Source organism: Rhodospirillales bacterium, from assembly GCA_016699855.1.
Taxonomy (GTDB): domain Bacteria; phylum Pseudomonadota; class Alphaproteobacteria; order Reyranellales; family Reyranellaceae.
Genome location: CP064988.1, coordinates 171756 through 228164 on the forward strand (window position 1 = coordinate 171756; position 56409 = coordinate 228164).

General features: G+C 71.2%; 51 protein-coding genes and 5 pseudogenes (1 of these 56 cut by a window edge). 26 read left to right on the forward strand and 30 right to left on the reverse strand.

The annotated features are described in order from the left end of the window. On the forward strand, positions 1 to 618 hold the final stretch of the coding sequence (accC, locus tag IPK81_00775) for an acetyl-CoA carboxylase biotin carboxylase subunit (protein ID QQS12857.1). The gene continues 726 nt to the left of window position 1, outside the view; the window shows 618 of its 1344 coding nt (coding positions 727-1344); its start codon lies off the left edge, out of view; its stop codon occupies positions 616 to 618. Between the two features lie 35 nt (positions 619 to 653). Further along, positions 654 to 1309, forward strand: a pseudogene (locus tag IPK81_00780) (leucyl/phenylalanyl-tRNA--protein transferase). Here the strand turns inward: IPK81_00780 and IPK81_00785 are convergent. The 4 genes from IPK81_00785 to IPK81_00800 form a co-directional block, all read right to left on the reverse strand. After that, a complete protein-coding gene (locus IPK81_00785) occupies positions 1243 to 1803 on the reverse strand; it encodes a DUF2155 domain-containing protein (GenBank protein ID QQS12858.1) in 561 nt (186 codons plus the stop codon). The pseudogene IPK81_00780 and the gene IPK81_00785 sit on opposite strands and share 67 nt — an antisense overlap. Further along, positions 1803 to 2027: a hypothetical protein gene (locus IPK81_00790; GenBank protein ID QQS12859.1), complete on the reverse strand. Its 225-nt coding sequence runs from the start codon at positions 2025 to 2027 to the stop codon at positions 1803 to 1805. The genes IPK81_00785 and IPK81_00790 overlap by 1 nt, the downstream gene beginning before the upstream one ends. Continuing rightward, on the reverse strand, positions 2027 to 2482 hold the full coding sequence (locus tag IPK81_00795) for an outer membrane lipid asymmetry maintenance protein MlaD (protein QQS12860.1): 456 nt from the start codon (positions 2480 to 2482) through the stop codon (positions 2027 to 2029). The genes IPK81_00790 and IPK81_00795 overlap by 1 nt, the downstream gene beginning before the upstream one ends. A gap of 82 nt (positions 2483 to 2564) precedes the next feature. After that, entirely contained in the window at positions 2565 to 2924 is a 360-nt protein-coding gene (locus IPK81_00800; GenBank protein QQS12861.1) for an NADH:ubiquinone oxidoreductase subunit NDUFA12, read from the reverse strand. 284 nt (positions 2925 to 3208) lie between these two features. Here IPK81_00800 and IPK81_00805 point away from each other — a divergent pair. From IPK81_00805 to IPK81_00815, 3 genes and pseudogenes are all read left to right on the forward strand, one after another. After that, positions 3209 to 6880, forward strand: a pseudogene (locus IPK81_00805) (vitamin B12-dependent ribonucleotide reductase). Positions 6881 to 7419: 539 nt separating this feature from the next. Continuing rightward, complete coding sequence (locus IPK81_00810) at positions 7420 to 7719, forward strand: SemiSWEET family sugar transporter (GenBank protein QQS14910.1); 300 nt, start codon at positions 7420 to 7422, stop codon at positions 7717 to 7719. Continuing rightward, positions 7706 to 8890: an N-acetyltransferase gene (locus IPK81_00815; protein QQS12862.1), complete on the forward strand. Its 1185-nt coding sequence runs from the start codon at positions 7706 to 7708 to the stop codon at positions 8888 to 8890. The genes IPK81_00810 and IPK81_00815 overlap by 14 nt, the downstream gene beginning before the upstream one ends. Before the next feature lie 10 nt (positions 8891 to 8900). On the opposite strand, the pseudogene IPK81_00820 reads toward IPK81_00815, so the two are convergent. After that, positions 8901 to 9377 (reverse strand): annotated as a pseudogene (locus IPK81_00820) (serine hydrolase). Between IPK81_00820 and IPK81_00825 the strand changes: the two are divergent. After that, on the forward strand, positions 9377 to 9550 hold the full coding sequence (locus IPK81_00825; GenBank protein ID QQS12863.1) for a hypothetical protein: 174 nt from the start codon (positions 9377 to 9379) through the stop codon (positions 9548 to 9550). The pseudogene IPK81_00820 and the gene IPK81_00825 sit on opposite strands and share 1 nt — an antisense overlap. Before the next feature lie 138 nt (positions 9551 to 9688). Then, entirely contained in the window at positions 9689 to 9907 is a 219-nt protein-coding gene (locus IPK81_00830) for a hypothetical protein (GenBank protein QQS12864.1), read from the forward strand. A gap of 265 nt (positions 9908 to 10172) precedes the next feature. On the opposite strand, the gene IPK81_00835 is transcribed toward IPK81_00830, so the two are convergent. From IPK81_00835 to IPK81_00850, 4 genes are all read right to left on the reverse strand, one after another. Continuing rightward, entirely contained in the window at positions 10173 to 10442 is a 270-nt protein-coding gene (locus IPK81_00835; protein QQS12865.1) for a DUF2007 domain-containing protein, read from the reverse strand. Between the two features lie 16 nt (positions 10443 to 10458). After that, a complete protein-coding gene (gene clpA / locus IPK81_00840) occupies positions 10459 to 12765 on the reverse strand; it encodes an ATP-dependent Clp protease ATP-binding subunit ClpA (GenBank protein ID QQS12866.1) in 2307 nt (768 codons plus the stop codon). A gap of 42 nt (positions 12766 to 12807) precedes the next feature. Then, positions 12808 to 13080, reverse strand: a complete 273-nt coding sequence (gene clpS / locus IPK81_00845) for an ATP-dependent Clp protease adapter ClpS (protein QQS14911.1) — start codon at positions 13078 to 13080, stop codon at positions 12808 to 12810. A gap of 340 nt (positions 13081 to 13420) precedes the next feature. After that, positions 13421 to 15718: an RNA degradosome polyphosphate kinase gene (locus IPK81_00850; protein QQS14912.1), complete on the reverse strand. Its 2298-nt coding sequence runs from the start codon at positions 15716 to 15718 to the stop codon at positions 13421 to 13423. A gap of 228 nt (positions 15719 to 15946) precedes the next feature. Here IPK81_00850 and IPK81_00855 point away from each other — a divergent pair, with 228 nt between their 5' ends. Both IPK81_00855 and IPK81_00860 read left to right on the forward strand, forming a co-directional pair. Next, positions 15947 to 16468, forward strand: coding sequence for a histidine phosphatase family protein (locus IPK81_00855; GenBank protein ID QQS12867.1), 522 nt, complete (start codon positions 15947 to 15949; stop codon positions 16466 to 16468). Continuing rightward, complete coding sequence (locus IPK81_00860) at positions 16465 to 17217, forward strand: SDR family NAD(P)-dependent oxidoreductase (protein QQS12868.1); 753 nt, start codon at positions 16465 to 16467, stop codon at positions 17215 to 17217. Before IPK81_00855 ends, IPK81_00860 begins: the two co-directional genes overlap by 4 nt. A 4-nt stretch (positions 17218 to 17221) precedes the next feature. On the opposite strand, the gene IPK81_00865 is transcribed toward IPK81_00860, so the two are convergent. The 4 genes from IPK81_00865 to IPK81_00880 are packed head-to-tail and all read right to left on the reverse strand — an operon-like array spanning position 17222 to position 20208. After that, positions 17222 to 17833 carry a CDP-alcohol phosphatidyltransferase family protein gene (locus IPK81_00865; protein ID QQS12869.1) on the reverse strand — a complete coding sequence of 204 codons (612 nt, stop codon included), beginning with the start codon at positions 17831 to 17833 and terminating at the stop codon, positions 17222 to 17224. A gap of 22 nt (positions 17834 to 17855) precedes the next feature. Beyond that, positions 17856 to 18713: a CDP-diacylglycerol--serine O-phosphatidyltransferase gene (pssA, locus tag IPK81_00870; protein ID QQS12870.1), complete on the reverse strand. Its 858-nt coding sequence runs from the start codon at positions 18711 to 18713 to the stop codon at positions 17856 to 17858. Between the two features lie 18 nt (positions 18714 to 18731). Continuing rightward, positions 18732 to 19421, reverse strand: a complete 690-nt coding sequence (locus IPK81_00875; protein ID QQS12871.1) for a phosphatidylserine decarboxylase — start codon at positions 19419 to 19421, stop codon at positions 18732 to 18734. 31 nt (positions 19422 to 19452) lie between these two features. Further along, on the reverse strand, positions 19453 to 20208 hold the full coding sequence (locus IPK81_00880; GenBank protein ID QQS12872.1) for a LysM peptidoglycan-binding domain-containing protein: 756 nt from the start codon (positions 20206 to 20208) through the stop codon (positions 19453 to 19455). Between the two features lie 28 nt (positions 20209 to 20236). Between IPK81_00880 and IPK81_00885 the strand changes: the two genes are divergently transcribed. The 5 genes from IPK81_00885 (at position 20237) to IPK81_00905 (ending at position 26930) form a co-directional block, all read left to right on the forward strand. Further along, complete coding sequence (locus tag IPK81_00885; GenBank protein QQS12873.1) at positions 20237 to 20752, forward strand: hypothetical protein; 516 nt, start codon at positions 20237 to 20239, stop codon at positions 20750 to 20752. Positions 20753 to 21360: 608 nt separating this feature from the next. Then, positions 21361 to 21960, forward strand: coding sequence for a TIGR00730 family Rossman fold protein (locus tag IPK81_00890; protein QQS12874.1), 600 nt, complete (start codon positions 21361 to 21363; stop codon positions 21958 to 21960). Between the two features lie 147 nt (positions 21961 to 22107). Beyond that, positions 22108 to 23325 (forward strand): NADP-dependent isocitrate dehydrogenase, encoded by a 1218-nt coding sequence (locus IPK81_00895; GenBank protein QQS12875.1) that lies wholly within the window; start codon positions 22108 to 22110, stop codon positions 23323 to 23325. 334 nt (positions 23326 to 23659) lie between these two features. Then, positions 23660 to 25549 carry a TIGR03619 family F420-dependent LLM class oxidoreductase gene (locus tag IPK81_00900; GenBank protein ID QQS12876.1) on the forward strand — a complete coding sequence of 630 codons (1890 nt, stop codon included), beginning with the start codon at positions 23660 to 23662 and terminating at the stop codon, positions 25547 to 25549. Between the two features lie 226 nt (positions 25550 to 25775). Continuing rightward, on the forward strand, positions 25776 to 26930 hold the full coding sequence (locus tag IPK81_00905) for a hypothetical protein (protein ID QQS12877.1): 1155 nt from the start codon (positions 25776 to 25778) through the stop codon (positions 26928 to 26930). 56 nt (positions 26931 to 26986) lie between these two features. Here IPK81_00905 and IPK81_00910 read toward each other — a convergent pair whose 3' ends face one another. The 4 genes from IPK81_00910 to IPK81_00925 all read right to left on the reverse strand — a co-directional run bounded on the left by IPK81_00910 (position 26987) and on the right by IPK81_00925 (position 29752). Further along, the gene (locus tag IPK81_00910; GenBank protein ID QQS12878.1) at positions 26987 to 27190 is read right to left on the reverse strand and encodes a DUF2892 domain-containing protein; all 204 of its coding nucleotides are present in this window, start codon (positions 27188 to 27190) and stop codon (positions 26987 to 26989) included. Between the two features lie 216 nt (positions 27191 to 27406). Then, positions 27407 to 28141, reverse strand: a complete 735-nt coding sequence (locus tag IPK81_00915; protein QQS12879.1) for an MBL fold metallo-hydrolase — start codon at positions 28139 to 28141, stop codon at positions 27407 to 27409. A 153-nt stretch (positions 28142 to 28294) separates the two neighbouring features. Then, entirely contained in the window at positions 28295 to 29293 is a 999-nt protein-coding gene (locus IPK81_00920; protein ID QQS12880.1) for a trypsin-like peptidase domain-containing protein, read from the reverse strand. A 42-nt stretch (positions 29294 to 29335) separates the two neighbouring features. Further along, the gene (locus tag IPK81_00925; GenBank protein ID QQS12881.1) at positions 29336 to 29752 is read right to left on the reverse strand and encodes a DUF350 domain-containing protein; all 417 of its coding nucleotides are present in this window, start codon (positions 29750 to 29752) and stop codon (positions 29336 to 29338) included. Positions 29753 to 29883: 131 nt separating this feature from the next. Here IPK81_00925 and IPK81_00930 point away from each other — a divergent pair, with 131 nt between their 5' ends. From IPK81_00930 to IPK81_00950, 5 genes and pseudogenes are all read left to right on the forward strand, one after another. Continuing rightward, on the forward strand, positions 29884 to 30789 hold the full coding sequence (locus tag IPK81_00930; protein QQS12882.1) for an EamA family transporter: 906 nt from the start codon (positions 29884 to 29886) through the stop codon (positions 30787 to 30789). Between the two features lie 5 nt (positions 30790 to 30794). After that, entirely contained in the window at positions 30795 to 31958 is a 1164-nt protein-coding gene (locus tag IPK81_00935; GenBank protein QQS12883.1) for a CoA transferase, read from the forward strand. A gap of 11 nt (positions 31959 to 31969) precedes the next feature. After that, positions 31970 to 33526 carry an acetyl-CoA acetyltransferase gene (locus IPK81_00940; protein ID QQS12884.1) on the forward strand — a complete coding sequence of 519 codons (1557 nt, stop codon included), beginning with the start codon at positions 31970 to 31972 and terminating at the stop codon, positions 33524 to 33526. A 25-nt stretch (positions 33527 to 33551) separates the two neighbouring features. Next, complete coding sequence (locus IPK81_00945; protein QQS12885.1) at positions 33552 to 34874, forward strand: aminotransferase class III-fold pyridoxal phosphate-dependent enzyme; 1323 nt, start codon at positions 33552 to 33554, stop codon at positions 34872 to 34874. Next, positions 34874 to 35924 (forward strand): annotated as a pseudogene (locus IPK81_00950) (aryldialkylphosphatase). Before IPK81_00945 ends, IPK81_00950 begins: the two are co-directional and overlap by 1 nt. A gap of 105 nt (positions 35925 to 36029) precedes the next feature. Here IPK81_00950 and IPK81_00955 read toward each other — a convergent pair. The 3 genes from IPK81_00955 to IPK81_00965 are packed head-to-tail and all read right to left on the reverse strand — an operon-like array spanning position 36030 to position 40500. Next, positions 36030 to 38102: an acetyl/propionyl/methylcrotonyl-CoA carboxylase subunit alpha gene (locus IPK81_00955; protein ID QQS12886.1), complete on the reverse strand. Its 2073-nt coding sequence runs from the start codon at positions 38100 to 38102 to the stop codon at positions 36030 to 36032. Between the two features lie 2 nt (positions 38103 to 38104). Then, positions 38105 to 38887 carry an enoyl-CoA hydratase/isomerase family protein gene (locus IPK81_00960; GenBank protein ID QQS12887.1) on the reverse strand — a complete coding sequence of 261 codons (783 nt, stop codon included), beginning with the start codon at positions 38885 to 38887 and terminating at the stop codon, positions 38105 to 38107. Between the two features lie 5 nt (positions 38888 to 38892). Further along, complete coding sequence (locus tag IPK81_00965) at positions 38893 to 40500, reverse strand: methylcrotonoyl-CoA carboxylase (GenBank protein QQS12888.1); 1608 nt, start codon at positions 40498 to 40500, stop codon at positions 38893 to 38895. Positions 40501 to 40703: 203 nt separating this feature from the next. Between IPK81_00965 and IPK81_00970 the strand changes: the two genes are divergently transcribed. After that, the gene (locus IPK81_00970) at positions 40704 to 41777 is read left to right on the forward strand and encodes a S8/S53 family peptidase (protein QQS12889.1); all 1074 of its coding nucleotides are present in this window, start codon (positions 40704 to 40706) and stop codon (positions 41775 to 41777) included. 13 nt (positions 41778 to 41790) lie between these two features. Here IPK81_00970 and IPK81_00975 read toward each other — a convergent pair whose 3' ends face one another. From IPK81_00975 to IPK81_00990, 4 genes are read right to left on the reverse strand one after another with little or no spacing between them, the layout of a single operon-like run. Continuing rightward, on the reverse strand, positions 41791 to 42132 hold the full coding sequence (locus IPK81_00975) for a hypothetical protein (protein ID QQS12890.1): 342 nt from the start codon (positions 42130 to 42132) through the stop codon (positions 41791 to 41793). An 18-nt stretch (positions 42133 to 42150) separates the two neighbouring features. Further along, the gene (locus IPK81_00980; protein QQS12891.1) at positions 42151 to 42879 is read right to left on the reverse strand and encodes a hypothetical protein; all 729 of its coding nucleotides are present in this window, start codon (positions 42877 to 42879) and stop codon (positions 42151 to 42153) included. Further along, positions 42876 to 43790 carry a hydroxymethylglutaryl-CoA lyase gene (locus IPK81_00985; GenBank protein QQS12892.1) on the reverse strand — a complete coding sequence of 305 codons (915 nt, stop codon included), beginning with the start codon at positions 43788 to 43790 and terminating at the stop codon, positions 42876 to 42878. The genes IPK81_00980 and IPK81_00985 overlap by 4 nt, the downstream gene beginning before the upstream one ends. A gap of 30 nt (positions 43791 to 43820) precedes the next feature. Next, entirely contained in the window at positions 43821 to 45131 is a 1311-nt protein-coding gene (locus IPK81_00990; protein QQS12893.1) for an aspartate aminotransferase family protein, read from the reverse strand. Positions 45132 to 45218: 87 nt separating this feature from the next. On the opposite strand from IPK81_00990, the gene IPK81_00995 reads away from it, so the two are divergent. Together IPK81_00995 and IPK81_01000 are read left to right on the forward strand one after the other, a co-directional pair. Next, complete coding sequence (locus IPK81_00995; GenBank protein ID QQS12894.1) at positions 45219 to 46142, forward strand: aminotransferase class IV; 924 nt, start codon at positions 45219 to 45221, stop codon at positions 46140 to 46142. Between the two features lie 157 nt (positions 46143 to 46299). Further along, positions 46300 to 46866, forward strand: a complete 567-nt coding sequence (locus tag IPK81_01000; GenBank protein QQS12895.1) for a TMEM165/GDT1 family protein — start codon at positions 46300 to 46302, stop codon at positions 46864 to 46866. 188 nt (positions 46867 to 47054) lie between these two features. Here IPK81_01000 and ndk read toward each other — a convergent pair whose 3' ends face one another. Beyond that, positions 47055 to 47477: a nucleoside-diphosphate kinase gene (gene ndk, locus IPK81_01005; GenBank protein ID QQS12896.1), complete on the reverse strand. Its 423-nt coding sequence runs from the start codon at positions 47475 to 47477 to the stop codon at positions 47055 to 47057. A gap of 151 nt (positions 47478 to 47628) precedes the next feature. Here ndk and IPK81_01010 point away from each other — a divergent pair, with 151 nt between their 5' ends. Beyond that, positions 47629 to 49557 (forward strand): ABC-F family ATP-binding cassette domain-containing protein, encoded by a 1929-nt coding sequence (locus IPK81_01010; GenBank protein ID QQS12897.1) that lies wholly within the window; start codon positions 47629 to 47631, stop codon positions 49555 to 49557. An 18-nt stretch (positions 49558 to 49575) separates the two neighbouring features. Here IPK81_01010 and IPK81_01015 read toward each other — a convergent pair whose 3' ends face one another. From IPK81_01015 to IPK81_01025, 3 genes are all read right to left on the reverse strand, one after another. Beyond that, complete coding sequence (locus IPK81_01015; protein QQS12898.1) at positions 49576 to 50790, reverse strand: MFS transporter; 1215 nt, start codon at positions 50788 to 50790, stop codon at positions 49576 to 49578. Beyond that, positions 50745 to 51236, reverse strand: a complete 492-nt coding sequence (locus tag IPK81_01020) for a hypothetical protein (protein ID QQS12899.1) — start codon at positions 51234 to 51236, stop codon at positions 50745 to 50747. Before IPK81_01020 ends, IPK81_01015 begins: the two co-directional genes overlap by 46 nt. A 124-nt stretch (positions 51237 to 51360) precedes the next feature. Further along, positions 51361 to 51633: a hypothetical protein gene (locus IPK81_01025; protein ID QQS12900.1), complete on the reverse strand. Its 273-nt coding sequence runs from the start codon at positions 51631 to 51633 to the stop codon at positions 51361 to 51363. Positions 51634 to 51861: 228 nt separating this feature from the next. Between IPK81_01025 and IPK81_01030 the strand changes: the two are divergent. The 3 genes and pseudogenes from IPK81_01030 (at position 51862) to IPK81_01040 (ending at position 54276) form a co-directional block, all read left to right on the forward strand. Beyond that, positions 51862 to 52894: pseudogene (locus IPK81_01030) on the forward strand (cyclase family protein). A gap of 51 nt (positions 52895 to 52945) precedes the next feature. After that, positions 52946 to 53296 carry a hypothetical protein gene (locus IPK81_01035; GenBank protein QQS12901.1) on the forward strand — a complete coding sequence of 117 codons (351 nt, stop codon included), beginning with the start codon at positions 52946 to 52948 and terminating at the stop codon, positions 53294 to 53296. A gap of 74 nt (positions 53297 to 53370) precedes the next feature. Beyond that, positions 53371 to 54276, forward strand: a complete 906-nt coding sequence (locus IPK81_01040) for a TerC family protein (GenBank protein ID QQS12902.1) — start codon at positions 53371 to 53373, stop codon at positions 54274 to 54276. A 27-nt stretch (positions 54277 to 54303) separates the two neighbouring features. On the opposite strand, the gene IPK81_01045 is transcribed toward IPK81_01040, so the two are convergent. Beyond that, positions 54304 to 54753, reverse strand: coding sequence for a DNA polymerase III subunit chi (locus tag IPK81_01045; protein QQS12903.1), 450 nt, complete (start codon positions 54751 to 54753; stop codon positions 54304 to 54306). Positions 54754 to 54776: 23 nt separating this feature from the next. Next, entirely contained in the window at positions 54777 to 56267 is a 1491-nt protein-coding gene (locus IPK81_01050; protein QQS12904.1) for a leucyl aminopeptidase, read from the reverse strand. Positions 56268 to 56409 lie beyond the last annotated feature (142 nt).

Here is a 56409-nt window from a genome sequence, read left to right on the forward strand (position 1 = left end):
CCGTCGCCGGCCCTGAACCGCGAGATGCGGGAGCGGATCGGCAACCAGGCGGCGGCGGCGATCCGCGAGATGGGCTACCGCGGCGTCGGCACGCTGGAGTTCCTGTTCCAGGACGGCGAGTTCTACTTCATCGAGATGAACACCCGCCTGCAGGTCGAGCATCCGATCACCGAGGCGATCACCGGCATCGACCTGGTGCGCGAGCAGATCCGCATCGCCGCCGGCGCGCCGCTCGACATGACGCAGGCCGACGTGAAGTTCTCGGGCCACGCCATCGAGTGCCGGATCAACGCCGAGCACCCCGAGACCTTCGTGCCCTGCCCCGGCCGCGTGACCGACTACCACACGCCCGGCGGGCTGGGCGTGCGCGTCGATTCGGCGCTCTACAGCGGCTACTCCATGCCGCCCTACTACGACAGCCTGGTGGCCAAGCTGATCGTCTCCGGCGCCAACCGCAACGAGTGCCTGATGCGCCTGCGCCGCGCGCTCGAGGAGTACGTCGTCGGCGGCATCGACACCACCATCCCGCTGCACCAGCGCATCATCGCGCAGCAGCAGTTCATCGACGGCGAGTACGACATCCACTGGCTGGAGCGGCTCGTCGGCCTGAAGAAGTAGCCGCCGGTCCGGCGGCCGCGGCGGCGCAGCGCCCGATGAGCCCCGCCCTCACGCCCGACATGCTGCTGCGCGCCTACTGCGCCGGCATCTTCCCGATGGGCGAGACGCGCGACGATCCCACGCTGTACTGGGTCGATCCCGACAAGCGCGCGATCATGCCGCTCGACGGCTTCCACGTCCCCGGCGGCTGGCGCGGACGGTGCGGGCGGAGACCTACGCGGTCGATTGCGACGTCGATTTCCGGGGCGTCATGGAGGCCTGCGCGGCGCCCCGGCCCGGCCACCGCGAGAGCTGGATCAACGGTCCCATCCTCGACCTCTACACCGAGCTGTTCCGCCGCGGCTTCGCGCACAGCGTCGAATGCCGCCTCGACGGCGAGCTGGTCGGCGGCCTCTACGGCGTGTCGATCAACGGCGCGTTCTTCGGCGAGAGCATGTTCAGCCGCGCCCGCGACGCCAGCAAGGTGGCGCTCGTGCATCTCGTCGGCCGCCTGGTCCTGGGCGGCTACGCGCTGCTCGACTGCCAGTTCATGACCGACCATCTGCGCCAGTTCGGCACCGTCGAGGTGCCGCGCGCCGAGTACCGCCGCATGCTCGAGGCGGCGGTCGCGGCCCCGGCGCGGTTTCAGCGGGTGCTGGACGGCGCCGGCGCCTGCGCGTCGGTGGCGCAGGCCACCACCCAGACGTCGTAGACGGAGTTGTCGAGCGCCGACAGCGCCGGCGCCGAGGCGAACATCCAGCCGGAGAACAGGCGCTGCTCCGGCTGTCCCGGCCGCGTGTCGACGATGGTGACGAAGGCCGCCGCCTCGGGCGCCGCCTCCGGGACGTTGACCATGCACTCCGACGCCGTGATCCGCAGCGTGCCGAACACGACCGTCGCGCCGATCGCCACGGGGAAGCGCCGGGTGCGCGTGGTCACCTTGTCGAGGCCCTGCATCAGCGCGGCGCGCCGCGCTCCGGCCGGGGCGGCGGGCGACACCTGCAGCGGTTTGAACGCCTCGAGCGGCGGCAGCTGCAGAGTCGCCGCGCCGGTGCCGCTGACAGGGGGACGCGGCGGCGGCGGCGGCGGTTCCGGCGGCGTCGTGGCGCCGGCCGGCGCCTCGCGCGTCTGGGCCGCGACGAAAACGGGCGCGACCAGCGCGCCCGAGAGAACCGCGCCGACGAAGGCGCTCCGGAGCATCGACATCACCTACCGCCGCGCGGCGAATCCAAGGCCTCGATCATGGCGCGCAATGTGGCGCGAATTTGGTCGGGGTCGCAGCCCATGATGACCGCGTCGTCGTAGGCGTCGGCGGCGAGCTGGCGGATCTCCTCGAGATTCTGGTTCAGCACCTTGATCTTCTCGGCGCACGACACCGGCTTGCCGTCCGGCTGCACCCACACCGGCGCCGATGAGGGGCCGGCGGCCACTATTTCTTCTCCGGGCCGGTCATGCCGCCGACGGCGGCGCCGAGCAGATCGGTCAGCGAGACCGCCGGCTGGGTCTTCAGGATCATGCTGCCCGCGGCGAGGAACTGGCTGCTGCCGCCGATCTCGAGGCGGATGTTGTGGCCGCCGAGCAGCGATTCGCTGACGATCATCGCGACCGTGTCGGAGGTCAGCTTGATGTCGCTGCGGATCGACATGCGCACGATCGCGTCGTAGGTCTTCGTGTCGAGGTCCATGCCGGTGACGGTGCCGATCTTGATGCCGGCCATCTGCACGTCGGCGCCGCGCTTCAGCCCGTCGACGCGCGCGAACTTGGCGGAGATCTCGTAGCCGGCGACCTTGGCGCCCTCGTTGGCGGTGAAGGCGTAGACGCCGAAGCCGACCGCCACGCACAGCACCAGCGCCCCGATGATCGTCTCGACGATGTTGCGGCCCACGACGCGCTCCCTTCGCAGCCGGCTGACGCGGCGCCGGTGATTGTACGCTCGATCCGCGGCGGCGCCGACGCCGCGCGCCGGCTCAGTCCGGCTTCCACGCCTCGTAGTCCGCGCCGGCAGCGGCGCGCCCGCCGCCGGCCAGCGTCGATCCCGCCGGCCGGTACGCCTCGGCGGTGCCCGACCGGTTGGCCTGGTGCTCGATCTGCCACGGCTTCTGCGTCTCGAGTCCACCGCGCGGCGGCGGCGTGTCGACGGTGTGGTGCAGCCAGCCGTGCCATTCTGGCGGCACGCGCGTCGCTTCCGCGACGCCGTTGTAGATCACCCAGCGCTTCTGACGCCTTCCCGCCGGCGTCCGTCGTTCGCGGTAGTAGCGGTTGCCCTGCCGGTCGTCGCCGACCTGCGTGCCGCGCAGCCACGTGAACAATCGCGTGCCGATGGTCATTGCATTGCCCTGCCTATGGTGTCGCGCTTGTAGCGTCGCCTACAGATGAACGCAACGCGCAAACGGAGCGCGCATGATCGACGCGGCGCATCACCACGATATGCGTCGAAGGTCGCGAGACTGTTGCCGAATTGCATCATGTTGTGTCGTACACAGGCCGACGTACAAAATATTGTTGCCTTCGCAAGATTTTGTCATTTATTATCAACATGTGTCTACATGTGCCTCTCGCGGTGGGGAAACGGCGAGATGGAGCGGGCACACAGGGGTCGATTTAAATCATCATGCGGATCGCGCGTCACTACACCCGGGAAGGCGAATCGCCGTACGCGCGACTGCCGTTCCGCGCGGCCGTGTCGGAGATCCGCAATCCCGACGGCTCGATCGTCTTCCGCCAGGCCGACATCGAAGTGCCCGCCGACTGGTCGCAGGTCGCGACCGATGTGCTGGCGCAAAAATATTTCCGCCGCGCCGGCGTGCCCGCCGCGCGCAAGGCGGTGCGCGAGGACGACGTGCCGTCGTGGCTGTGGCGCCACGTGCCCGACGACGACGCGCTCGCGCGCATCGACGCCGACAGGCGCTTCGGCGGCGAGACCGACGCGCGCCAGGTGTTCGACCGCCTCGCCGGCACGTGGACCTACTGGGGCTGGAAGGGCGGCTACTTCGACGCCGAGGCCGACGCCCGCGCCTTCTACGACGAGCACCGCCACATGCTGGCCGCGCAGATGTGCGCGCCGAACTCGCCGCAGTGGTTCAACACCGGCCTGCACTGGGCCTACGGCATCGATGGTCCGGGCCAGGGCCATCACTTCGTCGATTTCCGCACCGGCGAGCTGAAGCGCAGCGAGTCGTCCTACGCCCGCCCGCAGCCGCACGCCTGCTTCATCCAGAGCGTGTCCGACGATCTCGTCGGCGACGGCGGCATCATGGACCTCTGGGTCCGCGAGACGCGGCTGTTCAAGTTCGGCTCCGGCACCGGCACCAATTTCTCGCGCATCCGCGGCGAAGGCGAGAAGCTGTCCGGCGGCGGTCGCTCGTCCGGCCTGATGAGCTTCCTCAAGATCGGCGACCGCGCCGCCGGCGCCATCAAGTCGGGCGGCACGACCCGACGGGCAGCCAAGATGGTGGTTGTCGACGCCGACCATCCCGACATCGAGGCTTTCATCGACTGGAAGGTGCGCGAGGAGCAGAAAGTCGCCGCGCTCGTCGCCGGCTCCAAGCTCGCCAACCGCCACCTCAACGCGATCATGCGCGCCTGCGTCGCCGCCGCGGCGGACGGCGACGACGCCTACGACCCGGCGAGGAACGCGGCGCTGCGCCGCGAGATCGTCGCCGCGCGCCGCTCGATGATCCCCGAGAACTACGTGCAGCGGGTGATCGCGTTCGCGCGCCAGGGCTACCGCCACATCGAGTTCCCGGTGTACGACACCGACTGGGAGTCGGAGGCCTACGCCACCGTCTCGGGCCAGAACGCCAACAACACGGTGCGCGTCACCGACGATTTCCTGCGCGCCGTCGCCGAGGACCGCGACTGGGATCTGACCTGGCGCACGACCGGCGCGGTGGCGAAGACGATCAAGGCGCGCGACCTGTGGGACCGCATCGGCCACGCCGCGTGGTCGTCGGCCGATCCCGGCATCCAGTTCGACACCACGATCAACGACTGGCACACCTGCCCGAACTCGGGACGCATCGAGGCGTCGAACCCGTGCTCGGAGTACATGTTCCTCGACGACACGGCCTGCAACCTCGCGTCGCTGAACCTGATGCGCTTCCGCCGGCCCGACGGCGCCTTCGACGTCGGGTCGTTCGAGCACGCCTGCGCCCTGTGGACGGTGGTCCTCGAGATCTCCGTGCTGATGGCGCAGTACCCCTCGCCGCGCATCGCCCAGCTCAGCCACGAATACCGCACGCTCGGCCTCGGCTACGCCAATCTCGGCGCGCTGCTGATGTCGGAGGGCATCGCCTACGACAGCGACGAGGGACGCGCGCTGTGCGCCGCCATCACCGCCGTCATGACAGGCGTCGCCTACGCGACCTCGGCCGAGATGGCCGGCGAGCTCGGACCCTTCCCCGGCTTCGCCGCCAACCGCGAGCCGATGCTGCGCGTCGTCCGCAACCACCGCCGCGCGGCGCGGCGCGGCGTCGGGCTACGAGTTGCTCGAGACGCCGCCGGTGCCGCTGGTCGGCGCGCAATGCCCGCAGCCGGCCCTGGTCGCGGCCGCCGAGCGTGCGTGGGACCGCGCGCTGGCGCTCGGCGAACGCCACGGCTTCCGCAACGCCCAGGTCTCCGTCATCGCGCCCACCGGCACGATCGGGCTGGTGATGGACTGCGACACCACCGGGATCGAGCCCGATTTCGCGCTGGTGAAGTTCAAGAAGCTCTCCGGCGGCGGCTACTTCAAGATCGTCAACCAGTCCGTGCCGGCGGCGCTGGCCAGGCTCGGCTACGACGCGGCCGCGTCGCGCGCCATCGTCGCCTACGCGGTCGGCCACGGCACGCTGCGCGACGCGCCGCACATCCACCCCGACTCGCTCAAGGCCAAGGGCTTCGACGACGCGACCCTGGCCAAGGTCGAGAAGGACATGGCGGCGGCCTTCGACATCCGCTTCGTGTTCAACCGCTGGACCTTGGGCGAGGCGTTCTGCCGCGACACGCTGGGGATCGACGAGGCGAGGCTGGCCGATCCGAAGTTCGACGTGCTCGCCCATCTCGGCTTCACCAAGGCGCAGATCGACGCCGCCAACGTCCACGCCTGCGGCGCGATGACGCTCGAGGGCGCGCCCGGCCTGCGCGACGAGCATCTGCCGGTGTTCGACTGCGCCAATCCGTGCGGCCGAAACGGCAGACGGTTCCTGTCCGCCGAGTCCCACATCCGCATGATGGCCGCGGCGCAGCCCTTCATCACCGGCGCCATCTCCAAGACCATCAACATGCCGAACGCGGCCACGGTCGAGGCGTGCACGCGCGCCTACGAGCTGTCGTGGAAGCTCGGCCTGAAGGCCAACGCGCTGTACCGCGACGGCTCGAAGCTGTCGCAGCCGCTGGCCGCCATGCTGCTGCCGGACGACGCCGAGGAGGCCGACGCCGAGCCGCTGGCGGCGCGGCCGGCCGCCGAGCGCGCCACCATCGTCGCCGAGCGCATCGTCGAGCGCGTGATCGAGCGCGAGGTCTCCGGCCGCCGGCAGAGCATGCCGCAGCGGCGCAAGGGCTACACCCAGAAGGCGGTGGTCGGCGGCCACAAGGTCTATCTCCGCACCGGCGAGTACGCCGACGGCCGCATCGGCGAGATCTTCGTCGACATGCACAAGGAAGGCGCCGCCTTCCGCAGCCTGATGAACAACTTCGCGATCGCCGTGTCGATCGGCCTGCAGTACGGCGTGCCGCTCGAGGAGTTCGTCGAGGCCTACACGTTCAAGAAGGCAACGACGCCATCAAGATGTCGACGTCGGTGCTCGACTACATCTTCCGCGAGCTGGCGGTGTCGTATCTCGGACGCGACGACCTCGCGCATGTCGAGCCCGCGGATCTGAGGCCCGACGGCGTCGGCCGCGGCGAGGCGCAGACCGCCTTCACCGGCGAGGCCGGCCCCTCGGCGGAGTCGCTCAACCGGCTCGCCAGCGTCGGCTTCGTGCGCAGCAATCTCTACGTTCTTTCCGGGCGGACCGGCGGAGCGACGGCCGAGGCGGCGATGCCGCTGGCGGCCATCGTGGCCGCGCCGCCCACCGAACTGATGGACGGCCGGACCGTCGCCCATGCCGCTTCCGGCATGGGCACGGCCGTCCTCGGCGCCGCGGCGGCCCACGCCGTCTCCGGAAAGCTGGACCGGGTCCTGGAGGCCCGGCTGAAAGGCTTTGAAGGGGACGCGTGTACCGAATGCGGCAACTTCACCCTCGTGCGCAACGGGACGTGCCTCAAATGCACGACCTGCGGCGGCACGAGCGGCTGCAGTTGAACGCGATCGCGTGGTCACCGCGCGGTGGTTCTCGAGTTAGTGGAGTAGTGGCGTAGCGTCACGCGCGTTGAACGGGATCCGTCGGTCCGGATTCCATGGATAACCATAGGAGACGACAATGGCTGCCAAGAAGAAAGCCGCGAAGAAGGCCCCCGCGAAGAAGAAGGCCGCCAAGAAGAAGAAGTAGGTCTCCGACCTTCTTCGAGATTGGCCCCTCTAACGAATGCCAATCCGGCTTCCGGCCCGGCGCTCGCGCCGGCCGGAAGCGACTTCTCCACGACGGATCGGCGCGCGGCGCGTCGAGTGGAATAGAGCGCGAGTATCTCTCAGGCCGGCGTGACGCGGGGCCCCGACGCCCCCTTCCCCATCCCGACGCGCCGGCCGGCGGCAACCAGTCGAACGACCCCTCGACTGCCGCGACGAGACAAGAAGAGTACCGTGCCCGGTCCGTCATCATCTTTCCTCCACCGCGTCGAGACCGGAACGCCGGCCTTCATGGCCTGGCGCCGTTTTTGCGCGCCATCGACGCCCGGCCCGCGATGAACCTCGAGATCGTCGGCTTCATCGCCGGCACCCTGACCACGATCTCGTTCGTTCCCCAGGTCGTGAAGGCGTTGCGCACCCGCTCGGTCGACGACCTGTCGATCGGGATGCTGCTGACCTTCACCCTCGGCGTCGTCATGTGGCTGGCCTACGGCGTCGTGCTGCGCGACGCGCCGCTGCTGATCTTCAATTCCATCACGTTGGTGCTGACGTCGGTTCTGGTTTGGCTCAAGATCGGGGCGTGGCGCCGCGGACGGCGCGCCCCCGCGACCGAGCGAGACGATGGACGGCGGTGAGAAGCGCATCGAGATCGAGATCGTCGACGGCGTCGGACGCGTGTCCGCCGAGGCGTGGGATTCCTGCGCGCTGGCGCCGGACTCCGAGGGCAACCCGTTCCTGTCGCACGCCTTCCTGAAGGCGCTCGAGGACAGCCGCTGCCTCGGGCGGCGCACCGGCTGGACGCCGCAGTACCTGGTCGCCACCGACGAGGCCGGCGCCACGCTCGGTGTCGCGCCGATGTTCGTCAAATCCCATTCCCAGGGCGAGTACGTCTTCGACCACGGCTGGGCCCAGGCCTTCGAGCGCGCCGGCGGCCGCTACTACCCCAAGCTCCAGGTCTGCGCGCCGTTCACGCCGGTGCCCGGCCCGCGTCTGCTTGTGCGGCCCGGTCCGTTCGCCGAGGCGACGTTCGACGCGCTGGCCTCGTCGATGGTCGGAATCGCCGACGGCAACGGAATCTCCTCGCTGCACGTCACCTACTGCCCGGAGAAGGAGTGGACCCGGCTGTCCGAGCGCCACGGCTTCCTGCGCCGGATGGGGCGGCAGTACCACTGGCGCAACGACGGCTACGCCGATTTCGACGCCTTCCTCGCGGCGCTGAACTCGCGCAAGCGCAAGGCGATCCGCAAGGAGCGCGCCGCCGTGGCGCGCGCGGGATTGCGGCTCCATGCCCTGACCGGCGCCGAGATCAAGCCGCACCACTGGGACGCGTTCTTCGCGTTCTACATGGACACCGCCGACCGAAAATGGGGCAGCCCCTACCTCAACCGCGAGTTCTTCGCCTGCCTCGGCGAGACGCTGGCCGACAAGGTCGTGCTGATCTGCGCCGAGTCCGAGGGCCGTCTCGTCGCCGGCGCGCTCAACCTGCGCGGCGACAAGGCGCTGTTCGGCCGCAACTGGGGCAGCGTCGAGAGCTTCGCCTTCCTGCATTTCGAAGCCTGCTACTACCAGGCGATCGACTACGCCATCGCCCACGGGCTCGAACGCGTCGAGGCCGGCGCGCAGGGCGAGCACAAGATCCAGCGCGGCTACCTGCCGACCCCGACCTACTCGGCGCACTGGATCCGAGATCCCCGCTTCCGCGACGCCGTCGCGCGCTTCCTCGACGAGGAGCGGCCGGAGGTCGAGAAGTCGATCGAGGCGCTGGCCGCCTACTCGCCGTTCCGGCGGGAGGATGGCGACGCCTGAGCCGGCCGGCTCACTCCATCAGCGCGGCGTAGACCATCGATCGGAACGCCAGGCGGTAGCGCAGCCGCTCCCCGGCCGGCGCCATCGCCATCATGACGGCCACCAGCTCCTCGCGCGGATCGACCAGGAATTCCGAGCCGTGCTGGCCGCCCCAGAAGAACGTGCCCGCGCCGCCCAGCGCGCCGCCGCGGCCCTCGTCGACGCGCACCGCCACGCCGAGCCCGAAGCCGACGCCGACGTCGCGGTTGGGCCAGAGCGCGTCCCACCCCGACCGGCCCTCGTCGACGCTGGCGGACGGCGGCAGATGGTCGGCGGTCATCAGTTCGACCGTCTTGCGGCCGAGCACGCGCGCGTCCTCGAGCTCGCCGCCGGCCAGCAGCATGCGCGCGAAGCGGCCGTAGTCGGCGGCGCTCGACAGCAGACCGGCACCGCCGTCGATCCACGCCGGGCCCTCGGCGCGGCGAGCGCGGGCCCGGACGCCGGCCGGTGCGTGGGTTGGCCCGCGCCAGCGCCCTGACGCGCGCCAGCTCGGGCGTCAGCCGGAAACCCGTGCGCGCCAGCCGCAGCGGCGCCGCGACCCGCTCGGCGACGACGTCGTCGAGCGGCCGTCCGGTGACCGCCTCGACCACCAGGCCCAGCAGCTCGGTCGACGGACCGTAGCGCCATCCCGCGCCCGGCTCGAAGGCCAGCGGGGCGGCGGCCAGCCGGGCGAGGAACCCCGCGCGGTCCTCGGCGGCGGCGGCGGAGACATGCCGCCCGAACGCCAGACCCGAGGTATGGCGCATCAGGTCGTGGACCGTGATCCCGCGCGACGCCGGCATGGGCGGCGACGTCCGGCCCGGCGACACGGTCATCGCCGCCAGCTCCGGCAGGTGGCGCGCGACCGGATCGGGCAGGCTCAACGCGCCCTCCTCGACCAGCGACAGCGCCGCCACGGTGGTGACCGGCGCCGTCATCGAGGCCACGGGGAACACCGAGTCGATCATCATCGGCGCGCCCGACTCGCGGTCGCGGTAGCCGATGGCGTCGTGCAGCACGGTCTCGCCGCGGCGCGCGACGAAGAGCACGACGCCCGGCAGCGACTCGCTCTCGACCTCGCGCTCGAAGTAGGCGACGAGGTCGCGCAGCGCGCCCCACGACATGCCGACCTTCTCGGGCACGAGGCGTCGTTCGGGCAACGGTGGACGCGGCGCGGGCTGGGCGGCGGCCGGCGCCGCCGCGAGACCGCCGATGAAGGCGCGGCGGCCGAGCGCGGCCGGCCGCGCCATGGCGGGACGGCGCCTCACCAGTCCTGTTCGTTGAAGTCCGCCATGTCGAGATCGTCGGGCGGATCGGACAGCAGCGCCTGCGCGCGCGCGACGAGCGGCGACGGCACCGCGAGCTGGACGCCGCCCACGACCCCCGTGGGGATCGCCGACGACATCTCGCCGTTCATCACCAGCGACGGCAGGCCGTTGGCGTCGAGCAGCCCGCGCGCCATGTGGGCCTCGGCCAGATCCTGGAACGTCGCCACCACGACGAGGGAGGTGCCGTCGCCCGGTTCCACCGTCATCGCAAGGCCCCGCGCATCAGCCCGCGAGCGCCGGTTCGGGCGGCGACATCGGACCGGAGGGCTCGTCGGCCGGCGGCGGGAAGTCGAACGCCAGCTTGTCGCCATCGACCCGAATCTTGACGACGCCGCCCTCCTTCAGGCGGCCGAACAGCAACTCCTCGGCGAGCGGCTTCTTGATGTGCTCCTGGATGATGCGGGCCAGCGGCCGCGCGCCGAACAGGTGATCGTAGCCCTTGGTCGCCAGCCACTTGCGCGCCTCGTCGGTCAGCTCGAACAGCACCTTGCGGTCGGCGAGCTGGACCTCGAGCTCGGCGATGAACTTGTCGACCACCATGCCGACCGTCTCGGGGCCGAGATTGGCGAACTTGATGACCGCGTCGAGGCGGTTGCGGAACTCCGGCGCGAACATGCGGTTGATCGCGTCGTCGTCCTCGTCGATGCGCGTCTCGCGGCCGAACCCGACCGGCGCCTTGGCGAGATCGGCGGCGCCGGCGTTGGTCGTCATGCACAGGATGACGTTGCGGAAGTCGACCGAGCGGCCGTTGTGGTCGGTCAGCTTCCCGTAGTCCATCACCTGCAGCAGGATGTTGAACACGTCGGGATGCGCCTTCTCGATCTCGTCGAGCAGGATGACGCAGTGCGGGTGCTGGTTGACCTTGTCGGTCAGCAGGCCGCCCTGGTCGAAGCCGACGTAGCCCGGCGGCGCGCCGATCAGGCGCGAGACGGTGTGCCGCTCCATGTACTCCGACATGTCGAAGCGGATCAGCTCCAGCCCCAGCAGCTTGGCGAGCTGGCGGGTGACCTCGGTCTTGCCGACGCCGGTCGGGCCGGCCAGCAGGTAGCAGCCGATCGGCTTCTCGGGCGAGCGCAGGCCGGCGCGCGCCAGCTTGATGGCCGCGACGAGCTGCTCGACCGCCTTGTCCTGGCCGTACACCACCGTCTTGAAGTTGCGGTCGAGGTGCTTGAGCACCTCGCTGTCGTCCTTGGACACGCTCTTCGGGGGGATGCGCGCGATCTTGGCGACGATCTCCTCGATGTCGCCGACGTCGATCACCGATTTGCGCTCGGCCGCCGGCTTGAGCAGCTGCGTCGCGCCGACCTCGTCGATCACGTCGATCGCCTTGTCCGGCAGCTTGCGGTCGTTGATGTAGCGCGCCGACAGCTCGACGGCGGCCTTCACGGCGTCGTCGGTGTAGCTGACCTTGTGGTGCGCCTCGTAGACCGGCTTCAGGCCGGTCATGATCTTGATGGCGTCGGCCGGCGTCGGCTCGGGCACGTCGATCTTCTGGAACCGGCGCACCAGCGCGCGGTCCTTCTCGAAGTGGTTGCGGTATTCCTTGTAGGTGGTCGAGCCCATGCAGCGCAGCTCGCCGCTCTGCAGGCTGGGTTTCAGCAGGTTCGACGCGTCCATCGAGCCGCCGGACGTGGCGCCGGCGCCGATCACGGTGTGGATCTCGTCGATGAACAGGATCGAGCCGGGCTTCGCCTTCAGCTCCGAGAGCACCGCCTTGAGTCGCTCCTCGAAATCGCCGCGGTAGCGCGTGCCCGCGAGCAGCGCGCCCATGTCGAGCGAGTAGATGACGCAGTCCTTGAGAACGTCCGGGACGTCGCCCTCGAAGATGCGGCGCGCCAGGCCCTCGGCGATCGCGGTCTTGCCGACGCCGGGCTCGCCCACGTAGAGCGGGTTGTTCTTGGTCCGGCGCAGCAGCACCTGCATGGTGCGCTCGAGCTCGAGGTCGCGGCCGATCAGCGGATCGACCTTGCCGTCGCGGGCTTTCTGGTTGAGGTCGACGCAGTACGCCTTGAGCGCCTCGTCGCCGTCCTTGACCGGCTTCTCGCCGCCGGATTCCTCGTCGGCTCCGCGCACCCGCCTGCCCTCGCTCTTGCCCGGCGCCTTGGCGATGCCGTGGCTGATGAAGTTGACCGCGTCGAGGCGGTTCATGCCGTGCTGCTGGAGGAAGTAGACGGCGTGGCTCTCGCGCTCCGAGAAGATCGCGACCAGCACGTTGGCGCCGGTGACCTCGTCGCGGCCCGACGACTGGACGTGGATCGCCGCCCGCTGCACCACGCGCTGGAAGCCGGCGGTCGGCTGCGGGTCGCCGACGCTGTCGGTGGCGAGGCCCTTGAGCTCCTCGTCGACGTAGCGCGCGATGTCGCGGCGGATGCGCTCGAGGTCGACGCCGCAAGCCTTCATGACGGCCATGCCCTCGGGATCTTCGGCCAGCGCGAGCAGCAGGTGCTCGAGAGTCGCGTACTCGTGGCGGCGCTCGCCCGCGATGTGCAGGGCGCGATGGAGGGTCTGCTCGAGATTCTTGGACAACATGAGCTCTACTCCCGACCGCGCGCGACCGGCGCGGTCAACCGGTCATTCCTTCTCGACGGTGCATTGGAGCGGATGCTGGTTCTTCCGCGCCAGGTCCATCACCTGCGTCACTTTCGTCTCGGCCACCTCGTAGGTGTACACCCCGCACACGCCGACGCCCTTCTGGTGGACGTGCAGCATGATGCGGGTGGCCTCCTCGTGGCCCTTCTGGAAGAACCGCTCCAGAACGTGGATGACGAACTCCATCGGCGTGTAGTCGTCGTTGAGCATCAGGACCTTGTACATCGACGGCTTCTTGGTCTTGGGCCGCGTCAACGTGGTCGCGCCCGTGCCGGGGCGGCCCGCGCCGCCGCCCCCGTCGCCATCGTCGCCGTCGTCGCGACGCGGCGGTTCGCCCGTCATGACCGGCCATGCACGCCCGAAATTCCCGCCTGCCATCTACCCGTCGACTCCACCGCGTCGCACCCGCGCCAGCCACAGATAGGTACTGGCGCGCCCGGCGGAAAGGCCCCGCCCGGTGACCGCATCATAGCGCGGGTTCGGCCCGGCCCAAAACGGTTCGCGGCCGGCGGCCGGGCGGAGGTCCCGGCGGTGGAAGACGCTACGGAAGGCGGGCCGCCCCGCGCGGTGGCGGGAAGACGGCGCCGGCGCCGTGTCACCCCTCCGGCAGCAAAGCCGGGGTCGTGCCGGCGCGGCGCAGGGCGCTGCCGCGGCCGGACAGCGAGGGATTGGTCATGAAGTACGTATGCGCGCTGAACGCCGCCAGGCCGGGCGCGCGCCGGACGTAGACGCCGTCGGGTCCGAGATCCCAGCTCTGGGCCTCGTCGCGCAGGTTCACGACCATGATCTGGTCGAGCACCTGCTGGTGCACGGTGGGATTCTCGATCGGGATCAGGATCTCGACGCGGCGGTCGAGGTTGCGCGGCATCCAGTCGGCCGACGAGATGAACACGCTGGCGCGGCGCGACGGCAGGCGGTGGCCGTTGCCGAAACACACGATCCTGCTGTGCTCCAGGAACCGGCCGACGATGCTCTTGACCCGGATGTTCTCGCTGAGCCCCTTCACGCCGGGGCGCAGGCAGCAGATGCCGCGGATCACCAGCTCGATCTTCACGCCGGCCTGCGAGGCGCGGTACAGCGCCTCGACGATCCGGGGATCGACCAGCGAGTTCATCTTCGCCCAGATCCCCGCCGGCTTGCCGGCGCGGGCGTTCTCGATCTCGCGCTCGATCAGGTGCATCAGCGTATCGCGCAGCATCACCGGCGCCACCGACAGCTTCTCCATGCGGTCGGGCTGGGCGTAGCCGGTCATGTAGTTGAACATGCGCGCCGCGTCGCGGCCCATCGCCGGATCGCAGGTGAAGAACGACAGGTCGGTGTACACCCGCGCCGTCACGGGATGGTAGTTGCCGGTGCCGAAATGCACGTAGGTGCGCGTGCCGCCGCCCTCGCGGCGCACCACCATCGACACCTTGGCGTGGGTCTTCAGGTCGAGGAAGCCGTAGACGACCTGGACGCCGGCGCGCTCCATGTCCATCGCCCAGCGGATGTTGGCCTCCTCGTCGAACCGCGCCTTGAGCTCGACCAGCGCCGTCACGGTCTTGCCCGCCTCGGCCGCCTCGATCAGCGCCTTGACGATCGGCGAGTCCTTGCTGGTGCGGTACAGCGTCTGCTTGATCGCGATCACCGCCGGATCGCTCGCGGCCTGGCGCAGGAAGCGGATGACGACGTCGAAGCTCTCGTAGGGATGGTGGACGACGATGTCCTTGGCGCGGATCGCGGCGAAGCAGTCGCCGCCGAAATCGCTGATCCGCTCGGGGAAGCGCGATTCGTAGGGCGGGAACTTGAGATCGGGCCGGCCGTCGGCGATCAGCGCCGAGACGTCGCCGATGTTGAGGATGCGGTCGAGCTCGAACACGTCGACGGAACCGGTGGCGATCTCGAGCTGGTCGAACAGGAATGCGCGCAGCGTCTCCGGCATGTCGGCGTTGATCGAGATCGACACCACCTCGCCGCGCCGCCGCCGCTTCAGCGCGTCCTGGTAGACGTGCACGAGGTCCTCGGCCTCCTCGTTGATCTCGACCTCGCTGTCGCGGATCACGCGGAAGCGGCCGCGGTGCACCACCTCGTAGCCCGGGAACAGCCGGTCGAGGTAGACCGCGATCATCTCCTCCAGCGGCAGGAAACGGATCGCCGGGCCGGGCAGACGGACGAACCGGTCGACCTGCGGCGGCAGCGGCAGCAGCGCCATCATGTTGCGCCCGCCGGTGGCGCTGCGCAGCTGCAGGATCTCGCAGAAACCGAGGTTCTGGATGAACGGGAACGGATGGGAGGGATCGACCGCCAGCGGCGTCAGCACCGGGAACACGTGCTCGACGAAATAGTCGTTGAGCCACGCCCGCTCGGCGTCCGTGATCTCGGTGTCGTCGAGCACCGCGATGCCGTTCTGCCGCAGGTCCTGGCGCACCTTGTCCCAGGTCGCCTGCTGCGTGCCCATCAGTTCGGACGCCGCCGCCCGGATCGCCGCGAGCTGCTCGACCGGCGTCAGCCCGTCGTCGGACCGCTCGCCGGCGCGCTTCGGCAGCATGTCGCGCAGGCCCGCCACGCGGACCATGTAGAACTCGTCGAGGATGTTGGCGGAGATCGACAGGAAGCGGACGCGCTCCAGCAGGGGGTGGCGCGGATTGCTCGCCTCCTCCAGCACGCGGGTGTTGAACGCCAGCCACGAGAGCTCGCGGTTGATCAGCCGGCCCGGCGCTGCGGAATCGGCCCCCGGCGGCGGGGCCGCCTCGACCGGCAGGACGTTCGCTGTGGAGGGTTTCACGCGCGCTCCCCGAGACCGCGGCGACGACCGGCGGATGGCCTGGCACGCGGCGACTTTAAGGTCGAAGTATAGGGCCAACCGTGTGTCGAAGTCATGACACCGCCGCCGCCGCGAACATTCCGGCAACATCCGCGTTACCGCCCCCATACGCTGAACTTCGGGCAGTTCTCCTTCTCCCCCTCGCCCGGCGGGTCGTCGCATCAGGCGCGGCGCGTCGAATCCCAACCTCCCTTCCCTTCTCCGCCGCCTTCGGGGGAAAAGGGAAGAGAACGCCGGATGCGATAGACCTGCCGCCCGGCCGGGGAACGCGGTAAGCGTTGCGGCGGGATGGAAACCGGACGGACGGGGCGGACGACGATGCGCGACCTATTGCTGATGCGGCATGCCAAGGCCGGCCTCGGCGCCACCGCCGGGGGCGACCGGGAACGACCGCTCAATCCACGGGGGCGCCGCGCCGCGACGGCGGTCGGACGCGAACTCGCCCGCCTCGGCGCCCGGCCGGACACGATCCTGTGCTCGCCCGCGCGGCGCACGCGCGAGACCCTCGACCTCGTCACCCCGGCCTTGAAAACCGCCGCGCCGCCGGCGTTCGAGCCGGCGCTGTATCTCGCCGAGGCCGACGAGCTGCTGGCCCGCCTGCGCGGCCTCGGCGACGACACCGCCTGCGCCCTGCTGGTCGGCCACAACGACGGCATCGGCGCGCTTGCCGCCCGCCTCGCCACCATCGGCGACGAGCGCGCGATCGCCAGCCTGCGCGGCAAATTCCCGACCGGCGCGGTGGCGTGGCTGCGGCTGCCGCTCGATGATTGGGGCGCGTTGGGACGCACCCGCGGCGAGCTGTTCGCCTTCGTGCGGCCGCGCGATCTCGAAACGCGATGAGCCGTTTCAAATCGATCCTGATCACCGGCGCGTCGAGCGGGATCGGCGCGGCGCTGGCCGTCGACTACGCCGCGGCGGGCGTGCGCCTGGCCCTGACCGGGCGCGACACCGCCCGCCTCGAGGCCGTCGCCGCCACCTGCCGGGCGCGCGGCGCGACCGTCGACACGGCCACGATCGACGTCACCGACCGCGAGGCGTTCGCCGTCTGGCTCGGCGCGCAAGACGCCGCCCACCCGTTCGATCTCGTGATCGCCAACGCCGGCGTCGCGCTCGAGAAGGGCCGCGACCTCGGCGACGGGGCGGCGCTGCGCCGGACCCTGGAGATCAACGTCGACGGCGTCCTCAACACCATCCTGCCGCTGCTGCCCGCGATGCGCGCGCGCCGCGCGGGCCAGGTCGCGATCGTCAGCTCGCTGGCGGGTTTCGTCGGCCTGCCGCTGGCGCCGGGCTACAACGCGAGCAAGGCCGCCGTGCGCATCCTGGCCGAGAGCCTGCGTCTCCAGCTCCGACGCGACGGCGTCGGCGTGACGGCGGTGTGTCCGGGCTTCGTCGTCAGCCCGATGACCGACGGCAACAAGTTCCCGATGCCCTTCCTGATGCCGGTCGCGCGCGCCTCGGCGATCATCCGCCGCGGGCTCGAGCGCGACCGCGCGCGGATCGCATTCCCGTGGCCGCTGCGCGCCGGCGTGTGGCTGGCGCAGGCGTTGCCGGCCGCCCTGTCGTCGCGATTGCTCGGACGGGCCGCGTAGGCGGTCAGCGCCCGCCGAAGGCCGCGCGCGCCGCCAGCACGCGCATCACCACCGTCCACAGGCACAAGGCCGCGAACACGGCGGCCATCTCCGCGAACCATCGCGGGAAGAGGCACAGCGCGACCAGGAACGCGATCGTCTCCGTCCCCTCGATCACACCCGCGCTGTGGAAGAACGATTTACGCCCGCGCGCCTCGGTGGTGTCGCCGCGCTTCGCGGCGATCACCGCCCATCCGAGGAACGAGGCGCAGGTGCCGACGAAGCTCGCGAGCAGCACGGCCGCCCAGACGCCGTTGGCCGCCGGATCCCGCAACGCGAAGCCAAGCACGACCCCGGCGTAGAACAGCATGTCGGCGACGATGTCGAGATAGCCGCCGAAATCCGTCGGCCCGCGATGGCGCGCGACCGCGCCGTCGAGCCCGTCGATCACGCGATTGAGCGCGACGACCGCGAGCGCGCAGAGGAACCAGCCGTGGATGATCAGCGGGACCGCCAGCAGACCGACCGCGAGGCCGGCCACGGTCAGCGCGTCGGCGCCGACACCCCACGCCGCGAGGCGCCGTCCCGCCGCCTTGAGCGGCGGATCGACGAGACGACGCATGAGCGGATCGAGCATCGGCGCGCTACCGCGGCGCGCCTCAACGGCGTTCGCCGCCGTCGCCGGTGACGCTGCGCAGCTCGACGACCTCGGCCGGCGCCGCCTTGGACCGCTCGGCCTCCTCCAGCCGGCGCCGGGCGCGCCAGCTCAGCGGCAGGGTCGCCACGTAGATCATCGCCAGCGCCGGCAGCGTGACCCACGGCGCCGTCGCCAGCAGCCCGACCAGCAACGCCACGCCGAGGAACACCGGCAGCACGAGATGGTCGGGGATGCGGCCCTTCTTGAACGAGTAGGCCGGGATGCGGCTGACCATCAGGCCGCCGACGACGACGAGGAACACGCCCACCAGCAGCGGATCGCGGGTCCACGTCCAGGCGAGCTCGGGGCTCAGGCCCAGCATCAGCGGCGCCAGCACGATCAACGCGCCGGCCGGCGCCGGCACGCCGGTGAAGAACGCGCCGGCCCACATCGGCGGCTTCTCGTCGTTCTGCAGGCCGACGTTGAAGCGCGCCAGCCGCATGGCGCTGCAGATCGGGAACAGCAGCGTGGCGAGCCATCCGAAGGTGCCGGCCGAGCCCATCGTCCAGAGGTACAGCACCAGCGCCGGCGCCACGCCGAAGGCGCAGAAATCCGACAGCGAATCGAGCTCGGCGCCGAACCGGCTGGTCGTGTTGAGGCGGCGCGCGACGCGGCCGTCCAGCGCGTCGAGGATGCCGGCGACGATCACCGCGATCGCCGCGGCGCGGAAATCGCCGCCCAGCGCGAAGCGGATCGCCGTCAGTCCCGAGCACAGCGCCGTCAGCGTGATGATGTTCGGCAGCATGCGGTTGAACGACAGGCCGCGCAGCGTGCGGCCGGCGCGGCTCCCGGCCACTCTCCCGTTCCTGGACTCGTCCATGGCCCGCGCCTCCGCAGCCTAGAGTTCGCGCGCCGGTCGGGGCGCGGTGTCCGCGGCGAGCCGGTCGGCCATGACGGTCTCGCCACCGATCATCCGCTGGCCGACCTCGACCAGCGGCGCCACGCCATCGGGAAGGTAGAGGTCGGTGCGGCTGCCGAAGCGGATCAGCCCGTAGCGTTCGCCGGCGCGGACGCGCTGTCCCGGCCGCAGTTCGCAGACGATACGCCGGGCCACCAGGCCGGCGATCTGCACGACCACGGCGCGCGAGCCGTCCGGCAGCAGCAGGCCCACGCCCATGCGCTCGTTCTCGTCGCTGGCCTTGTCGTCGGCGGCGCTGAGGAATTTGCCGGGATGGTAGGCGACGACCTCGATCGTGGCGTCGGCCGGGATGCGGTTGATGTGGACGTCGAACACGCTCAGGAAGACGCTGATCCGCATCATCGGCGCGTCGCCCAGGCCGAGCTCCTTGGGCGGCACCGCCGGCCCGACGCTGCGCACCAGCCCGTCGGCCGGGGCGATGAAAAGTCCCTCGCGCTGCGGCGTCAGCCGCGGCGGGTCGCGGAAGAAGTACACGCACCACAACGTCAGCAGCAGCGCCGGCCAGAACAGAGGCGCGAAGAACAACGCCATGACCAGCGTCACGGCCGCGAAGATGGCGACGAAGCGCCATCCTTCGCGGTGCAGGGGGATCAGGAAGTCTGAGAGCATCTGCTTCCGCCGTCGGCGCCGGGCGCGCGGGTCACGGCGCCTTCGGAATCACGAAGACCTGTCCGGGATAGATCAGGTCGGGATCGCGGATCTGTCCGCGGTTGGCCTCGTAGATCGCGGTGTAGCGCGGCCCGTCGCCCAGCCGCGCGCGGGCGATGTTCCACAGGTTGTCGCCACGGGCGATGGTCACGCTGCCTCCCGACGGTAGATCGACACGCTCGAACGGAACTTCAAGACGCGACGCGACGGTCCCGCCGGGCCCCAGGCGGTCCAGGCGCAGGGCCTGGCGGCCGACCGGCAGCGTCTCCGCCGGCCGCACCTCCCACTTTCCGTCCGCGCCGGCGACCGCCTCGCCCACCGGCTTGTCGCCGAGATAGACGCGCACGGCGGCGCCGGGGGCCGCCTGGCCGGAGATCGTCGCGCGACCCCGGCCGTCGTAGTCGACCGCGCCGAGCACGAGATCGCCGGACCGCGCCAGTGAATCGCGTCCGCCCGGCGCCTGCAGCACCGTGCTCGGCCCGCTGGCGACCGGCGTCGACACCACCAGCGGCGGGGCGGCATCGGCCGCCGGCTTCGGCACGACGATGGCCACGGTGCGGTCCGAGCGCGCGACCTCGGCGCCGTCCTTGCGGATCACCAGGCGCAGCTCGTGCGCGCCCGGCGCCAGCGGCGGGTCGTTGACCAGCGCCACCCACTCGCCGCGCGAATCGATCTCGACCGTGGCGAGCTCCTTGTCGCCATCGAGCACGACCACACGGGCGCCCGGCTCGCCGCGACCGGCGATCACGGCGCGGCCGTCGGGCCCGACGCGCGCGATGTCGAAGCTCGGCGCGAGGACCGGCTTTGGCGCGGTGGTCGGCGGCGTCCCGGCGGGTGCAGTCGTGGCCGGCGCCGACGTCGTCGCAGGTGGTACGGCCGGTGCGGAGGTGGCCGCCGAAGAGGTCGTCGGCGGCGGCCGCATGTCGGCCGACGTCACCTCGGGCGGCTCGGGCGCTGGCGGCGGGAATCCGGCATCGGTCGGCGCCGCGGGCGCTGGCGGCGCGGTCGACGGCGTCGATCCGGCGGCAGCCGGCGCGGCGGCCGCGGGGTCGGTGGCGCCGGGTTGCGGGGCTGACGCCGGCGTGCTCGACGGCTGCGCCGTGGACGCGGTGGACGGGACGCTCGACGACGCCGTCGGCGGTGCGCCGGCTCCGGATGGCGCGGCGGCGCCGGGCGCCGACGATCCCGGCGCCAGCGCGGACGGCGTCGACGCCGGCTTACCCGAATCCGCCGTCGACACCCGGCCGCCGGGCGGCGACTTACCGGCGATCCAACGCGCGACATCCGGCTGACATTGCGTCAGGCCGAACGCGGCCAACGCGAGGACCACGGCGCCGCCGATCCAGAAGACCGCGCGGCCACCCTTCGCGCCGCCGGTCTTCGCGGTCGGGAAATCGCCGTGCGCGCTGGCGGGACTCGCCATCCTGCCAAGCCCCGCGGGGCTCGGCGGATTCGCCCCGTCGCTCGATCCGGCGCCCGGTGGATTCCGCCGGGTCGGGGCGTCGCCTCCGGCCGGACCGGTCGCCGGGCTCACCATCTTCGCCGGCGGCGCGCCGTCGGTCTTCCACACGTCGATCTCGGGCGGCGCCGGCGTGCGCGACACCCGCGTGACGACGGTCGGCGTCTCCCGAGCCGTCGCGCCCGCCGCCGGCGGCGCCGACGCCTGCGTGGCTGATGGCCCGAGACGCGCGGCCAGCGCCTCGACGGCGACCCGGATGGTGCGCTCGTCGGCAATGTCGGGGGGTCCGCCCGGAGGCGGAGATTTGCTGCTCATACCGGTGCCCGGAACCTCTGGACCTTATACGCGCTTCATGGGAACACATCATGGCGGCAAAGCCCCGAGGCGGGAATCGCTTTCGCCGCTTCATCCCCAACCGTGGACCCGGGTTCCGATCCCTCGATGCCTTCCGCCCCTTCCCGAACGCTCAAATCCGTCTGCGTCTTCTGCGGCTCGCGCCCCGGCAACGACCCCGCCTACGCCGTCGAGGCCGCGCGGTTCGGCCGCATGGTGGCCGAGCGCGGCCTGACGCTGGTCTACGGTGGCGGCGGCATCGGCCTGATGGGCGTCGTCGCCCGGGCCGCGCTGTCGGCCGGCGGCAGCGTGGTCGGCGTGATCCCGGACTTCCTGCGCCGGGCCGAGGCCGGCATGGACGGGCTCACCGAGATCGTCGTGGTCGAGACCATGCACGAGCGCAAGATGGCGATGTCGGAGCGCTCCGACGCCTTCGTGGTGCTGCCCGGCGGCGTCGGCACGCTGGAGGAGCTGTTCGAGATCCTGTCGTGGCGCACGCTGGGGCTGCACGACAAGCCGATGGTCGTGGTCGACCAGGCCGACTACTGGCAGCCGCTGCAGGATCTGGTCGACCGCATGGTCGACGGCGGCTTCGCCAGCGCGCCGATCCGCGACGGCATGCGCTTCGTCGACACCGTCGACGAGGTCCTGTCGACGCTGGCGGCGATGCCGCGCGGCGCCATCCAGAAGCCGCTCGACCGCACCTGAGCGCCGCTGCCGCGCCACGGCGCGGCGCGGCCGCGCGACCCACCCCCCTTGTCGCGCCGCGGCGGGCGCCCTAAAACCCGCGCGCCGGCGCGTGGGTGGTGGCGCCCCGCCGAATCCGATCCGTCCCACCGCGAAAGGTCGATTTCCATGGCGAAGATCAAGGTCAAGAACCCCGTCGTCGAGATGGACGGCGACGAGATGACCCGCATCATCTGGCAGTTCATCAAGGACAAGCTGATCCTGCCGTACCTCGACATCGACCTGAAGTACTACGACCTCGGCGTCGAGTTCCGCGACAAGACCAACGACCAGGTGACGATCGACTCCGCCAAGGCGACGCAGCAGCACGGCGTCGCGGTGAAGTGCGCGACCATCACGCCGGACGAGGGCCGCGTGAAGGAGTTCAAGCTCAAGGAGATGTGGAAGTCGCCCAACGGCACGATCCGCAACATCATCGGCGGCACCATCTTCCGCGAGCCGATCGTCTGCAAGAACGTGCCGCGCCTGGTGCCGGGCTGGACCAAGCCGATCGTCATCGGCCGTCACGCCTTCGGCGACCAGTACCGCGCCACCGACTTCCTCGTGCCCGGCAAGGGCAAGCTCACGATCAAGTTCGAGGGCGAGGACGGCAAGGTGATCGAGCACAACGTGTTCGACTTCCCCGGCTCCGGCGTCGCGATGGCGATGTACAACCTCGACGACTCGATCATCGGCTTCGCGCGCAGCTCGTTCAACTACGGCCTGATCCGCGGCTGGCCGGTGTACCTCTCGACCAAGAACACGATCCTCAAGCGCTACGACGGCCGCTTCATGGACCTGTTCCAGAAGGTGTTCGACGAGGAGTTCGCCGACAAGTTCAAGGCCAAGGGCATCGGCTACGAGCACCGCCTGATCGACGACATGGTCGCGTCGGCCCTGAAGTGGGACGGCGCCTTCATCTGGGCGTGCAAGAACTACGACGGCGACGTGCAGAGCGACACCGTGGCCCAGGGCTTCGGCTCGCTCGGCCTCATGACCTCGGTGCTGATGACGCCGGACGGCAAGACGATCGAGGCCGAGGCGGCCCACGGCACCGTCACGCGGCACTACCGCGAGCACCAGAAGGGCAAGCAGACCTCGACCAACCCGATCGCGTCGATCTACGCCTGGACGCAGGGCCTGAAGTACCGCGGCTCGTTCGACGGCACGCCCGACGTGGTGAAGTTCGCCGAGACCCTGGAGAAGGTCTGCGTCGACGCCGTCGAGGGCGGCAAGATGACCAAGGACCTCGCGCTGCTGATCGGCCCCAACGAGCCGTGGCAGACGACCCAGCAGTTCCTCGACACGCTCGACGGCATGCTCAAGGAGCGGATGGCGAAGTGGTAGCCCGCGCCGGTTTTTGATCGGCGGATCGATGGAGGGCCGGGAGCGATCCCGGCCCCTTTTTTCGTGCCCGCCGAGGGCGGCGCGCGGCGTTCGTCTCACCCCTCCAATCCGGGGTGCCGCGAATCGCGATCGGGACATTTGAGTCCCCGGATTCACGGCATCGGAGCGCTCTGCGGACGTCGCCGAAACGGGCGATTCCGATTTTGTATATTGTATTTTGTATACAATATACAAAATCACCCCTTATTCCGTATCGCGGCTCGACAACCCGCGTTCCCAGCGCGAGGGTGTTTTCCAACCGATGTCGGTTCCGGCACCCCTCCGCCGTCTTCCAATGGACGGATGGTCGAGGTCGGGGAGCGCCGACAGGAAACTCCACCACGGCTGGGTCGTCGTCGCGGCGGGCGCGCTGCTGGGCTGCGTCGCCATCGGCGCGATATTCCCGCTGGCGGTGTTCCTGCAGCCCATGTCGGACGCCACCGGCTGGTCGCACACTGGCCTCTCCGGCGCCATGACGCTCGACTTCCTGACGATCGGCGTCGCCACCTTCGCGTGGGGCGCCGCCACCGACCGGTTCGGGCCGCGGCCGGTGGTGCTGACGGGCTCGATCCTGCTGGGACTCGGCCTGGCGCTCGCCAGCCGCGCCACCACGCTGCTCGAGTTCCAGCCCGCCTGCGGCGTGCTGGTCGGGATCGCGGCCGGCGCGATCCTCGCGCCGACCATCGTCATCGTCACGGGCTGGTTCGACAAGCGCCGCGGGCTGGCCGTGTCGCTGGTCTCGGCCGGCATGGGCGCGCCGCCGCGCCATCGCGGCCGGCGCGATCCTCGCGCCGACCATCGTCATCGTCACGGGCTGGTTCGACAAGCGCCGCGGGCTGGCCGTGTCGCTGGTCTCGGCCGGCATGGGCGCGCCGCCGCGCCATCGCGGCCGGCGCGATCCTCGCGCCGACCATCGTCATCGTCACGGGCTGGTTCGACAAGCGCCGCGGGCTGGCCGTGTCGCTGGTCTCCGCCGGCATGGGGGCGGCGCGGCGCCCGCGCCGGGCGCCACCGCCCCCGCCGATCCCCGCCTAGGCGCGGGAGGCGCGCCGCGCTCGCCGCTACTCAGCGTGCCGACGCCGCCATTCCTCCGCTGCCGCACGGCGCATTCCGGGCCGCTCTTCCACGCCGTCAGCTACGCCGTCGCCCACTGCCTCCGGTCCCGCGCGGTCGCGCGCGACTGATCGACGAGGCGCGACGCCGGCAGGTCCGTATGCCGGACGGCATCAGGCCGGGTGCGCCGGCGGCCTTTGACATTCGCGCCGCGATAGCGAGGATCGCGCGGCCAAGCCCTCTCCGCACCAGGAGCCAGACCATGAAGATCGGCGTTTTCTCCACCTTCATGTCGCCTCAGGCGACGCCCGCGATGATCCGCGATTTCGGCCGGCGCGCCGAGGGCATCGGCCTCGACTCGATCTGGATGGGCGAGCACGTGGCGCTGTTCGACAAGAACACCTACGGCTATCCCGGCTCCAAGGACGGCCGCATCCCGGTGCCCGAGGGCGGCGGCATGCTCGACGTGACGGCGACCTTCGGGTTCCTCGCGGCGGCCACCACGAAGCTGCGGCTGGGCACCGGCGTGGCGCTCGTGCCGCAGCGCAACCCGATCTACACCGCCAAGGAGATGTGCACGCTCGACTGGCTGAGCGACGGGCGGATCGATTTCGGCATCGGCGTGGGCTGGAACAAGGAGGAGGTCGAGGCCTGCGGCTATCGCTGGGAGGATCGCGGCACGCGCTGCGATGAGTTCCTGACGGTGATGCGCCGGCTGTGGACCGAGCCGGTGGTCGACTTCAAGGGCAAGTGGGTGAAGTTCGAGACCATGCGAATGGATCCCAAGCCGGTCCAGAAGCCGCACGTGCCGATCATCGTCGGCGGCTACGCCGACGCCGCGTTCCGCCGCGCCGTGCGCTTCGGCGCCGGCTGGTACGGCTTCAACCTCGATCCGGCGCGCACCAAGGGCATGCTGGAGAAGCTCGACGCCGCCTTCGCCAAGGAGGGCCGCAAGCGCGGGCCGGACTACGAGATCATCGTCACGCCGCCGATGACGACGACCGCCGACGCGCTGGCGGAATACGCCGCGCTGGGCGTGCACCGGCTGGTCGTCAACCTCGGCAGCCAGCAGCCCGACCGCGTCGACCGCCGCCTCGGCGAGATCGAGAAGTTCGTGAGGGTGGCGGCGTAGGGGCGGGCGAGCGCGGCGCGCGTCTCGGCGCGCGGCGCTCGCTGGCGCAAGCGAAACTCCGCATCGCTGCGCGCTCGGCGACGACGCGCTGGTCGGCATCGGCCCCACGATCATTGACGGCTTCGTGACCGCCGCGAACCCGATCGTCGCCCCTGTCGCGTATGCCGAGAGATCCGACGCCAGAAGCAAGCAGGCGCCCGCCGGCGCGCGTTCGAGGGAGGGAGAGATGATCGACGCCGCCGGGAACGCGATGAGGATCGTCGAGGCGCTCAAGGCGACCGAGGCGGAATCGGAGTCGACGCGCGCGCTGAGCGCCCGCGCCGTGGCGCTCCTGCACGAAGCGGGGCTGACGCGGTTGGTGAGTCCGGCCGCCTACGGCGGCTACGAGCTGTCGCCGCGCGCGCTCGTCGAAGCCGAGCGGGTCGTCGCGCACGGCAGCACGGCCGCCTCCTGGGTGCTGATGGTGTGCGCCGCCCACACCTTCATCGCCGGCCGCCTGCCGCGTCGCGGCCAGGACGAGATATTCGGCGCCGACCCGGGCATGCTGATCCCGGGCGTGCCGACGCCCCGCGGCACCAGCAGGCGGACGACCGGCGGCTACATCCTCGACGGGCGCTGGCCCTACGCGAGCGGCATCGACCACGGCGACTGGGTGCTGCTCGGCTGCAAGGGCGTGCGCAACGAGCTCGATCAATCCTGCCCGTCGCTGATCGTGGTGATGCCGAAGGCGGACTGCGCCATCGACGACACATGGTTCACGCTCGGCATGCGCGGCACCGGCTCGAAGGACGTCGTGCTCGACAACGTCTTCATACCCGGCCACTACGCGGTGCCGATGGGCGACGCGCAGCTCGGCACCGTCTCCGGCGTGGATATACCGCTCTACCAGCTGCCGATCCGCCCGACCCTCGCCACGATGCTGCTCGGCACGATCGTCGGTATGGCCGAGCGGGGCTTGAAGCTCTTCGTCGAGCAGGCCCGGGGGCGCCGGGACGCGTACACCGGCCTCGAGAAGGCGCAGAGCGCCGGCACGCAGCGGCGCGTCGCGGAAGCGAGCGCGGAGATCGCCTGCGCCTGGGCGCTCACCCAGCGGAGCTGCGATCTCCTCGAGGAGGCGATGCGGCACGACCCGCCCATGCCGACGGCGGCGCGCGCGCAGGTCCGTTGGAACGCCGCCTACGCCACCGAGCTCTGCCGGCGCGCGAGCAACCGGCTGTTCGACGGCGCGGGCGCCGGCGCCGCGCAGGACGACAACGTCATGCAGGCGTTCTTCCGCGACATGAACACCGCGACCCACCATGCCATGCTCGATTTCGACACGAACATCGAGATCCAGGGAAAGAGCCTGCTGGGTGTGGAACTGAACGACGCGATGGTCTGAGCGCGGCGAAGCGCCGGCGCGCCCGCTCGCGGGCGGCGCCTAGCGGCGGCGGCCGGTCATTTTCCGCCGTCGGCCGGACAGGTGCGGATACCGAACGGCACGTAGGCCGGGCACCAGCGGAACACCGCGGTGGCGAGCGGCACCAGCCCGATCAGGCCCCACCATTTCGCGGGCCCGGACACCCAGATGAGCATCCCCAAGAGCCCGACTCCGAGGATGATGCGCAGGACGCGGTCGACGGTCCCGATATTGGTTTGCATGCGGCGGCTCCGATTCCCGAACGAGGGCGATGGTCAGATCGCACGACCCGCGTGATCGGTCGTTGACCGCGATCAATCGACGCCGCGGCCCTCCCCCGGCCCCGAGGGCTATCGCAAACGATTGGGACGCGGCCGCACGGAGCCACGGCCGGCGCCCCCTCACCTGGCCTCGCCACCGATGGCGGCGAGGAACATGAGCGCGCGGGCGCGCCGTCGTCAGACCGCCGCGGCCCGCAGCCGCCCGGCGTAGAAATCCGCCAGCCCGCGCAACGTGGCGGCGCCGTCGCCGAGGAACGAGGAGCCGTGCATCGCCGCGATGGCGCGCGGCGCGAGGTCGGCGAGCCGGCGCGTCGTGGACGGCGCGGTCGGCGTCACGCTGGTGAAGCCGAAGCTCTTCTCGACCGCCAGCGATGGATCGAGGATGTCGCCACCGGTGGTCGCGGCGGGATCGCCGGCCTGGGTGAACAGGTCGCTCGGGAACAGCGTCGCCGTCGTCTCCTCGAACACCACGCCCGCGTCCCAGCCGTGCGGCAGGTGCGGCGTCGCCAGCCAGCGCACCACCTTGCCGCCGAGGTCGAGGCGCTCGTCGTCGACCATCGCGCGCGGCGGCCGCGCCGCCCACTCGTTGAGCCAGATGTTGCAGCCCAGCCGGCTGTGCATCGCGGTCGCGGCCGGCGCCGCCGCCAGCCATTCGTTGAGCGCCCCGCATTCGTCGCTCTCGATATGGCTGAACCCGATCCAGCGCAGCCGCTCCAGCGGCATGATCCGCGCCACGGCGGCCGACACGCCCGGGAACAGGCTCCGCTGGCCGGTGTGGAACAGCATCGGCTGATCGGCGTCGATCAGGAACTGGTTGAACTGCAGCCCCGCCGGCCCGGCCGTGCCCGGCACGAAGGTCGATAGCCGGTGGATTCCGGCCGCGATCTCGTCGACGCGTGTCTCGTTCGCCATGGCGATGGCCTCCTCGGTTCGCGGGTATCGGAAAAGCATAGCCCGGGTGGCGACGCGCACTTCCCTCTCCCCCGCTTCTTGGCGGAGAGGGACATATGCGTCACCACGCGAGAGGCGTGAACACGCCGGCCGCTCGTGGGGCGGCCCGCCACTCTAGCGGCGGCGCGGGACGGTATCGCCCTTCCACGAGCAGAACGCGGCGGTGACGGTGCCGGCGGCGCGCAGCGCCTGTCCGACGCGGGTGAAATCCTCGGCCGAGATCGCCACCGGCGGCGCCGCGGGCTTGGCCTCCGTGCGCGTCATGCGCAACAGGTCGCCGACGCGGTCCAGCGGCGCCGTCGTGATGCGGCCGCGGCGCGAGGATTCGAGAATCGTCACCCCGACCAGCCGCCCGCGCGAATCGAACGTCGGTCCGCCGCTCAGGCCGCCGAGCGAGCCCTCGAAATCCGGCGACCGTTCGACCTCGACCCAGACATGCCCGGGCTCCGGCGGCAGACCGCGCGCCTTGCGCTCGATGCGCGCCTGGCCGATGTAGCGCGACCACACCTGCGCCGGCTTGCCCTGCGGGAAGCCGACATGGAACGCGTTCTGCCCCACCACGGGCGTCGCGTGCGCGCCGAACGTCACCGCGGGTCCGGTCTCGATGCCGTAGATCACCGCGACGTCGGCGGAGGGATGCAGGCGCACCGACCTGGCCGGCCGCCAGTCGTTGCCGCGCCGCACGAACACCGCCTTGCAGTCGTCGACGACGTGCGCCGCCGTCAACCACACGCCGGCCGGATCGAGCGCGAACGCGGTGCCCAGCCCGTCGGTCTGCCGCGGCCCGTCGGAGTTGACGGTGATGACGTAGTCCTGACCCGTGAGCCCCGGCAGGGGCGGCCGCGTCGATGCGCCGGGCGTCCCGCCGGGGGCAGCCTCGACGCCGGCAGTGGACCCCGGACCCGCGAGCGGCGGCGGCACCGGCATGTTGGCGTCCGGCGGTTGGACCGGCGGTCGTACGCCCGCCGATTCCGGCGGCGGTGGCGGCGGGCGCGGCTGGCTCTGCGACGGGGGCGCCGATGGACGGCGCGCGCCGCTCCGGTCCATCACGGAGTCGAGCGCCACCAGCAACGCGAGGACGACGGCCGCCCAGATGCCGAACCCGCGCAGCATCGCGGCCTCGTCAGATCGGCGTCGCGGAGGGGCGCACGGCGCTCAGCCCGCGATCGCCGCGGCGTTGATCGCCGCGACGCCGAGCTTGGTCGAGGCCACCGCGACGGCCGCCGCCATGTCGCCGCGCTCGATCCGCCGCGACAGGTCCCTGAAGATGCGGTCGACGGCGAAGAACGTCGCGATCTGCACGACCAGGCTGACCACGCCCCAGACGAGGATGTCCGGCACGCTGACGCTGCGCGCCAGGCAGATCGCCAGCGGAACCGCCATGCCGAGGACGGCGGCGCCGAACGCGGTGGCGGCGGCGACGTTGCCCTCGTCGATCAGGCGGGTCTCGTTGTGGCGCGTGATGCGGGTGTAGACCAGCACGCCCAGGATCAGGATCGCGACCGTCGCGCCGAAATGGGTCAGGAACGTCGGCAGCGCCTTCAGCGCGCTGGCCAGCACGGCGTCGAACATCGCTGATGGTCCTCCCGGCGCGCGCGGCCACCGGGCCGCGGGGCACCCTTGCGGCGGCGCCAGCATGACTCTGCCGGGCCGGGCGGATACAGTCCAGTCCGAGGGCGGAAACGACCGAAGAAAGAAGACGCGTGGAACTCTGGATTCCGATCACGGTCGCGGCGGCGCTGTTCCAGTGCGTGCGCACCGCCTTCCAGCAGAAGCTCAAGGCGCTGCTCAGCACCAACGGCGCCAATTTCGTGCGCTACGTCTACGGCGCGCCGGTGTCGATCGCGATGCTGGTCCTGCTGCTGACGGTCGGCGGCCGCGCGCTGCCGGAATGGGACTGGATCTTCGTCGGCTGGGCGGCGCTGGGCGGCGTGGCGCAGATCGTCGCCACCTCGCTGCTGATCTACACCTTCGAGCTGCGCAACTTCGCCGTCGGCACCGCCTACGCCAAGACCGAGACGGTGCAGGTCGCGCTGGTCTCCTCGCTGTTCCTCGCCGAGCCGATCGGCGCGCTGGCCTGGGCCGGCATCGTCATCAGCCTCGTGGGCGTGCTGGTGCTGTCGGTCAAGGGCGACACCAAGGGGCTGCGCAACATCGTCCTGGGCTGGACCCAGAAGGCGGCGCTGGTCGGCATCGCCGCCGGCGCGATCTTCGGCGTCGCGGCGATCTCGATCCGCCAGGGCGCGCTTCACCTGCCCTCGGGCGACTTCATGATCCGCGCGATCTTCACGCTGGCGCTGATGAACACGCTACAGACGCTGATCATGGGCGCCTGGCTGGCGGCGCGCGAGCCGGAGCAGTTCCGCAAAGTGGCCGTGACCTGGCGGTCGTCCGGCGCGGTCGGCCTGCTGAGCGTCGCGGGCTCCGCCGGCTGGGCGATGGCCATGGCGCTGCAGAGCGCCGCCCTGGTCCGGGCGCTGGGCCAGATCGAACTGGTCTTCACCTTCGTCGCCAGCCGCTACATGCTGAACGAGCGCCCGACCATGGGCGAGTTCGTCGGCAGCGTGCTCGTCGTGGCCGGCGTCGTCCTCGTTCTCCTGGGCCGGTAGGGACAATGGCAGACGCTCTCCAAGGAATCCGGGTCGTCGATTTCACCACCACGATCGCCGGTCCGCACTGCACCCGGCTGATGGCCGATCTCGGCGCCGAGGTGATCAAGATCGAGGCCGCCGACGGCGACATGATGCGTACGCGCCCGCCGCTGCGGTCCGGCGCCAGCGGCATGTTCGCCCACCTCAACGCCGGTAAGAAGAGCGTGGCGCTCGACCTCAAGAACCCGGCGGCCGTGGCCGCCGTGCGCAGGTTGATCGCCACGGCGGACATGGTGGTCGAGAACTACCGACCGGGCGTCACCAAGCGGCTCGGCCTCGATTACGAATCGCTGAGGAAGATCAAACCCGACCTGATCTACGTCGCGATCTCGGGCTACGGGCAGGACGGTCCGGGCGCCGACCGGCCGGCCTACGCGCCGGTGGTGCACGCCGCCGCCGGCTTCGATGTCGCGCACCTGACCTACCAGGAGGGCCAGCGCACCAAGCCCGACTTCAACGGCATCTTCGTGGCCGATTTCCAGGCCGGCGCCTACGCCTTCGGCGCCGCGATGGCGGCGCTGGTCCAGAGGAAGACCACCGGCGAGGGCCAGTTCGTCGACGTCGCCATGATGGACGGGATGCTGCATCTGCTGATGTCGGAGTTCCAGCGGGCGCAGAACCCGATCGAGGTGTCGTCGCGGCCGATGTTCGGGCCGGTGCTGGCCAAGGACGGCCACATCATCATCGCCACGGCGAGCGAGCGCACCTTCACCGACCTCGTGAAGGCGTCGGGCCGCGTCGACCTGCTGACCGATCCGCGCTTCGAGAAGTACGCCGACCGGCGGCTCAAATGGGCCGAGTTCATGGACGAGATCGAGGCGTGGTCCGGCACAAAGACCATCGCCGAGCTGATCCCGATCCTCGAGGCGCACAGCGTCCCCTGCTCGCCCTACCGCACCGTGAAGGAGGCGATGAGCGACGACCAGGCGCGCCACCGCGGCATCGTCGAGATGGTGCGCGACGCCGGCGGCGAGGTGGGCGTGCCCAACCCGCCGTTCCGCCTCTCCGCGTCGGGCGCGCGCGCGCGCGACTTCACCGCCAGCCTCGGGCAACACACCGCCGAGGTCCTGCGCGCCGCCGGCCTCGACGATTCCGACATCGCCGCGCTGACCGGCGCCAAGGCCTAGGACCACCGACGATGACCGAGCTCGACCCGCGCACGCCCATCCTCGTCGGCTGCGGCCAGATCACCGACACGACGTCCGCGCCGTCCGACGCGCGCTCGCCGTCGGCCTTCGTCGCCGAGGCGGCCGAACTCGCCCTGCGCGACGCCGCCCCCGCGAAAGGCGCGCCGGCGCTGGCCGCGACGCTCGACGCCATCGCGCTGCTGCGCTTCTTCAGCGATTCCAGCCCGCGGTTCGTGTCGCCCTACGGCCGCTCCAGCAACCCGCCGAAGAGCGTGGCCGACCGCATCGGCGCGGCGAACGCGCGCGACCTCTACTACACGGAGGTCGGCGGCAACATGCCGCTCTACCTCGTCCACAAATTCGCCGAGCAGATCGCCCGCGGCGAGCTGCGCGCCGCGATGGTGTGCGGCGGCGAGCTGCTGCGCACGTTCAACGCCGCCCAGCGCGCCAAGCTGACGCTGGACTGGAACGAGGACCCCGGCGGCGCCGAGCCGCTGGAGATCGGCGACAAGCGGCTGGGCTGGAGCCCGGAGGAGGCGCGCCACGGGCTGATGGCGGCGATCCACTTCTATCCGCTGATCGAGAACGCGATCCGCGCCGACCGTGGACGCACGCCGGCGGCGCACCTCGTCGCGATGGGCAAGCTGTTCGCCGGCTTCGCCGCCGTGGCGCGGGACAATCCGCTCGCGACGCGGCGCGAGGGCTACTCGGCGGAGCGGCTGTCGACCGTCGACGCCGACAACCGCTATATCGCCTTCCCCTACCCCCGCCTGATGAACTCCAACGCCTTCGTCGACCAGGCCGCCGCGGTGATCGTCACCTCGGTCGGCCAGGCGCGCGAACTGGGCATCCCCGAGAGCCGCTGGGTGTTCCTGCACGGCTGCGCCGACGGCGCCGACACCTGGGTGGTCAGCGAGCGCGCCGAGCTGCACCGCTCGCCCGCGATCCGCGCCTGCTCGACCACGGCGCTGGACATGGCCGGCCGCAAGCTTGCCGATATGTCGTTCTTCGACCTCTACAGCTGCTTCCCCTCGGCGGTGGAGATCGGCTGCCGCGAGATCGGCCTGGCCGAGGACGACCCGCGCGGCCTGACGGTGACCGGCGGGCTGCCGTTCTTCGGCGGCCCCGGGAACAACTACGTTACCCACTCCATCGCCGCGATGATGGACAAGGTCCGCGCCGCGCCGGGCAAATTCGGCATGGTGACGGGCAACGGCAGCTACGTGACCAAGCATTCGGCGTCGATCCTGTCGACGACCTCGACTCGGGGAGCGTGGACGCGCCCGGATCCGAAAGCCACCCAAGCGGCGCTCGACAAGGTTCCGGTCGTCGCCGTCGACACCGCGCCGGCCGGCGCCGGGCGGATCGAGACCTACGCCGTGGCGTTCGACCGCGACAAGCCGGTGCGCGGCTTCGTCTACGGCCGCCGCGCCGACAACGGCCACCGCTTCGTCGCCAACACGCCGGACGACCCGGCGCTGCTGGCCGACATGGTGGCGCGCGACCAGATCGGCCGCGCCGGCGTGGTCGCCGCCGGCGAGAAGCGCAACGTCTTCACGCCGGCCTAGGGCCCCGCGCACGGAGGAGGAACAGATGGACGCGCCGACGCGCATCAACGTCTCGCTGCGGGACGCGCTCAACGAGACCGAGGAGCGGTTCATCGCCGCCAACCCGCGCAGCCGCGCCCGCCAGGACGAGGCCGCCAAATCCATGCCCGGCGGCAACACCCGCTCGGTGCTGTACTACGCGCCGTTCCCGGTCGCGATCGAGAAGGCGGAGGGCCAGCGGCTGGTCGACATCGACGGCCACGCCTACACCGACCTGCTGGGGGAGTACACCGCCGGGCTCTACGGCCACTCCCACCCCGTCATCATGAAGGCGATCCGCGAGGCGACCGACCGCGGCATCGTGTTCGGCGGTCCGAACCGCGACGAGGTCGAGCTGGCCCGCATGATGTGCGATCGGTTCCCGTCGCTGGACCTCGTGCGGTTCACCAATTCCGGCACCGAGTCGAACCTGATGGCGCTGGTGACGGCGCGCGCCCACACCGGGCGCAGCCACATCATGGTGATGGAGGGCGGCTACCACGGCGGCGTGCTGACCTTCTATCACGGGCCCGATTTCCCGATCAACGCGCCGTTCCCGTTCGTGCTGGCCAAGCTCAACGAGATCGACGCCACCCGGGCGCTGATCCGCGAGAACGCCGGCAAGCTCGCGGCGATCCTGATCGAGCCGATGATGGGCTCCGGCGGCGGCATCGTCGCCGACCCCGCGTTCCTCCAGATGCTCCGGGACGAGGCCACCGCGCACGGCATCGTGCTGATCTTCGACGAGGTGATGACCTCGCGCATGTCGTCCGGCGGCATGCAGAAGCGGCTGGGGATCATCCCGGACATGACGACGTTCGGGAAGTATCTCGGCGGCGGGCTGACGTTCGGCGCGTTCGGCGGCCGCCACGATCTGATGCGCCGCTACGATCCCTCGCAGAAGGACGCCTGGCCGCACGCCGGCACCTTCAACAACAACGTCATGACCATGGCCGCCGGCGTCGCCGGCCTGCGCGACGTGTTCACGGCGGACGCCGCCGACCGGCTCTACGCCAGTGGCGACCGCCTGCGCGAGCGACTGCGCGAGGTCGGCCGACGCCATGACGTACCGCTGCAGGTCAACGGCGCCGGCTCGATCCTGGTGGCGCACTGGCAATCCAAGCCGATCGCCAAGCCGTTCGACACGCAGGACACGCCGGTGGAGGCGCGCGCGCTGTTCCACCTGAACATGCTGGAGCGCGGCTTCTACCTCGCCCGCCGCGGCTTCATGGCGCTGTCGCTGGCGCTGACCGACGCGGACCACGACGCCTTCGTCGCCGCCGTCGACGACTACTGCGGCGCCTACAAGAACGTGCTGGCCGACCTCTGATGGCGCGCCTCTCCCGCCACGATCTGCGCGGCAAGGTCCAGACCGTCACCGGCCCGATCGCGCCGGAGACGCTCGGCCGCACGTTGATGCACGAGCACGTGCTGTGGGACATCCGCCCGCCGGAGGCGCGCGGCGAGAACGACCTCGGCCCGGAGATCACGCTGGAGAACGTCTGGCAGATCAACCACGGCCACGGGATCAAACGCGCCGGGCGCAAGTACATGCTCGACCTCGAGGATGTGGCGACGCGCGAGGTCGAGGCGATGAAGCGCGACGGCGGCGACGCCATCGTCGAGCTGAGCTGCGGCGGGTTGTCGCCGGATCCGAAGGGCCTGCGCCGCATCGCCGAGGGCACCGGCGTCAACGTCGTTATGGGCTGCGGCCACTACGTCGACGCCTACCAGGACCCGCGCAACCACGGGCGCACCGTCGAGGATTTCGCGCAGGAGATGGTCGGACAGGTGCTGGAGGGCGCCTGGGGCACCGACGTGCGCGCGGGCATGATCGGCGAAATCGGCTGCCAGTCGCCATGGACCGACACCGAGAAGCGCGTCATGCGCGGCGCGCTGATCGCGATGGCGGAGACCGGGGCGGCACTCAACGTCCATCCCGGCCGCCACGAGGACCAGCCGCAAGAAGTCGCCGATTTCATCCACGCCGCCGGCCACGACACGACGCGGGTCGTCATCAGCCATATCGACCGCACGATCTTCGACGTCGATAGGCTGCTGCGTCTGGCCGAGACCGGCGTGACCCTGGAGTTCGACCTGTTCGGACAGGAGGCGGCGTACTACGGCCTGTCGGACATAGACATGCCCAACGACGGCACGCGGCTGCGCCTGATCCGGGCGCTGATCGACCACGGCCATCTCGACCGCGTCGTCATCAGCCACGACATCTGCTACATCAGCCGCCTCGGTGTTCGGCGGCCACGGCTACGGCCACATCTTCCGCAACGTCGTGCCGATGATGCTCAAGCGCGGCTACAGCGAGGACGAGGTCGACGCCATCCTGGTCCGCAACCCCCGCCGCCTGCTGACGTTCGCGTAGCGGCGCGGCCGACGCCCTCTCCGCCACGAAGTGGGGGAGAGGGCATATGGCGTCGCATGGCGCGATATGTGTACGCGTCGGCAGCCGGCCGGTGGCGGTGACCCCCTACTCCGCGGCCGGTTCGAACTCGACGAGGTCGGCGCCCTCGTTGACCTGGTCGCCGACGGCGTAGAGCACCTTGCGCACGACGCCGTCGGTCGAGGCCGACAGCGTGTGCTCCATCTTCATCGCCTCGAGCACGATCACGGCCTGGCCGCGCGACACGCTCTCGCCGTCCTTCACCTTGACGTCGATGATCTTGCCGGGCATCGGCGCCTTGAGGCCGCCGCCGGGCGCGCCGGCCGCCTCGTCGCCCGACGCGTCGCGCGGGTCGACGGCGCGCAACGCGCGGCCGCCGGCGTGCAGGCCGAACACGACGTAGTCCCGGCCGCCGTCGAGGGCGGTGGAGACGACGACGCGGGCCGACGCCACGGCACCACCTTGATCCATGCGGATCGAGCCGTTGCCGGCGCGCGACGCCACCACGGCGGCGTCCCCGCCGGGCAGGCCCAATGTGACCCGAAGGTCGCCGCCGGCGCCGGCGAGCGCCGACAATCCGCCGCCGGCATGCCGCTCGTAGGTCACGTCGACCGGCACCTCGCGCTCGCCGTCGCGCCAGCGCACGATCTCCATCGCCGCGCCGCCCGGACGCCAGCCGTCGACCCGGTTCCACGGCGAGCGCGGCTCGCGCGACGCCGCCGCCCGCGCCGCCGACAGGGCGCGCTGATCCAGCAGGCGCGCGGCCGTCGCGAACGCCACCACGCGGTCGTCGGTCTCGTCCGGCTTCGGGATCACCTCTGCCTTGTGGCGTTCGATGAAGCCGGTGTCGACGTCGCCGGCCGCGAACACGGGATGCGCCGCGATGCGCGACAGCAGCGCGGTGTTGGTGCGCACGCCGACCACCTCGGTGTGGGCCAGCGCCACCGACAGCCGGCGCAGCGCCGCGCGGCGGTCGCGGTCGTGGACCACGATCTTGGCGATCATCGGATCGTAGAACGGCGTGACCTCGTCGCCCTGCCGCACGCCGGTGTCGATGCGCACATGCGCGCTCTCGGCCGGGAATTCGAGATGCCGCAGCCGGCCGACCGACGGCAGGAAGTTGCGCGACGGATCCTCGGCGTAGAGCCGCACCTCGAAGGCGTGGCCGTCGATGCGCAGCTCCTCCTGCCGCAGCGGCAGCCTTTCGCCAGACGCCACCCGAAGCTGCCACTCCACGAGGTCCTGGCCGGTGATCATCTCGGTGACGGGATGCTCGACCTGGAGGCGCGTGTTCATCTCCATGAAGAAGAACGTGCCGTCCTGGTCGGCGATGAACTCGACCGTGCCGGCGCCGACGTAGCCGATCGCCTTGGCGGCGGCGACCGCCGCCTCGCCCATCGCCTTGCGCCGCTCCGGCGTCATCCCCGGCGCCGGCGCCTCCTCGATCACCTTCTGGTGGCGGCGCTGGATCGAGCAGTCGCGCTCGAACAGGTAGACGCAGTGGCCATGGGAATCGGCGAACACCTGGATCTCGATGTGGCGCGGCCGCTGCACGTAGCGCTCGATCAGCACGTGGTCGTCGGCGAACGCCGCCTTGGCCTCGCGCTTGGCGCCGGCCCGCGCGTCGGCGAACTGCTCCGGCTTCAGCACCGGCCGCATGCCCTTGCCGCCGCCGCCGGCCGAGGCCTTGATCAGCACGGGATAGCCGATGCGCGCCGCTTCGCGCGCCAGCAGCGCCGCGTCCTGGTCGTCGCCGTGGTAGCCAGGCACCAGCGGCACCCCGGCCGCCTCCATCAGCTTCTTGGCCTCGCTCTTGGAGCCCATGGCGCGGATGGCCGCGGGCGGCGGACCGATAAACACGATCCCGGCGGCGGCGCAGGCCTCGGCGAAGCCGGCGTTCTCCGACAGGAAGCCGTAGCCGGGATGCACCGCCTCGGCGCCGGTGGCCTTGGCGGCGGCGATCAGCCGCTCGGCGACGAGATAGCTCTCGCGCGCCGCCGACGGCCCGATATGGACGGCCTCGTCGGCCATGTCGACGTGCCGCGCGCCGCGGTCGGCGTCGGAGAACACCGCCACCGTCCGCACGCCCAGCTTGCGCGCCGTCTTGACGACCCGGCACGCGATCTCGCCGCGGTTGGCGATCAGGATCTTGGAAAACATCGTCAGGTCACCCACCGCGGTTTGCGCTTCTGGAGGAAGGCGGCCATGCCCTCCTGCGCGTCGGGAGTCAGGCATTGTTCGGCGACGTTCGACGCCACCAGCTCGACCATGCCGGCGTCGTTGGGCGCGGCGTCCATCGCCGTCACCAGCCGTTTGATCAGCGCCTGCACGCTGGGCGCGCCCAGCTTGAGCTCGGCGGCCAGCTTAGCCACCTCGATGTCGAGCGACTCCGGCGCCGCCACACGGTCGACCATGCCGATGCGCCGCGCCTCCTCGACGTCGAAGATGCCGCCATGCATCAGCAATTGGCGCGCCTTGCGCGGGCCGACGGTCTGGATCAGCACGGTGATGGCGATGCCGGCCAGCAATCCGTTGCGCACCGAGGTCAGGCCGAAGCGCGCGCGGTCGGACGCCACGACGTAGTCGCAGGCCAGCGCGACGCCGACCCCGCCGCCGACCGCGGCGCCCTGCACCCGGGCGATGGTCGGCATCGGCATGTCGTAGACAGCCTGGACGGCGCGCGTCATGACCAGCGCGCCGGCCTTGTTCTGGGCCGGGGTCTGCGACGGCCAGGTCAGCACCCAGTTGAAATCGCCGCCGGCCGAGAACGACGGCCCCTTGGCGCCGATCACGGTGACCCGCACCGCCGGATCGGCGGCGACGCGGCCGAGGACGGCGATGAACGCCTCGCCGGCCGCGGCGTCGAAGGAATTGTGCTCCTTCACGCGGTTCAGCGTGACGGTGGCGACGCCGTCGTCGACCGACAGCAGGACGGGATCGCTCATCGCCATCACATCCGGAACACGCCCCAGCGGGGCGGTTCGATCGGCGCGTTCATCGCCGCGGAAAGCCCTAGGCCGAGCGCCATGCGCGTGTCGGCGGGATCGAGGATGCCGTCGTCCCACAGGCGCGCGCTGGCGAAATAGGGATGCGCCTCGGCCTCGAGCTGGGCGCGGATCGGCGCCTTGAAAGCGGCCTCGTCCTCGGCGCTCCAGGCGCCGCCCTTGGCCTCGATGTTGTCGCGCCGCACCGTGGCCAGCACGCTGGCGGCCTGCTCGCCGCCCATTACCGAGATGCGGCCGGACGGCCACATCCACAGCATGCGCGGGCTGTAGGCGCGGCCGCACATGCCGTAGTTGCCGGCGCCGTAGCTGCCGCCGACGATCACCGTGAATTTCGGCACCGTCACGGTCGAGACCGCGGTCACCATCTTGGCGCCGTCCTTGGCGATGCCGCCGGCCTCGTACTTCTTGCCGACCATGAATCCGACGATGTTCTGGAGGAACACCAGCGGGATGCCGCGCTGGCCGCACAGCTCGATGAAATGCGCCGCCTTCAGCGCCGATTCGTTGAACAGGATGCCGTTGTTGGCGACGATGCCGACGGGATGGCCCCAGATATGGGCGAAGCCCGTGACCAGCGTGGTGCCGTAGAGCTGCTTGAACTCGTCCAGCTCGCTGCCGTCGACGATGCGGGCGATCAGCTCGCGCGCGTCGTAGGGGATGCGCGCGTCGGTCGGGATGACGCCGTAGAGCTCGTCGGCGGAATAGAGGGGATCGCGCGGCTCGACCATCGCGACGGGCGCGTTCTTGCGCCGGTTCAGATGGCCGACGATGCGGCGCGCGATGCCCAGCGCGTGGCTGTCGTTCATGGCGTAGTGGTCGGCGACGCCGGAAATGCTGGTGTGCACCTCGGCGCCTCCCAGCGACTCGGCATCGACGACCTCGCCGATGGCGGCCTTCACCAGCGGCGGCCCGCCGAGGAAGATGGTGCCCTGGTTGCGCACGATGACCGTCTCGTCGCTCATCGCCGGCACGTAGGCTCCGCCCGCCGTGCACGAGCCCATCACGACGGCGATCTGCGGGATGCCGCGGGCGCTCATGTTGGCCTGGTTGTAGAAGATGCGCCCGAAATGCGTCTTGTCGGGGAACACGCCGGACTGGTTCGGCAGGTTGGCGCCGCCGGAATCGACGAGGTAGACGCAGGGCAGATTGTTCTCGAGCGCGACCTCCTGCGCCCGGAGGTGCTTGGTGACGGTCATCGGATAGTAGGTGCCGCCCTGCACGGTGGCGTCGTTGCACACCACGACGCACTCGACGCCCGCGATCCGGCCGACGCCGGTGATGACGCCGGCCGACGGCGCCTTGCCGTCGTACATGTCCCAGGCGGCGAGCTGGGAGAACTCGAGGAACGGCGAGCCGGGATCGAGGAGCGCGCCGATCCGGTCGCGCGGCAGCAGCTTGCCGCGGCCGACATGGCGCTCGCGCGAGGCCGCGCCGCCACCCTCGCGCACCACCTCGATCTTGGCGCGCAGATCCTCGACCTGCGCCTTCATGGCAGCGTGGTTCGCCTTGTACGCGGCGGAGCGCGTGTCGAGTTTGGACTGGATGACGGGCATGGGCACCGGACCGGCGGGGACGACGGCCGGACGTCGATTCCGGCCTATGGAGCGCCCCATATCGCAGCGTCCGCCGGCCCCCGGCAATCGTTTTATGGCCGCCGCGTCCGTGACCCGCGCCACGCGCGCGGCGCCGGCCCGATGCTATGAACCGTCGGGAGCGACCGGCGCCGGCCGCCCGTCGCGCGACGAGGGAGCGAACCATGACCGACCACACCTGGAACATCACGACCGTGCGCGCGCGGCAGGCCATGCGGATCGTCCAGCAGGCGATCGGCGGCGGCGACTGGGAGACGGTCAAGATCGCCCATATCGACACCGGCTACACCAACCACTGCGTGTTCCACATGCCGCCGGAGGCGCCGTCCGGCGCCCTGCTCGCCGGGCTCGGCGTCAACTACGTCGAGGCGGGCAAGCCGCCGCTCGACCCCCTGAGCGCGGGGCTGCTGCTGTTCCCCGGCCACGGCACGCGCACATCGGGCGTGCTGTGCGGCGACAAGCCCGGCACCTTCGTCGGCATGGCGCCGGGCGTGCCGGTCGTCCCCTACCGGGTGGCGGAGACGGTGGTCCTGCACAAGGAGACGATCGTCAACGCCGCCAAGGCGCTTCGCCACGCGCTGGAGCAGCGGCAGGCGCCCGTGATCTCGATCAGCCTCGGCGTGCAGTCGGTGTTCGGCAACAAGACCCAGATGCGCCAGCTCGGCCGCGCCGTCGACGCCGCCTACGAGGCCGGCGCGATGGTGGTGGCGGCGTGCGGCCAGACGCGCCAGAACGCGCCCGACCTGATGCAGGTGCAGGTCTATCCGTCGCGCTACTCCCGCGCCGTCGCTGTGGCCGGCGTCAACCAGAAGCGGCGCATCTGCTACGACTACGAGCACGACCGCGACTGGATCGACGTGTGGGCGCCGGCCGACGAGATCCCGCGGCCGAACTCGCTGCGCGGCGGCGGCGACCGCCAGTGCCTGATCGAGCAGGGCGGCGGCGACGGCACCTCCTACGCCACGGTGCACGTCTCGGCGGCGGCGGCGATGTGGTTGCGGGTGCGCGGGCGCGAGCTCGACGACGGCGGCTACGCGGGCTGGCGCCGCATCAAGGCGTTCCGCAAACTGCTGCGCACGACGGCCCGGCCGATCCAGGGCAACGACGTGACCGGCGGCGGGCCGGTGCCCACCGACGGCCGCGGCATCCTCGACTGCGAGGCGCTGCTCAAGGCGCCGCTGCCGCCGCTCGCATCGCTGCGCAAGCAGCAGCGCCTCGCCGAGAACGAGGTGGACTGACCGCCGGCGGCGGTCAGACCTTGCCGTCGGCGAACCGGTCGATGCCGAGCGGGCCGCGCCAGCCGGCGGATTGCGTCTCGACGCGGGCGTCGAGCGGGATGCCGGTGGCGTCGGCGATCCGCGTGATCGCGTCGAAGCCGCCGACCACCGCGGCGGCGTCGACCACGGCGGCGGCGCCGATCGCCGCGGTCAGCGCCTCCCGCGCATCGGCCGTCGCGTCCGCGTCACGCCCGATGACGGCGTCAGCGAACGCCAGCAGCGCCGCGGCGTGCGGCACTCCGGTGTCGCCCCCGCCCTCCATGACGCCGGCGAGGTCGTAGTCGTCTCCGCTGAACTGGCCGCTCCCCCGGAGCAAGGCTAGGTGGCTGACGGTTCAATAGACGCAGCGGTTCAGCGCCGCCACGCGCGCGGCCAGCATCTCGATCTGCGGATGCGTGATGGCGCGGAACTCGCGGCCGAAATCGCGCATCGCCGGATTGTCGAGGTACATCGTCTCGAACATGTCCCAGAAATCGATCATCGCCTCCGGCACGAGGCTCAGCGCGCGATGCACGTTGCCGCCGATGCGGTTGCGGTAGAGGTCGGGATCGTCGGCGCCGCGATCCTCCGGCGCCACGGTCGCGACCCACGCCAGCCCGTCGCGCGCGCCGGCCGGCCGGCGGCCGCTGGGCGCGCCGTCCTCGGGCGCCGGTAGCGGCAGCGGCGACAGGCCGAGCGCGCGGCGGAACGTGTCGACGGCCGTCGTGATCGCGACGACGGACACCAGCTCGACATAGGCGCCCTCCTCCAGGCCGGCGGCGCGGACGGCGCGGTACCAGCCCTCGGACAGGCGGCCGGAATCGGTGGCGATGCGATGGACCGCCTCGACGGCCGCGTCGGGGAGACCGCCCGCGGTCTCGTGGGCGCCGGCGATCGCGGCCGGCGACAGCGCCGCCTTGCGCGTGGCGCACAGCCCGCACGCGGCGGCGGCGCGGGTCTCGGCGGCGATGGCGACGCGGTCTGCGCCCGACCACCAGACGCCGGTCTCGCCCAGCCGCATCCACGCGCGCACCTGCGCGTTCAGGAGGTCGTGGCGGATGTCCACGCGGGCGGCGGCGGTCACGCGGCCGCCGCGCAATTCGCCTTCAACGCCTGCGCGACCTTCGACGCCGGCTCCCGCCCCAGCGCGGCGCAGATCGCGCGGCCCGCCGCGGCGACGGCGTCGAGGTCGACGCCGTGTTCGACACCGAGCCCGTTCAGCATGTAGACGACGTCCTCGGTGCCGACGTTGCCCGAGGCGCCCTTGGCGTAGGGGCAGCCGCCCAGCCCGGCGACGGCGGTGTCGAACACCGTGATCCCCCGCTCCATCACCGCGAGGATGTTGGCCAGCGACTGGCCGTAGGTGTCGTGGAAATGCGCCGCGATCTTGTCGCGCGGCACTTTCGCGGCCACGGCGTCGATCATCTCTACGCACTTGCCGGGCGTGCCGACACCGATCGTGTCGCCGAGCGAGACCTCGTAGCAGCCCATGCGGAACAAACGGTCGGCGACCTCCGCCACCTTGCCCGGCGCGACGGCGCCGTCGTAGGGGCAGGCGATCACGGTCGAGATGTAGCCGCGCACGCGGATGCCGTGGTGGCGCGCCGCCTCGACCACCGGCGCGAAGCGCTCGAAGCTCTCGTCGATCGAGCAGTTGGTGTTCTTGCGGCAGAACGCCTCCGACGCCGCCGTGAACACCGCGATCTCGCCGCACCTCGCCTCGATCGCGGCGTTCATGCCCTGCTCGTTCGGCACCAGCACGGGATAGGAGACGCCGGGCCTGCGGGCGATGCCGGCCAGCACCTCGTCCGTGCTCGCCATCTGCGGCACCCATTTGGGCGACACGAAGCTGCCGGACTCGACCGTGGTGTGGCCGGCCGCCGACAACGCGTCGATCAGCGCGATCTTGGCCGCGACCGATACCGGCCGGGCCTCGTTCTGCAGACCGTCGCGGGGGCCGACCTCGACCAGTCGCGCGCGTTTGGGCAGGTTCATCGCAGCACTCCTCCCATGGCCGCCTCTATCTCACGCCGCGCCCAGCCGCGCCATGGCGCGGTCGGCGGCGGCGAGCGTCTCGTCGATCGTGGCGTCGTCGTGCGCCGCCGAGAGGAACCACGAACACCGCTGGTTCACCCGCACGCCCTCGTCCTGCAGCGCGCGGCTGAGCGCCAGCGCCCGGTCGCGGTCGGTGGCGGCGGCCTCGCGGAAATTCCGGGGCGCGGGCCCGTCGGTGACGAAGGTCTGGAAGATGGTCGGCAACCCGCGCGCCAGGATCGGCAGGCCGTGCCGCCGTCCCAGCGCCTCCAGCCCGGCCATCAACCGAAGACCGCGCCCCTCCATGGCGGCGTAGAGCGCGCCGCCATCGCGCTCCAGCTCGTCGAGCGCGGCCAGGGCCGCGGCGACGCTCTGGACGTTTCCGTTGTAGGTGCCGCCGTGCATGACGCCGCGGGTCTGCAGAACCTCCATCACGTCGCGACGGCCCGCCACCAGCGCCAGAGGAAACCCCGCCGCCACCGCCTTGGCGTAGATCGCGAGATCGGCGGCCACGCCGAAGCGGCCCTGCGCGCCGCCGAGGCCGGCGCGGAAGCCCGTGATCACCTCGTCGCATATGAACAGCGCGCCGTGGCGCCGGCACAGCGCCGCGACACCGGCGAGATAGCCGGGCTCGGCGATCACGGCGCCGCCGTTGACCATGACGGGCTCCATGATCACGGCGGCGATGTCGCGCCCCTCGCGCGCGAACAACCGGTCCAACGCCGCCAGATCGTTCCAGCCGCACACCGAGACGTCGTCGAGCGCGCCCGGCGCGATCCCCGGCGACTCCGCGACCGGTGCCGGCGCCTCCGCCGGGCCGGCCTCGTTCCCTGTCGGCCGGACGCTGATGTAGGTCTGGTCGGTCCAACCGTGGTAGTGGCCCTCGAACTTCACGATCTTGGGCCGCCCGGTGAAGGCGCGCGCGACGCGCAGCGCCATCAGCACGGCCTCCGTGCCGGAGGTCGCGAAGCGCACCAGCTCGGCGCCCGGCAGGATCCGGCACAGCCGCTCCGCGAGTTCGGCCTCGCGACGGTGCTGCGCGGCGAACACCTGGCCGTCGGCGAGGCTGTCGGCCACCGCGCGCAGCACGCCCGGCGGCGCGTGGCCGAGGATCGCCGGCCCGTTGCCGAGGACGTAGTCGATGTGGACGTTGCCATCGACGTCGTGCAGACGCGCGCCCTCGCCGCGCGCGAAGAACAGCGGCACCGGCGCGCTGGCGTAGCGCACGTTGCTGCTGACGCCGCCCGCCATGTGCCGGCGCGCGCGTTCGTAGAGCTCCTCGGATCGCCGGTATTCGCGCATGGCCCCTCCGCCGGATTTGCGCTAGCGTGGCGCATCGGCGGGCCGGCGTCGAGCGCGCCGCCCGCCCCCGTGATTCCGGAGGCCCGTATGACCGCCCTGTCGAATTCCCGCGTCGCATGGTTCAACGGCAGGATCGTGCCCGAGAACCAGGTCATGATCCCGTTCCGCGACCGCAGCTGGAAGTACGGCGACGGCGCCTTCGACATGACGCGCACCTTCGAGGGCGCCCCGTTCCGCCTGAAGGAGCACATCGACCGCTTCTACCGCTCGCTGCGCTACCTGCGCATCGATCCCGGGATCTCGCCGTCCGAGATGGTGGCGCACAGCGAGGAGGTCGTGGCGCGCAACGAGCACCTGCGCGCCGAGGCCGGCGACTGGTGGGTCGGCCAGCGCGTCAGCCGCGGCGTCGACGCGGTCGGCGACGAGGGCTGGGAGCACACCGGTCCGAACGTCGTGATCGAGGTCCTGCCGATCCCGATGGCCAAGCGCGCCAAGTATTTCCGCGACGGCGCCGACGTCATGGTCACGGCGATGCGCAGGACCGCGCCGAACATGCTGAGCCCGCGCGCCAAGACCCACAACTACCTCAACATGATCGTGGCCGAGCAGCCGGTGAAGGCGCTGAACCCCGACGCCTGGGCGATCCTGCTCGACGAGAACGGCAACCTCGCCGAGGGTCTCGGCAGCAACATCTTCATCGTCCGCGACGGCGCGCTGACCACCCCGCGCGACAAGTACGTGCTGCCCGGCGTCAGCCGGCAGATGACGATGGACCTCGCGGCGAAGCTGGGCATCGGCTGCCAGGAGGCCGACATCGACCTGTTCGACGCCGAGAACGCCGACGAGATGTTCCTGACCTCGACCAGCCTGTGCATCCTGCCGGTGCGCAGCTTCAACGGCCAAGCGGTCGGCGCCGGCAAGACGCCCGGCCCGGTGACGGCCAAGCTGACGGCCGCCTACAGCGCCGAGGTCGGCTGCGACTTCGTCAAGCAGTACCTCGACCGGCTCTAGCCTGGCTTCCAATCGGCCCGCCGGCAGCGACGCGATGCGAAGCTCCGGAGGCGGCGTATCGCGCGCCCTCCCCTCGCCGCGCGGCTGAGAGCGCGAGGTCGGCCGCGCGCCATGTCGCGGGACGCCCGCTGGCGCGGTGTGGTAACGACACCACCGCATGGAAGCGTTCCTCGTCTCGACCGGAATCGTCGCGCTGGCGGAGTGCGGCGACAAGACCCAGCTTCTGGCCGTCGCTCTGGCCGCGCGTTACCGCGCGCCGTGGCCGATCCTCGCCGGCATCTTCGCGGCGACGCTGCTGAACCACGCCGGCGCGGGATACGTCGGCAGCCTGCTGGGCCACTGGCTGGACGGGCCGTGGGCCCGCTGGATCGTCGGCGGCTCGTTCATCGCGATGGCGGTGTGGGCGCTGATCCCCGACCGTCTCGACGATGACGCCGCCGCCCGCCCCGCCCTCGGCGCGTGGGCGGTGTTCACCGCGACGACGATGGCGTTCTTCGTGATCGAGATGGGGGACAAGACGCAGGTCGCCACGGTCGCGCTGGCGGCGCGCTACGAGCAGCTCGCCGCCGTGGTCGCCGGCACGACGATCGGCATGATGCTCGCCAACGCGCCGGCGGTGTGGCTGGGCGACAGGCTGGCGCAGCGCCTGCCGCTGGCGGCGCTCAACAAGGGCGCCGCGCTGCTGTTCGCGATCCTCGGCGTGGCGACGATCGCGTTCGGCTGACCGACGCCGCGCCCGACGAAGTCCTCCGCCAACTCGTGCGCCGCCCACGTCGTCGCAAGCGTTCCCCGCGTCATCCCGAGCGCAGCGAGGGATCTTTAGGCCGCGTAAAGATCCCTCGCTGCGCTCGGGATGACGACGGAGGCGACGGGCGTCCTTGTCGAGGCGGCCGACGATGCTCGGCCGAAGCCTCACCCGACGATGTCGCTGCCGGCGAAGAAGTAGGCGATCTCGATCGCGGCGTTCTCCGGCGAGTCCGAGCCGTGCACCGAGTTGGCCTCGATCGACTCGGCGAAGTCCTTGCGGATGGTGCCGGCGGCGGCGTTGGCCGGGTTCGTCGCGCCCATGATCTCGCGGTTGCGCGCGATGGCGTTGTCGCCCTCGAGCACCTGCACGACCACCGGGCCGGACGTCATGAACTTCACGAGGTCGCCGAAGAACGGCCGCGCGCGGTGCACGCCGTAGAAATTCTCGGCCTGCTGCTGGCTCATCCAGATGCGCCGCTGGGCGACGACGCGCAGACCGGCCTCCTCGAAGCGGGCGTTGATCCTGCCCGTGAGGTTGCGGCGCGTCGCGTCCGGCTTGATGATCGAAAAGGTGCGCTCGAGCGCCATGGTCGTCTCCACGAAGGATGGCGGGGGATGGCGGGCGCCCACGCCCGGCCGCGAAAGTCGCGGGCTTATAGACTCTCCGCGTTCCTGCGGCAACCGGCGCCCCGCCGGGCGCTTTGCCGGGCGCGGCGCGCGTGGTAAACGCCGCGCCGCCATGCTGCACATCAACGACCTCACCTACCGCGTCGCCGGCCGGCCGCTGTTCGAGCGCGCCACCGTCGCGGTGCCGGCCGGGCGGCGCGCCGGGCTGGTCGGCCGCAACGGCACCGGCAAGTCGACGCTGCTGCGCCTGATCCGGAGCGAGCTCGGCGTCGACGGCGGCTCGGTGACGGTGCGCGCCAGCGCCCGCATCGGCGAGGTGGCCCAGGACGCGCCGGGCGGCGACAAATCCGTGCTCGAGACGGTGCTGGAGGCCGACCGCGAGCGCGCCGCCCTGCTGGTCGAGGCCGAGACCGCGACCGAGCCCAACCGCGTCGCCGAGATCCATATCCGCCTGGCCGACATCGGCGCCCACAACGCCCCCTCCCGCGCCGCCGCCATCCTGCACGGGCTGGGCTTCGACCACGCCGCCCAGCAGCGGCCGTGCGGCGAGTTCTCCGGCGGCTGGCGCATGCGCGTGGCGCTGGCGCAGGCGCTGTTCGCGCAGCCCGACCTGCTGCTGCTCGACGAGCCCAGCAACCACCTCGACATCGAGGCGCGGCTGTGGCTGTCGGACTACCTGCGCACCTACCCCTACACGCTGCTGCTGGTCAGCCACGACCGCGAGCTGCTGAACGCGGTGTGCGACCAGATCGTGCACATCGACCAGGGCAGGCTGGTCTCCTACACGGGCAACTTCGACCGCTTCGAGCGCACGCGCCGCGAGCAGGCCGAGCGCCAGGCGGCGCTTCAGACCCGGCAGATGGCCGAGCGCAAGCGCATCCAGGCGTTCGTCGACCGCTTCCGCGCCAAGGCGAGCAAGGCGCGCCAAGCGCAGTCGCGCATGAAGCTGCTGGAGAAGATGGAGCCGATCGTGCCGGTGGCGTCCGACTCGGCGATCGAGTTCTCGTTCCCCAACCCCGATCCGCTGTCGCCGCCGCTGATCGCCATGGACGACGCCTCGGTCGGCTACGGCGACGGGCCGCCGGTGCTGCGCAAGCTGAACCTGCGCATCGACATGGACGACCGCATCGCCCTGCTCGGCCAGAACGGCAACGGCAAGTCGACCTTCATCCGCCTGCTGGCCGGTCGGCTGGCGACGCGCGGCGGCAGCCTGCGCAAATCCGGCAAGCTGCGGGTGGGCTACTTCTCGCAGCAGCAGGAGGAGGAGCTCGACGTCGACGGCACGCCGTTCCAGCACATGCGCCGCCTGATGCCGCTGGCGACCGAGACGGCGGTGCGGTCGCAGCTCGGCCGCTTCATGTTCTCCGGCCCGCGCGCCGACCAGACCGTCAAGACGCTGTCGGGCGGCGAGCGCACGCGGCTGCTGTTCGCGCTGATGACGCGCGAGGCGCCGCACATCCTGCTGCTCGACGAGCCGACCAACCATCTCGACATGGATTCGCGCGCCGCCCTGGTCGAGGCGCTGAACGAGTACGACGGCGCCGTGATCCTGGTCAGCCACGACGCCCATCTCGTGCGTCTGGTCGCCGACCGGTTGTGGCTGGTCGCCGACGGCACCTGCGCTTCGTTCGAGGGCGACCTCGACGACTACGAGAGCCAGGTCATGTCCGACCGCGGCGCCCGGCGGGAGAAGCGCGCCCGCGTCGACGATGCGCCGGCAGCCGCCGCCGCGCCGGCAACGCCAGCGCCACCGCCCCTGCCGAAGGCCGAGCGCCGGCGCGCCGACGCCGAGCACCGCCAGCGCCTGGCGCCGCTGCGCAAGAGCATCGAGCGGGCCGAGAAGGAGCTGGAAAAGCTGAACGCCCAGCGCGTCGCGCTCGACGCCAAGCTGGCCGACCCGGACCTCTACGCCGGCCCGGCCGAGGCGGTCACGCGCCTGCAGATCGACCTCGGCTACCTGATCAAGAGCATCGCCGACGCCGAGGAGCGCTGGCTGGAGGCGCAGGCCGCGCTCGAGGCGGCCCAGAGCGAGGCGGCCTGAGCGGCCCCGCCCGCGCCGTCACGCCATCGCGGCGCGCGGCCGGCTGAAGCGGCGGATCTGGAGCACGGTCAGCACGTTGAGCAGGTAGATCGCGAAGGCGCCCCAGAACATGCCGTGCGGCATGCCGTGGTCGATCAGCCAGCCGAACACCGGCGGTCCGAGCATCGAGCCGACGTCGAGGCCCGAGTATACGAACCCGAACACCTTGCCCGACGCGCCCGGCGGCGTCGCGCCGCGCACGATCATGTCGCGCGACGGTCCGGTCACGCCGCCGGCGAACCCGGTCAACGCCATCAACGGCAGCACCAGGAGCGCGGGGATCGCGCCCGTCGCGATCACGGCGGAAAGCGCGCCGGCCGCCAGCAAGCCACCGGCGGCGATGGCGTCGTGGCGCGAGGCGCTGTCGGCCAGCCAGCCGCCGGCGACGACGCCGACCGCCGAGCCCAGCAGCAGCGCGTTGAGCGACCAGATGGCGGCATCGCGCGACAACGGGAACATGGCCTGCAGCGCCGGCACCGAGAATTGCTGCACGCCGACGACGGTGATCGCGACGAACACGAAATAGAGCATGCAGACCAGGATCGGCACGGAGAACAGCGCCGAGACGTCGAACGCGCCCGAGGCGCCCGACGCGCGGCGCGCGACGCGGTGGTCGGTCATCGCGTGGCCCTGCGACATGACGGCGGCGGCGACGAGCACGCCCACCGCCGACGCGCTCGCCGCGGCGATCCGCCAGCCGAACATCTCCGACAGGAAGTAGATCACCGACGCCGCGACCCATCCCAGCGTGCCGCCGAGTCCGTGGACGCTGTAGGCGCGTCCGAGCCGGCGGGAGTCGACGGAGGCGTTAAGGATCGCGAAATCGGCGGGATGGAACACGCAGTTGCCGATGCCGGCGATCGTCACCAGCGGCACCAGCGTCCAGAAATCGCGCCCGAGGAGCGCGATCAGTCCGAAGGCCGACGCCGCCGACAGCAGCCCGAAGGTCAGGACGGGCCGCGCGCCGAAGCGGTCGACCGCGAAGCCGGCGGCGGTCTGGCCGACGCCCGACACGGCGTAGAAGATCGCGCCGAGCACGCCGATGTCGGTGTAGCTCAGACCGAACTGCGGCCGCACGACCAGCAGCAGCGTGACCAGCGCGAGCTGGTAGAAATGGCTGAGGCCGTGGGCGACGCCGACCACGCCGATCACGCGGATATCGCGGCCGAGGGATTGTGCACCAGCGACGGACATCGGCGCTCCCGGAATGACGGACGCGCCGCCCGGCTTCTCCGGGCGACACGTCGGCATTCTACGCCAGCGGGGACCCCGGCGCGACCGGCGACGCCCTCATGGCTGGCGTGTTCCGCCGCGGGCTCGTCGAGGCGCGCGCCGATGGCCGGCTCCGGAAGCGCGAAACCATGGCCGCACCGCATCTTCTCGATATGCGGGATGGCCTCGGCCGAGCAGGCGCCGTCGCACCACGCCGGCGCCACCATGGTCTCGGTGCCGTCGCCGCCGCCGCGGCTGTCGGTCATCGAGCGGTTGGGCAGGTAGCGCTCGTGGAGCCCCTTGAGCTTCAGGCAGCAGGCCGCCTCGTCGGAGCGCAGCATGGTGCACTGCGCGGCGGCCAATTGCGGACCGAGGGCGGCGAGACCGAGCGCGAAACCGGCCGCCGCGAGAACGCCGGGACGTGACATATCGACCTCACGAGGAAAGGCAGGATTTGCGTGAGGCGCGATATCTGAACGGCGGGCCGGCGTCACGAGCCGGAGGGCGCAGGAGATTTGCGAGGCGGCGCCCGAGACAAGCTCGGGGTCCGGCTCAGCTCCGGGGCACGTTGAAGCCGTTCCGCCGGATGGCCTCCTCGAGCATGCGCAGGCCGGCCTCGTGGTCGCCCTTGCGGCAGGCGTCGTAGCCCAGCTCGCGCTCCAGCCGGCCGACCGGCATCCGCCCCTCGCCCACCCGGTCGCTGTAGCGGTCGTAATAGGCCGCGAGTTCGTCGCACCGCTTCAGGTCTCGCGCCGCGGCGGTCGACACCGTGCCGAGCGCCGCCAACGCGGCGACGATCACGGCCGCCTCCCGACACAACGACATCGCATCCTCCACCGGACCCTTGTCGACGCGACCTATACCCACGCCAAGCGTCGTCGATCGAGTCGCTTCGCTTCAACACTCCGCCAGCCGACGTGAGGACCGCGACGTCGGCCGCCGCATGGCGGATTCGCGGCGCGCGCGGCGGAAGCGGATTTGCGGTTTCGCCGGTCCGACGCCAAGCTGCCGCCCGACGGGGCGCGCGCTCCGCGAACGCATCGGAGGAACCGCATGAAGCGCTGGACGCATCGCCCGGAGGGATCGACCTGGGGCGACTGGGGCGACGACGACCAGCTCGGCCGGTTGAACCTGCTGACGCCGGAGAAGGTGCTGCAGGGGATCGCCGAGGTGAAGGCCGGCAAGGCGTTCTGCCTCAGCCTGCCGCTCGACCTGCCCGGCGGCAACGTGCTCAATCCGCGCCGCCTGCCGCCGGTGCTGTCGCCGACCGGCGATCCGAACGGCTGGCGGTTCAACTTCCTGACCAGCAAGCTCGATCCGCGCGCCACCGACGTCGTGTCCGACGACCGCGTGATCCTGACGCTCCAGTACTCGACGCAGTGGGACACGCTGGCCCATGTCGGCGGCGTGTTCGACGTCAACGGCGACGGCAAGCCCCTGCCCGTCTACTACAACGGCTGGCGCGCCGGCGAGGACGTGGTCGGTCCGGTGCCCGACGCCGGCGGCGACGGCTGCGGCCACCTCTGCTACGCCCACAAGCTCGGCGTCGAGAACATGGCCGAGAAAGCGATCCAAGGCCGCGGCGTGCTCGTCGACCTCGAGAAGCACCTCGGCCGGCCACACCTTCGTCGACTACGACACGCTGATGCGCGTCATGGCCGCCGACAAGGTCGTGGTCGAGCCCGGCGACATGCTCGTGCTGCACACCGGCTTCGCCACCATGCTGGTGGAGATGGCCGGCAAACCGGACCCCCAGAAAGTGCACGCGATGTGCGCGGTGCTCGACGGCCGCGACCAGCGGCTGCTGAAGTGGATCACCGACAGCCAGATCGCCTCGCTGATCGCCGACAACTACGGCGTCGAGGCCGTGCCGGCGCGCGACGGCGGTCCCGACGACGCGCCATCTCTGCCGCTGCACCACCACTGCATATTCCGGCTGGGCATCAACCTCGGGGAGATGTGGTACCTGCACGAGCTGGCGGCGTGGCTGCGCGCGAACGGCCGTTCGCGCTTCCTGCTGACGGCGCCGCCGTTGCGCCTGCCGGGCGCGGTCGGATCCCCGGCCAACGCCATCGCGACGGTGTGACACGGCGCCGGCCTTGCAACGCCGGTCGCGATGCCCGATACTGCGCTGGCGATGATCCCACGGATCCCCCGCCTGATCCACTCAGGAGCCCGCGCCCGACGGCCGGTCTCGACGGCGGGCCACGCCTTCATCGCCTGCGTCATCGGCGTCATGCTGCTGAGCGTTCTCGGCGACGTGGTCGACTCCGCGCTGCTCGCCGAGCTCGAGATCGACCTCCTGCTGACGGATATCGGCTTCGAGACGCTATCGTCGCTGGGTCTGTCGAACTGGAACCTGATCGAGCTGATCCTCGCCGGCGCCGTCCTCTCTTTGGGCGGCGGCGAGATCGGCCGCGCGATCTCGACGACGTCGAGGGCGCTGGTCTCCGCCATCCGCAAGCGGAACGGCAAAGTCCCCATTTGATCTCCGTAGAGACCGTCTAGCCCCGGCGCGGACGACCGCGCCGGAACGCGCACGCGCATCTTCGGAGAACCACGATGGAATTCCTGTCAGGCGGATTCATTTCCGCGCTTTTCGCGATCGTCCTGATCGACCTCGTCCTCGCCGGCGACAACGCCCTCGTCATCGGCCTCGTCGCCCGCGACCTGCCCAAGGAACAGCAGCGCAAGGTGATCCTTTGGGGCACCTTCGGCGCCATCGCGATCCGCGCGACGATGGCCATCGGCGTCGTCTGGCTGCTCATGATCCCCGGTTTCCTCGGCGCCGGCGGCCTGGCGTTGATCTGGATCGCCCGCAAGCTGCTCGAGCCGGCGCCGGAGACCGGCGACCTCCACGGCGCCGCCACGCCGGCGAAATCGCTCTACGCCGCCATCAAGACGATCGTCATCGCCGACGCGGTCATGGGCGTCGACAACGTGTTGGCGATCGGCGGCGCGGCGCACGGCAGCGTGCTGCTGATCGTGCTCGGGCTGCTCATCAGCGTGCCGATCATCGTCTGGGGCAGCCAGATCGTGATCCGGCTGGTCGACCGCTTCCCCTCGGTCATCCTGCTGGGCGGCGTGGTTCTGGCGTGGACGGCCTACGGCATGATCGTCCGCGAGCCGATGCTGAAGTCGGCCTACGAGGCCCAGCCGGCGCTGAAGTTCGTGACCGCGCTGGCGGTGTTCTCGCTGTCGGTCGCGCCGTGGCTGCGCGGCTGGCTGCCGGCGCGCCTGCGGCCGCTGGTCGTGATCCTGCCGATGATGGCGATCTGGGTCGCGGGCGCCGCCGTCGTGGCGGGCGCCATGGGCCACGACGCGCGCTACCTGGCGGCGGATTCGCCGACGGCGGCGATGTGGCAGGCGGTCCGCTGGGTCGGCTGGATCCCGTTCGCGATCGGCTGGCTGTGGTGGACGGAGCGGCGCTCGGTGGCGCGCGGCGCCGGCCTCAAGCGGGCGGCGTAGCGCGGTCGCGGCGGCCGGGGGCACGGGTCACGCCTTGCGCTCCCAGCCGCCGCGCTCGCCCTGCTGCCAGTACTGCAGGTCGTGCCCGGCCTCGCGGTACGCCGTCCAACGTTCGCGCGCGGCGGCGACGGCGTCGTCGCTGCGCCCGTCGAAGATCTCGGACACGCGCTCGTACGGGCCCAGATCGGCGCACCGCGCGCCATCCGACAGGAACAGGTAGGTGGCGTCGTTGGGCCGTTCGTCGGCCGCCGTCAGCCAGACGGGCTGGCGCGCAGCGGCGCCGTCGCGCGCCGAGCCGTGCGGCAGGAACGACCCCGGCTCGTAGGTCCAGAGATGGGCGTTGAGCGATTCGACCCGTTCGGCCGACCCCACCATCACGACGGCGCGCATGCCGCGCGCCAGCGTCGCCTCCAGCATCCGCGGCAGCACCTCCTCGAGCGCGCCGCGGGTGAGATGGTAGAAGCGGATCTCCGTCATCGCCGCGCGCGACGCCGGGGGGCCTACTCGTGGTGGTCGGCGACGAACTGGTCGACCAGCCGCACGCCGAAGGCGCTGGCGCCCTTGGGCGTCGTGGCGTCGCCCTTCAGGTGCCAGGCGACGCCGGCGATGTCGACATGCGCCCACGGCCGCTTGCCCTGGACGAAGCGCTTCAGGAACTGCGCGGCGGTGACCGAGCCGGCGGCGCGGCCCCCGACGTTCTTCATGTCGGCGATCTCGGAATCGATGTCCTTGTCGTAGCCCGATCCCAGCGGCATGCGCCACAGCTTCTCGCCGACCTTGGCGCCGGCGTCGCGCAGCTGGCGCGCCAGCTTGTCGTCGTTGCAGAACAGGCCGGCGCGCTCGTGACCGAGCGCGACCACGATGGCGCCCGTCAGCGTCGAGAACTCGACCATCAGCGCCGGATCGTACTTCTCCTGCGCGTACCACATGACGTCGCACAGCACGAGGCGGCCCTCGGCGTCGGTGTTGATGACCTCGACCGTCTGGCCGGACATCGTCTTGACGACGTCGCTGGGCCGCTGGGCGTTTCCGTCCGGCATGTTCTCGACCAGGCCGATGAGCCCGATGGCGTTGACCTTCGCCTTGCGGCCGGCCAGCGCGCGCATCGCGCCGGTGACGGCGCCGGCGCCGCCCATGTCGTACTTCATGTCCTCCATGCCGGCGGCGGGCTTGAGCGAGATGCCGCCGGTGTCGAAGCACACGCCCTTGCCGATGAACGCCACCGGACGGTCGCCCTTGCGGCCGCCGTCCCAGCGCATGACGACGAGCTGAGACTCGCGGACGCTGCCCTGGCCGACGCCGAGCAGCGCGCCCATGCCGAGCTTCCGCATCTGGGCCTCGCCCAGCACCTCGACCTTGACGCCGAGCTTGGCGAGCGACTTCGCGCGCGCGGCGAAGCTCTCCGGATGCAGGACGTTGGGCGGTTCGCTGACAAGGTCGCGGGTCATGAACACGCCGTCGGCCACCGGCCGCAGCGCCGCGAAGGCGCGTTGCGCGAACGCCGGATCCCTGACCGCGATCGCAACGGTGTCGACGGTCGGCTTCGCCTCGGCCTTCTCCCGCGTGCGGTACTTGTCGAAACGGTACGACCGCAGCAGCGCGCCGAACGCGACCCGCGCCGCCAGCTCGTCGGCCTTGACGCGGCAGCCGGCCGGCTGCTCGACCACGATCGTGAGCGACTTGGCGCCGGCGCCGTTCGCCTCGGCCAGCAGCGTCCCGCCGATCCCCTCGGCGGCGCGCTCGGTCAGCGCCGCGCCCTCGCCGGTTCCGCACAGGACGAGGCGGCCGGCGGCGACTCCGGCGGGCGCCGGGATCGCCAGGGTCTGGTGCAGCTTGCCGGTGAAGCGGCTCGCGGCGATCGCCTTGCCCAGCGTCCCGCCGGACTTCTTGTCGGCCGCCGCGGCCGCCGGCAGCAGCTTCCGGCCCGGCGCGGCGAGCATGGCGACGCTGACGGCCGGCGCTTTGGCGGGATCGACGAACACGATCTTCATGAGAGTCCCCGAAATTCATGGTCAACAGGCGGATAGCGCGCACCTTCGCACGCGATCCCCGGCGGCGGAAGCCCCACGGCGCGGCCGGCGATTCGGCGCATGACCAACCTTCCGCAGCCGCGTATATTTGGCTATCTAAACC

Excerpts from the sequence above, each read along its gene's own strand:
- IPK81_00785 (QQS12858.1), bottom strand. The coding sequence starts at position 1,803 with ATGTCGATGCTCCGGAGCGCCTTCGTCGGCGCGGTTCTCTCGGGCGCG.
- IPK81_00800 (QQS12861.1), bottom strand. The coding sequence starts at position 2,924 with ATGACCATCGGCACGCGATTGTTCACGTGGCTGCGCGGCACGCAGGTC.
- IPK81_00810 (QQS14910.1), top strand. The coding sequence starts at position 7,420 with ATGAACCTCGAGATCGTCGGCTTCATCGCCGGCACCCTGACCACGATC.
- IPK81_00815 (QQS12862.1), top strand. The coding sequence starts at position 7,706 with ATGGACGGCGGTGAGAAGCGCATCGAGATCGAGATCGTCGACGGCGTC.
- IPK81_00835 (QQS12865.1), bottom strand. The coding sequence starts at position 10,442 with ATGACGGTGGAACCGGGCGACGGCACCTCCCTCGTCGTGGTGGCGACG.
- clpA (QQS12866.1), bottom strand. The coding sequence starts at position 12,765 with ATGTTGTCCAAGAATCTCGAGCAGACCCTCCATCGCGCCCTGCACATC.
- IPK81_00850 (QQS14912.1), bottom strand. The coding sequence starts at position 15,718 with ATGTTGCCGGAATGTTCGCGGCGGCGGCGGTGTCATGACTTCGACACA.
- IPK81_00855 (QQS12867.1), top strand. The coding sequence starts at position 15,947 with ATGCGCGACCTATTGCTGATGCGGCATGCCAAGGCCGGCCTCGGCGCC.
- IPK81_00860 (QQS12868.1), top strand. The coding sequence starts at position 16,465 with ATGAGCCGTTTCAAATCGATCCTGATCACCGGCGCGTCGAGCGGGATC.
- IPK81_00865 (QQS12869.1), bottom strand. The coding sequence starts at position 17,833 with ATGCTCGATCCGCTCATGCGTCGTCTCGTCGATCCGCCGCTCAAGGCG.
- pssA (QQS12870.1), bottom strand. The coding sequence starts at position 18,713 with ATGGACGAGTCCAGGAACGGGAGAGTGGCCGGGAGCCGCGCCGGCCGC.
- IPK81_00875 (QQS12871.1), bottom strand. The coding sequence starts at position 19,421 with ATGCTCTCAGACTTCCTGATCCCCCTGCACCGCGAAGGATGGCGCTTC.
- IPK81_00885 (QQS12873.1), top strand. The coding sequence starts at position 20,237 with ATGTCGAAGCTCGGCGCGAGGACCGGCTTTGGCGCGGTGGTCGGCGGC.
- IPK81_00890 (QQS12874.1), top strand. The coding sequence starts at position 21,361 with ATGCCTTCCGCCCCTTCCCGAACGCTCAAATCCGTCTGCGTCTTCTGC.
- IPK81_00895 (QQS12875.1), top strand. The coding sequence starts at position 22,108 with ATGGCGAAGATCAAGGTCAAGAACCCCGTCGTCGAGATGGACGGCGAC.
- IPK81_00900 (QQS12876.1), top strand. The coding sequence starts at position 23,660 with ATGGACGGATGGTCGAGGTCGGGGAGCGCCGACAGGAAACTCCACCAC.
- IPK81_00905 (QQS12877.1), top strand. The coding sequence starts at position 25,776 with ATGATCGACGCCGCCGGGAACGCGATGAGGATCGTCGAGGCGCTCAAG.
- IPK81_00910 (QQS12878.1), bottom strand. The coding sequence starts at position 27,190 with ATGCAAACCAATATCGGGACCGTCGACCGCGTCCTGCGCATCATCCTC.
- IPK81_00915 (QQS12879.1), bottom strand. The coding sequence starts at position 28,141 with ATGGCGAACGAGACACGCGTCGACGAGATCGCGGCCGGAATCCACCGG.
- IPK81_00920 (QQS12880.1), bottom strand. The coding sequence starts at position 29,293 with ATGCTGCGCGGGTTCGGCATCTGGGCGGCCGTCGTCCTCGCGTTGCTG.
- IPK81_00925 (QQS12881.1), bottom strand. The coding sequence starts at position 29,752 with ATGTTCGACGCCGTGCTGGCCAGCGCGCTGAAGGCGCTGCCGACGTTC.
- IPK81_00935 (QQS12883.1), top strand. The coding sequence starts at position 30,795 with ATGGCAGACGCTCTCCAAGGAATCCGGGTCGTCGATTTCACCACCACG.
- IPK81_00940 (QQS12884.1), top strand. The coding sequence starts at position 31,970 with ATGACCGAGCTCGACCCGCGCACGCCCATCCTCGTCGGCTGCGGCCAG.
- IPK81_00945 (QQS12885.1), top strand. The coding sequence starts at position 33,552 with ATGGACGCGCCGACGCGCATCAACGTCTCGCTGCGGGACGCGCTCAAC.
- IPK81_00955 (QQS12886.1), bottom strand. The coding sequence starts at position 38,102 with ATGTTTTCCAAGATCCTGATCGCCAACCGCGGCGAGATCGCGTGCCGG.
- IPK81_00960 (QQS12887.1), bottom strand. The coding sequence starts at position 38,887 with ATGAGCGATCCCGTCCTGCTGTCGGTCGACGACGGCGTCGCCACCGTC.
- IPK81_00965 (QQS12888.1), bottom strand. The coding sequence starts at position 40,500 with ATGCCCGTCATCCAGTCCAAACTCGACACGCGCTCCGCCGCGTACAAG.
- IPK81_00970 (QQS12889.1), top strand. The coding sequence starts at position 40,704 with ATGACCGACCACACCTGGAACATCACGACCGTGCGCGCGCGGCAGGCC.
- IPK81_00985 (QQS12892.1), bottom strand. The coding sequence starts at position 43,790 with ATGAACCTGCCCAAACGCGCGCGACTGGTCGAGGTCGGCCCCCGCGAC.
- IPK81_00990 (QQS12893.1), bottom strand. The coding sequence starts at position 45,131 with ATGCGCGAATACCGGCGATCCGAGGAGCTCTACGAACGCGCGCGCCGG.
- IPK81_00995 (QQS12894.1), top strand. The coding sequence starts at position 45,219 with ATGACCGCCCTGTCGAATTCCCGCGTCGCATGGTTCAACGGCAGGATC.
- IPK81_01000 (QQS12895.1), top strand. The coding sequence starts at position 46,300 with ATGGAAGCGTTCCTCGTCTCGACCGGAATCGTCGCGCTGGCGGAGTGC.
- ndk (QQS12896.1), bottom strand. The coding sequence starts at position 47,477 with ATGGCGCTCGAGCGCACCTTTTCGATCATCAAGCCGGACGCGACGCGC.
- IPK81_01010 (QQS12897.1), top strand. The coding sequence starts at position 47,629 with ATGCTGCACATCAACGACCTCACCTACCGCGTCGCCGGCCGGCCGCTG.
- IPK81_01015 (QQS12898.1), bottom strand. The coding sequence starts at position 50,790 with ATGTCCGTCGCTGGTGCACAATCCCTCGGCCGCGATATCCGCGTGATC.
- IPK81_01020 (QQS12899.1), bottom strand. The coding sequence starts at position 51,236 with ATGTCACGTCCCGGCGTTCTCGCGGCGGCCGGTTTCGCGCTCGGTCTC.
- IPK81_01025 (QQS12900.1), bottom strand. The coding sequence starts at position 51,633 with ATGTCGTTGTGTCGGGAGGCGGCCGTGATCGTCGCCGCGTTGGCGGCG.
- IPK81_01035 (QQS12901.1), top strand. The coding sequence starts at position 52,946 with ATGATCCCACGGATCCCCCGCCTGATCCACTCAGGAGCCCGCGCCCGA.
- IPK81_01040 (QQS12902.1), top strand. The coding sequence starts at position 53,371 with ATGGAATTCCTGTCAGGCGGATTCATTTCCGCGCTTTTCGCGATCGTC.
- IPK81_01045 (QQS12903.1), bottom strand. The coding sequence starts at position 54,753 with ATGACGGAGATCCGCTTCTACCATCTCACCCGCGGCGCGCTCGAGGAG.
- IPK81_01050 (QQS12904.1), bottom strand. The coding sequence starts at position 56,267 with ATGAAGATCGTGTTCGTCGATCCCGCCAAAGCGCCGGCCGTCAGCGTC.